The 57,671-nt window shown below is 36.9% G+C and carries 43 protein-coding genes and 1 riboswitch; of the genes, 23 read left to right on the top strand and 20 right to left on the bottom strand.

The genetic code is table 11. The features are described 5' to 3' along the window. The first annotated feature begins 121 nt into the window (after positions 1–121). The 3 genes from H4J57_RS11175 to H4J57_RS11165 all read left to right on the top strand — a co-directional run bounded on the left by H4J57_RS11175 (position 122) and on the right by H4J57_RS11165 (position 8,280). Positions 122–2,905, top strand: a complete 2,784-nt coding sequence (locus H4J57_RS11175) for an insulinase family protein (protein WP_182242950.1) — start codon at positions 122–124, stop codon at positions 2,903–2,905. Positions 2,906–3,163: 258 nt separating this feature from the next. Then, complete coding sequence (locus H4J57_RS11170) at positions 3,164–7,747, top strand: EAL domain-containing protein (RefSeq protein WP_182242948.1); 4,584 nt, start codon at positions 3,164–3,166, stop codon at positions 7,745–7,747. A gap of 188 nt (positions 7,748–7,935) precedes the next feature. Next, on the top strand, positions 7,936–8,280 hold the full coding sequence (locus tag H4J57_RS11165) for a DUF4097 family beta strand repeat-containing protein (RefSeq protein ID WP_182242946.1): 345 nt from the start codon (positions 7,936–7,938) through the stop codon (positions 8,278–8,280). A 227-nt stretch (positions 8,281–8,507) separates the two neighbouring features. Here H4J57_RS11165 and H4J57_RS11160 read toward each other — a convergent pair whose 3' ends face one another. From H4J57_RS11160 to fadI, 3 genes are all read right to left on the bottom strand, one after another. Beyond that, the gene (locus H4J57_RS11160; protein WP_182215051.1) at positions 8,508–8,708 is read right to left on the bottom strand and encodes a hypothetical protein; all 201 of its coding nucleotides are present in this window, start codon (positions 8,706–8,708) and stop codon (positions 8,508–8,510) included. Positions 8,709–8,881: 173 nt separating this feature from the next. Then, positions 8,882–11,023 (bottom strand): fatty acid oxidation complex subunit alpha FadJ, encoded by a 2,142-nt coding sequence (gene fadJ / locus H4J57_RS11155; protein WP_259366849.1) that lies wholly within the window; start codon positions 11,021–11,023, stop codon positions 8,882–8,884. A gap of 59 nt (positions 11,024–11,082) precedes the next feature. Next, positions 11,083–12,390, bottom strand: coding sequence for an acetyl-CoA C-acyltransferase FadI (gene fadI / locus H4J57_RS11150; RefSeq protein ID WP_070376076.1), 1,308 nt, complete (start codon positions 12,388–12,390; stop codon positions 11,083–11,085). Positions 12,391–12,636: 246 nt separating this feature from the next. Between fadI and H4J57_RS11145 the strand changes: the two genes are divergently transcribed. From H4J57_RS11145 to H4J57_RS11110, 8 genes are read left to right on the top strand one after another with little or no spacing between them, the layout of a single operon-like run. Continuing rightward, the gene (locus H4J57_RS11145; RefSeq protein ID WP_182242942.1) at positions 12,637–13,602 is read left to right on the top strand and encodes a MoxR family ATPase; all 966 of its coding nucleotides are present in this window, start codon (positions 12,637–12,639) and stop codon (positions 13,600–13,602) included. 59 nt (positions 13,603–13,661) lie between these two features. Further along, a complete protein-coding gene (locus H4J57_RS11140) occupies positions 13,662–14,690 on the top strand; it encodes a DUF58 domain-containing protein (protein ID WP_182222076.1) in 1,029 nt (342 codons plus the stop codon). After that, the gene (locus H4J57_RS11135) at positions 14,678–15,187 is read left to right on the top strand and encodes a DUF4381 domain-containing protein (RefSeq protein ID WP_182222075.1); all 510 of its coding nucleotides are present in this window, start codon (positions 14,678–14,680) and stop codon (positions 15,185–15,187) included. The genes H4J57_RS11140 and H4J57_RS11135 overlap by 13 nt, the downstream gene beginning before the upstream one ends. Then, a complete protein-coding gene (locus tag H4J57_RS11130; protein WP_182222074.1) occupies positions 15,184–16,182 on the top strand; it encodes a VWA domain-containing protein in 999 nt (332 codons plus the stop codon). The genes H4J57_RS11135 and H4J57_RS11130 overlap by 4 nt, the downstream gene beginning before the upstream one ends. A 1-nt stretch (position 16,183) precedes the next feature. Beyond that, positions 16,184–18,106 carry a VWA domain-containing protein gene (locus H4J57_RS11125; protein WP_182242940.1) on the top strand — a complete coding sequence of 641 codons (1,923 nt, stop codon included), beginning with the start codon at positions 16,184–16,186 and terminating at the stop codon, positions 18,104–18,106. 5 nt (positions 18,107–18,111) lie between these two features. After that, a complete protein-coding gene (locus H4J57_RS11120) occupies positions 18,112–19,788 on the top strand; it encodes a BatD family protein (RefSeq protein ID WP_182242938.1) in 1,677 nt (558 codons plus the stop codon). Positions 19,789–19,846: 58 nt separating this feature from the next. Then, complete coding sequence (locus tag H4J57_RS11115) at positions 19,847–20,362, top strand: sigma-70 family RNA polymerase sigma factor (protein WP_070377194.1); 516 nt, start codon at positions 19,847–19,849, stop codon at positions 20,360–20,362. Further along, the gene (locus H4J57_RS11110) at positions 20,355–21,068 is read left to right on the top strand and encodes a DUF3379 family protein (RefSeq protein ID WP_182222071.1); all 714 of its coding nucleotides are present in this window, start codon (positions 20,355–20,357) and stop codon (positions 21,066–21,068) included. Before H4J57_RS11115 ends, H4J57_RS11110 begins: the two co-directional genes overlap by 8 nt. A gap of 790 nt (positions 21,069–21,858) precedes the next feature. On the opposite strand, the gene putP is transcribed toward H4J57_RS11110, so the two are convergent. Next, positions 21,859–23,352 carry a sodium/proline symporter PutP gene (putP, locus tag H4J57_RS11105; RefSeq protein WP_182230443.1) on the bottom strand — a complete coding sequence of 498 codons (1,494 nt, stop codon included), beginning with the start codon at positions 23,350–23,352 and terminating at the stop codon, positions 21,859–21,861. Positions 23,353–23,607: 255 nt separating this feature from the next. Here putP and H4J57_RS11100 point away from each other — a divergent pair, with 255 nt between their 5' ends. Next, the gene (locus H4J57_RS11100) at positions 23,608–24,834 is read left to right on the top strand and encodes an EAL and HDOD domain-containing protein (protein ID WP_182242936.1); all 1,227 of its coding nucleotides are present in this window, start codon (positions 23,608–23,610) and stop codon (positions 24,832–24,834) included. 130 nt (positions 24,835–24,964) lie between these two features. On the opposite strand, the gene H4J57_RS11095 is transcribed toward H4J57_RS11100, so the two are convergent. From H4J57_RS11095 to H4J57_RS11080, 4 genes are all read right to left on the bottom strand, one after another. Continuing rightward, positions 24,965–25,774 carry a DUF2884 family protein gene (locus tag H4J57_RS11095; RefSeq protein WP_182222068.1) on the bottom strand — a complete coding sequence of 270 codons (810 nt, stop codon included), beginning with the start codon at positions 25,772–25,774 and terminating at the stop codon, positions 24,965–24,967. A gap of 165 nt (positions 25,775–25,939) precedes the next feature. Continuing rightward, entirely contained in the window at positions 25,940–27,064 is a 1,125-nt protein-coding gene (zapE, locus tag H4J57_RS11090) for a cell division protein ZapE (protein WP_182242934.1), read from the bottom strand. Positions 27,065–27,183: 119 nt separating this feature from the next. After that, positions 27,184–27,390, bottom strand: coding sequence for a cold-shock protein (locus H4J57_RS11085; RefSeq protein WP_070376065.1), 207 nt, complete (start codon positions 27,388–27,390; stop codon positions 27,184–27,186). Between the two features lie 282 nt (positions 27,391–27,672). Next, entirely contained in the window at positions 27,673–28,221 is a 549-nt protein-coding gene (locus H4J57_RS11080; protein ID WP_182242932.1) for an RNA methyltransferase, read from the bottom strand. A gap of 413 nt (positions 28,222–28,634) precedes the next feature. On the opposite strand from H4J57_RS11080, the gene lepB reads away from it, so the two are divergent. The 3 genes from lepB to H4J57_RS11065 all read left to right on the top strand — a co-directional run bounded on the left by lepB (position 28,635) and on the right by H4J57_RS11065 (position 31,596). Next, positions 28,635–29,297, top strand: a complete 663-nt coding sequence (lepB, locus tag H4J57_RS11075; RefSeq protein WP_182215073.1) for a signal peptidase I — start codon at positions 28,635–28,637, stop codon at positions 29,295–29,297. A gap of 154 nt (positions 29,298–29,451) precedes the next feature. Beyond that, positions 29,452–30,546, top strand: a complete 1,095-nt coding sequence (locus H4J57_RS11070) for an HDOD domain-containing protein (protein ID WP_182242930.1) — start codon at positions 29,452–29,454, stop codon at positions 30,544–30,546. A 279-nt stretch (positions 30,547–30,825) separates the two neighbouring features. Then, positions 30,826–31,596, top strand: a complete 771-nt coding sequence (locus H4J57_RS11065; protein WP_182242928.1) for a peptidylprolyl isomerase — start codon at positions 30,826–30,828, stop codon at positions 31,594–31,596. A 10-nt stretch (positions 31,597–31,606) separates the two neighbouring features. On the opposite strand, the gene arfB is transcribed toward H4J57_RS11065, so the two are convergent. Further along, complete coding sequence (gene arfB, locus H4J57_RS11060; RefSeq protein ID WP_070376061.1) at positions 31,607–32,020, bottom strand: alternative ribosome rescue aminoacyl-tRNA hydrolase ArfB; 414 nt, start codon at positions 32,018–32,020, stop codon at positions 31,607–31,609. A 123-nt stretch (positions 32,021–32,143) separates the two neighbouring features. Beyond that, positions 32,144–32,500 (bottom strand): ribosome hibernation-promoting factor, HPF/YfiA family, encoded by a 357-nt coding sequence (gene hpf, locus H4J57_RS11055; RefSeq protein ID WP_070376060.1) that lies wholly within the window; start codon positions 32,498–32,500, stop codon positions 32,144–32,146. A 313-nt stretch (positions 32,501–32,813) separates the two neighbouring features. Here hpf and H4J57_RS11050 point away from each other — a divergent pair, with 313 nt between their 5' ends. Then, on the top strand, positions 32,814–33,917 hold the full coding sequence (locus tag H4J57_RS11050; RefSeq protein WP_182242926.1) for a 1-acyl-sn-glycerol-3-phosphate acyltransferase: 1,104 nt from the start codon (positions 32,814–32,816) through the stop codon (positions 33,915–33,917). A 67-nt stretch (positions 33,918–33,984) separates the two neighbouring features. Here the strand turns inward: H4J57_RS11050 and H4J57_RS11045 are convergent, their stop codons facing one another. Next, positions 33,985–35,382: a hypothetical protein gene (locus H4J57_RS11045; protein ID WP_182242924.1), complete on the bottom strand. Its 1,398-nt coding sequence runs from the start codon at positions 35,380–35,382 to the stop codon at positions 33,985–33,987. Between the two features lie 182 nt (positions 35,383–35,564). After that, positions 35,565–37,004: a hypothetical protein gene (locus H4J57_RS11040; RefSeq protein WP_220470075.1), complete on the bottom strand. Its 1,440-nt coding sequence runs from the start codon at positions 37,002–37,004 to the stop codon at positions 35,565–35,567. Positions 37,005–37,470: 466 nt separating this feature from the next. Between H4J57_RS11040 and pepN the strand changes: the two genes are divergently transcribed. Continuing rightward, the gene (pepN, locus tag H4J57_RS11035; RefSeq protein WP_182242923.1) at positions 37,471–40,173 is read left to right on the top strand and encodes an aminopeptidase N; all 2,703 of its coding nucleotides are present in this window, start codon (positions 37,471–37,473) and stop codon (positions 40,171–40,173) included. Between the two features lie 76 nt (positions 40,174–40,249). Here pepN and kdsB read toward each other — a convergent pair whose 3' ends face one another. The 5 genes from kdsB to H4J57_RS11010 all read right to left on the bottom strand — a co-directional run bounded on the left by kdsB (position 40,250) and on the right by H4J57_RS11010 (position 46,678). Continuing rightward, entirely contained in the window at positions 40,250–41,029 is a 780-nt protein-coding gene (gene kdsB, locus H4J57_RS11030) for a 3-deoxy-manno-octulosonate cytidylyltransferase (protein ID WP_146798336.1), read from the bottom strand. 22 nt (positions 41,030–41,051) lie between these two features. Next, entirely contained in the window at positions 41,052–41,231 is a 180-nt protein-coding gene (locus H4J57_RS11025) for a Trm112 family protein (RefSeq protein WP_070376055.1), read from the bottom strand. Positions 41,232–41,264: 33 nt separating this feature from the next. Then, positions 41,265–42,353 carry a tetraacyldisaccharide 4'-kinase gene (gene lpxK, locus H4J57_RS11020; RefSeq protein WP_182242921.1) on the bottom strand — a complete coding sequence of 363 codons (1,089 nt, stop codon included), beginning with the start codon at positions 42,351–42,353 and terminating at the stop codon, positions 41,265–41,267. A 21-nt stretch (positions 42,354–42,374) separates the two neighbouring features. Next, on the bottom strand, positions 42,375–44,135 hold the full coding sequence (gene msbA / locus H4J57_RS11015) for a lipid A export permease/ATP-binding protein MsbA (RefSeq protein ID WP_182242919.1): 1,761 nt from the start codon (positions 44,133–44,135) through the stop codon (positions 42,375–42,377). Between the two features lie 92 nt (positions 44,136–44,227). Next, complete coding sequence (locus H4J57_RS11010) at positions 44,228–46,678, bottom strand: DNA internalization-related competence protein ComEC/Rec2 (protein WP_182242917.1); 2,451 nt, start codon at positions 46,676–46,678, stop codon at positions 44,228–44,230. 61 nt (positions 46,679–46,739) lie between these two features. On the opposite strand from H4J57_RS11010, the gene H4J57_RS11005 reads away from it, so the two are divergent. Then, the gene (locus H4J57_RS11005; RefSeq protein ID WP_182171061.1) at positions 46,740–47,252 is read left to right on the top strand and encodes a DUF2062 domain-containing protein; all 513 of its coding nucleotides are present in this window, start codon (positions 46,740–46,742) and stop codon (positions 47,250–47,252) included. A gap of 64 nt (positions 47,253–47,316) precedes the next feature. On the opposite strand, the gene lolE is transcribed toward H4J57_RS11005, so the two are convergent. From lolE to H4J57_RS10990, 3 genes are read right to left on the bottom strand one after another with little or no spacing between them, the layout of a single operon-like run. Beyond that, positions 47,317–48,606 carry a lipoprotein-releasing ABC transporter permease subunit LolE gene (gene lolE, locus H4J57_RS11000; protein WP_182242915.1) on the bottom strand — a complete coding sequence of 430 codons (1,290 nt, stop codon included), beginning with the start codon at positions 48,604–48,606 and terminating at the stop codon, positions 47,317–47,319. 9 nt (positions 48,607–48,615) lie between these two features. Beyond that, positions 48,616–49,299, bottom strand: a complete 684-nt coding sequence (gene lolD, locus H4J57_RS10995; RefSeq protein ID WP_182215095.1) for a lipoprotein-releasing ABC transporter ATP-binding protein LolD — start codon at positions 49,297–49,299, stop codon at positions 48,616–48,618. Further along, complete coding sequence (locus H4J57_RS10990) at positions 49,292–50,530, bottom strand: lipoprotein-releasing ABC transporter permease subunit (RefSeq protein ID WP_182242913.1); 1,239 nt, start codon at positions 50,528–50,530, stop codon at positions 49,292–49,294. Before H4J57_RS10990 ends, lolD begins: the two co-directional genes overlap by 8 nt. A gap of 330 nt (positions 50,531–50,860) precedes the next feature. Between H4J57_RS10990 and H4J57_RS10985 the strand changes: the two genes are divergently transcribed. From H4J57_RS10985 to H4J57_RS10965, 5 genes are all read left to right on the top strand, one after another. Then, entirely contained in the window at positions 50,861–52,933 is a 2,073-nt protein-coding gene (locus H4J57_RS10985) for a M13 family metallopeptidase (RefSeq protein ID WP_182222049.1), read from the top strand. Positions 52,934–53,084: 151 nt separating this feature from the next. Then, a riboswitch (cobalamin riboswitch) is annotated at positions 53,085–53,229 on the top strand. Positions 53,230–53,351: 122 nt separating this feature from the next. Continuing rightward, on the top strand, positions 53,352–53,957 hold the full coding sequence (gene cobO, locus H4J57_RS10980; RefSeq protein WP_182215101.1) for a cob(I)yrinic acid a,c-diamide adenosyltransferase: 606 nt from the start codon (positions 53,352–53,354) through the stop codon (positions 53,955–53,957). Between the two features lie 1,081 nt (positions 53,958–55,038). Continuing rightward, complete coding sequence (locus tag H4J57_RS10975; protein ID WP_182242911.1) at positions 55,039–55,494, top strand: cytochrome C; 456 nt, start codon at positions 55,039–55,041, stop codon at positions 55,492–55,494. Positions 55,495–55,511: 17 nt separating this feature from the next. Then, on the top strand, positions 55,512–56,900 hold the full coding sequence (locus H4J57_RS10970) for an MBL fold metallo-hydrolase RNA specificity domain-containing protein (RefSeq protein WP_182242909.1): 1,389 nt from the start codon (positions 55,512–55,514) through the stop codon (positions 56,898–56,900). Between the two features lie 16 nt (positions 56,901–56,916). Continuing rightward, positions 56,917–57,369: a universal stress protein gene (locus tag H4J57_RS10965; RefSeq protein ID WP_182242907.1), complete on the top strand. Its 453-nt coding sequence runs from the start codon at positions 56,917–56,919 to the stop codon at positions 57,367–57,369. Positions 57,370–57,671: the final 302 nt, after the last annotated feature.

Raw genomic sequence — 57,671 nt, 5'->3', positions numbered from 1 at the left:
TAGACTCTAGTTGGTGCTTCAGGTAATTTAACTAGATAATTAAAATAATCTTAGAAACAAACGCTTACCTTTCCAGTGTTCGTCACAAATGAGGTTGCTGCAGTGTTTGCCGGAGCCGATATTGAAACAAAGCCCAAATGACAACAAGCAATATAAAACCTTAACATTAGCTAATGGCTTGCGTGTTCTATTAGTTCACAACGAACAAACCAATAAATCAGCTGCAGCATTGGCAGTAAATATTGGCCACTTTAGTGACCCCAGCAACCGTGAAGGTTTAGCCCATTTTCTAGAACACATGCTATTTTTAGGCACTAAGTCTTATCCAGACGGCAGTGAATATCAAAAATATATTAGTCAACATGGCGGCAGTAATAATGCATGGACAGCAACTGAGCACACCTGTTTTTTCTTTGATATCCAACATCAACATTTTACTTTCGCTTTAGATCGTTTTAGCCAATTCTTTATCAGTCCGTTACTCTCACAAGAGTTTGTTGAAAAAGAACGCCAGAATGTTGATGCTGAATTTAAACTTAAACTTAAAGACGATATTCGTCGTCTATACGATGTTCACAAAGAGACTATTAATCAAGCCCATCCTTTTTCAAAATTCTCGGTTGGTTCAATTGATACACTAGCCGATAGAAAAGAAAGTGACCTAACAACCGAAATACGTGATTTTTTTCAACAGCATTATCGTGCCAACATAATGACACTTGTATTAGAGGGCCCACAGTCACTTGATGAGTTATCACAATTAGCAAAGAATAAATTTACCGATATAAAAGCCGCAACCTCAAGCCCCAAAATAATAGATATACCGCTTTATTTACCTGAACACCAACAAATAAAAATTAATGTAAAACCGGTAAAGAATGACAGGCAACTTATTGTTAGTTTTGCAATGCCCAGCATTGATCCCTACTACCGTAACAAACCAGAATCTATTTTGACCTATTTACTGGGTCATGAGGGTAAAGGCAGTATACTGTCTTATCTTAAAAAACAGCGTTGGGCACTTAGCTTAACCGCTGGTTCAGGAGTAAATGGTTCAAACTTTAAAGATTTCAATTTAAGTATTTCGCTTACTGAATTAGGTGAGCAACATATTAACGAAATCATTAGCAGTATTTTTTCTTACCTAAATTTAATGAAGAGCAAACCTGTTGATGAGTTTTATTATCAAGAAAAGCAGGCAATCGCTAATTTAGCGTTCAAGCACCAAGAAAAACTAAAACCATTAGATTCTGTTTGTCAGTTAGTTATTAACATGCAGCATTACGGATCCGAAGATTATATTTACGGTGACTACATAATGGATGGTATGCAACAACAAGAAATCAATGTCTTGTTGGGCTATTTATCAGCAAGTAATATGCGCATTATTCATATTAGTGCGCAAAATGAATTTGATAAAAATAGTTTTTGGTACCAAGTTCCTTTCAGTATTGAAAAAATAACTCAACTGCAAATTAACACTTGGGAAAATGAAGCATTAACAGCTAATTTTTCTTTGCCGCTAAGTAATCCTTATATTGTCGAAGAGCCCAAAATATATCCGTGTCAACCTGTTGCTAAGCAGGGTAATAAAACCCCCAAATTAATTGAAAAAATTGATGGTTTATCTGTATGGTTTAAACAAGACAGTACTTTTATTGTCCCCAAGGGCTATATTTACATAGGTATTGATGCCCCCCTAACGATAAAAGACAGCAAACATATTGCAATGACACGGTTATTTGTTGATTTGTATAGCGATGCTGTTATTGAACAGCATTATGATGCTGAATTAGCTGGAATTCATTACCATTTATTTTCGCACCAAGGTGGTATTACTCTACAACTATCAGGGGTTAGTACTAAACAAGACAAGTTACTCGAACAGTTATTGATAAGTCTAGTCACTGAGAATTTCATTGAAGAAAAGTTTGAGTTATTTAAAAAACAATTAATTAACCACTGGCATAACGCGCAAACCAGTAAATCTATTTCGCAATTATTTTCGATTCTTAGCTCAACAATGCAACCTAAAAACCCAACAAGTAGTTCACTCGCTAACGCGCTAGAAAATACTTCTTTCGAAGAGTTTGTCGCCTTTAGAAAACACTTGTTTGATGAGATAACTATTGAGGCGTTAATGCATGGCAACTGGTTACCTGAACATGCATTGAAATTTAGTGAACAATTAAAAGCAGCATTTAGTCATCATTATTCAGATAAGTATGCCGTTAATGTACCTGTTCTTGATATTGAAGACCAAGGTGACATTCACCTTCCTTTGCATTTACCAGAACATGATCATGCTGCCGTGGTGTATTACCCGTTCGTAGGAAAAGATTTAACAACAATAGCGATAACGATGATCGCCAGCCAAATATTGTCACCCCTATTTTTTCAAGAAATGCGCACTGAAAAACAATTTGGTTATCTGGTAGGAGTTGGCTTCATTCCTATTAATCGTTATCCTGGTATCGCTTTCTATATACAGTCACCGCACGTTGACGCTATTGTTTTAGTAAAAGAAATAAACGAGTTTATTAATAGAGCACAGGACAATTTAACACTGTTATCTGAGCAAGATTGGCAACATATTCAACAAGGTTTGGCGAGTCAATTACAAGAAAAAGACTCAAGTTTACGAATAAAGAGCCAACGATTTTGGGCCGCTATTTGTAATAAAGAAACGAATTTCGATGAGAAACAACAATTGATCAACGTTATTTTATCATTGACGATTGATGATATTAGTCGCTTCTTTACTCAACAACTTTTATTTAACAACAATACCGACAGGATAACCTTAGCAAGTTACCAAGAAAACATTGCAGAAAATGATGAGAAAACATTGCAGCACAATGAAAGTATTGAAAAAAAATTAAAAAATTGTCAAAGAAAATACTAAACCTGCCGATAAAATATTAGGGCTAATGATATTAACTTATCCGAGTATCTAATTCATATAAGGGTAAATAAGTTGACTTAGCTCTAGCCATGATTTTTAATGTGGCTTGATGCAATATAAATAACAAAAATAATAAAATTGCTTGCTTAATTTATACCGTTCAAACGGTCAAATAATTCATTATAAATATTTTCTTCTATTTTATATTATGAGTGGTGTAAATAAGCCTAATTGAAGCTTCTATCCAAGGTTGTATTTGTGCTTAATTTTTTTCCAAAAACTCATTTTATAAAATCCCAACAGTTCTTCCGCATTTTATGCTTACTCACTCTCACATTAATATTTGGTATCCAAAGTGCTTTGGCTGAACAAACAACAACAGAAAATCTCATTGCAGAAAACACCTCACTATCCAGCCAAGCCGCTTTAAAATTCAAGCATTTATTAACCACTGAGGGCTTAAGCCAAAACAACGTCTTTGATATTGCTCAAGATCTCGATGGTTTTATATGGATAGCGACAGAAGATGGCCTCAATAGATATGATGGAAAAAACTTCGTACATTATCGTAAAAATTTAGAAAACCCCAATTCGATTGCCAATAACTTTATCCGTAAAGTATTTATTGATAAAGATGGGGTGCTATGGGTTGGTACCCAGAAAGGTTTAAGTAAATATAATGTACTACTTGATAATTTTGAGAATTATTATCATCAAGAAGGTAATAATGAGTCATTAAAAGACGATAAGGTTTGGGATATCTATCAAGATAAAAAAGGAACTATTTGGATATCTACAACAAATGGTATTCAAAAGTACGTTGATGGAGGAAAATTTTCACATATAACCGTTCATGGGCTTAATAATAATATCAAAGAAATAAAAACCATGTATCAAGATGATAATGGTAATTATTGGTTCGGTAGTTATGACAAGGGGATATATTTAGTAAATCTAGATCGCAACTACTCCGGTTCCCTTCAAAAAACAAACAACAAATGGCATATAACCATTGAGGCTAATTCATTATTTGATATAAAGGAAATCAATAAAGAATATTGGTTAGCGACCGATCTCGGCGTTTATGTAATAGATAAAAACTATAATTTAGTTAGTCGCTATAATGTAGATCATCCGGTAAATAAAATTGTTTCAAATAAGGTTCGAAGTATTGTTCAGTTAAACGAAAATACAGTTTGGTTTGGAACCGAAAATGGCTTAAATACAGTTGATTTACGCACAGGTGAAATTAGTTTTCATCAACACTCAATGAATACCTCGAAATCATTAAAAGAAACAATTTTTACAATTACCAAAGACCGTTCTAATAACCTGTGGATAGGAACAAAAGGTAAGGGAATTAGTTTTTTTGTAGAGGATAGTAAATATTTTCAGCATTATATTTCAGGAAATAGCGAACCTTCAATAGTTTCATTTACAGAAACTCAAGATGAAAAACTTTGGTATTATTCTGATAATACGGGATTAAATTATATAGATGATAAACATAAAACAGTCTCTAAAATTAAATTATCAAATGAATATATAGTTCAAATCCAAGCTGACAGTAATAATAACATCTGGTTGGATACCTTTTCAGAAAAACTTTTTTTATACGATATTGAAAGCAATAAAACAAAAAAAATAGATAGTTGGGACAACGCTAAATACGATAGGAGTTACGCATTTCAAGTACACAATAACTACATCTGGTTTATCGACAAGGAAGGACTATTAACTAATTTCCATATTGAGACTCACAAATTTTCTAGAATCAAATATAAAGATAGTGGCCAATTTAAAGCTATTCATATTGATAAAAAAAATACTTTATGGACACTAACTACTAACAATAAATTAATTTCTTTAGATCTATCATCAAAAGAATTTTCATACAAGACAGTCGCAAACATTGAAGATTTACCAGCTATAGAAGTTACCAATATTAAAGTTTCAAATAATTGGGTATGGTTAAGCTCTGAACAAGGTATTTCACTATATGATAAAAATAAAAAGTCGTCTATTCACTTTAATAAAAGTAATGGGTTAGAAAACAATTTAATATATTCAGTGGAACTAGATACACAGGATAATGCTTGGCTATCAACAAATGGAGCAATTAGTGTTATCTCACCAATTAGTAAAACGATTAAAAACTTTAGTAAAGACCTTCATTTATTAGATAATGAATTTATCTGGAATTCATCAATAATAACATCTAATCAAGATATATATTTTGGTGGAAATAATGGTTTCCATAAAATATTTCCAACTAAAATATTAGAAATAGATCAAGAGTTAAATAAACCTATTTTTATTGATTTATTCATAGCAAACAAAAAAATCAATATAGAAAGTAAGCAAAGTCGTTTATCTAATAGCTACACTTTACCCAGTAAGTTAAGCCAATTAACAAAACTCACTCTTGAACATAAACAATCCCCATTTAGCCTTGAATTTATTTCTCCAAATTCCAAACACATAAATCAATTGTCCTATCGCTATCGCTTATTAAATTTAGAAAAAAAATGGATTTATGCAGGAAAAAACAACCATAGAGCAACTTACACTAACCTTAGTGCAGGTGACTATATCTTTGAAGTTGAAGCCTATGATTTGCTAGATACCGTTCCAAGTAAAAAGAGTACCTTAAATATCCATATACTGGCTCCTTGGTGGTTATCAAAAGGTGCCATTAGTATTTATGCCTTACTTATCTTATTAGTCATTGCTTATTTTGTTCAGCAAATACGCCATAAGCGTTTATTTCACTTACAAATTCAAAAAAGTGAAGAACGTTTGAAACTTTCCTTATGGGGAAGTGGCGATGAGATGTGGGATTGGAATATAGTAACGGGAAAAATTTATCGTTCAAATATTTGGGGGATTTTAGAATTTCCGCAAGATGGTAAACGCAACGTAGGTGCAGATAAGACTAACATTAATGAACACGATATTGCGCGTGTTCGTGACGCGATAAATGACCATTTTGATAACGATACTGACCATTTTGAAGCAACCTATCGCGTTAAAAATAAAGATGATAAATGGATATGGGTGCTTGACCGTGGGAAAATAGTTGAACGCGATGAAAAAGGCACCCCAACCCGTATGACAGGTACTTTAAAAGATATAAGTCGCATAAAAAAAGCTGACGAACGTTTAAAGTTATTTGCCAAGTGTATTGAAAATATTTCTGATGCGGTTGTTATATACGATCGTGCTTTTAATATTGTTGATGTCAATAAATCTTACCAACGCATCACACAAAAAACGCGTAAAGAGATGCTTGGTATAACGTTAGATTTTGCCCAATACCCAAAAAGTTTCACCAAAGATGTAAAAAAGCACTTAATAACCAAAGGCAGTTGGCACGATGAAATCGAAAGTAAACGTGATAATGGCGAAGAGTATTTAACCGACCTAAATATCGATGTAATACTTGATGAGAATAAAAGTATTTCTCATTTTGTTGGTGTATTTTCTGATATAACTAAACGCAAAGAAACCGAAGCTGAACTGCGTAAATTGGCTAATAGCGATACCTTAACGGGTCTTCCTAATCGTTCATATTTTCAAGCTAATCAAACTCTGCTAGTTAATAAAAAAGCCCCTCATGCTCTACTGGTTTTTGATTTAGATAATTTTAAAAAGATTAATGACTCTATGGGACACGAAGTAGGAGACGTACTTCTATGTCAGGTAGCAAAGAGAATGCAAGCTGTTGGCAGAAAGCAAGATACGGTTTACCGCTTAGGTGGTGACGAATTTAGTATTATTATTGAAAACACCAACGATATTCATACGATCACCAGTATTGCTAAAGATGTGCTAACGACCATTGCCCAGCCGCTAAAACTGAGAAATCAAGAAGTAGTTCTTTTTAGTAGCTTAGGTATTGTACTTTATCCTGAAGATGGTATATCACCGCAAGAGCTACTGAAAAACGCAGATACAGCCATGTATCATGCTAAAAACAATGGTGGTAATAAGTATCAGTTCTTTAGTGATTCGATGAATAAGGCAGCAGTTAAGCGCTTACAAGTTGAAAGCTTAATACGCCATGGTTTAAAAGAAGATTCCTTCTCAGTCTTCTATCAACCTAAGATTGAAATTTCTACCGGTAAAGTGGCCGGTATGGAAGCCTTAGTGCGTTTCGAAACCCCTAAAAAAGGCATCATTAGCCCAATAACTTTTATCCCTATTTCGGAAGAAACAGGCCAAATAATTGACATTGGCGAAGTGGTTTTAAGAAAGTCATGTTTTGCAACTAAAAAATGGGTTGATGCCGGGCTATTTAGTGGTCGGGTAGCGGTCAATTTATCAGCGGTGCAATTTACCCAGCCTAATTTGGTTGGCATGATTGCTGACATTCTCAAAGAAAGTCAATTACCGGCTAAGTACCTTGAATTAGAAATAACGGAAGGTACCGTTATGGACTCTCCCCAAAAAGCCATTGATATTATGTTGCAAATTCGAGCTATGGGTATTCACTTGTCGTTAGATGATTTTGGTACTGGCTACTCATCGCTCGCTTATTTAAAGAAGTTTCCGCTTAATACCTTAAAAATAGATAAAGCTTTTGTTGATGATATTGAAGAGTCTGAGCAAGGACGTAACATGGTTGCTACTATAGTGACAATTGCGCACAACTTAGGCATGCAAGTAGTCGCAGAGGGAGTTGAGACCAATCAACAGCTCAACTTCCTATCTGGTTTACGCTGTGAGCAATTACAGGGGTATTTATATAGTAAACCCTTACCAGAAAATCACTTTCAGAAATATCTCCTCTCGCACCAAATAACTAACAAATCGACTGATTTTGGCAAAACGTCACGTTAATGTCACTTTGTAAATAAAGTGACTAAACAACGGCACTACCTTTGACAAAGTTTTGACAAAGTTTTGACAAAAATACGATCTCACTACCCCTCCCCTCTAAAAGCCTTATTAAGTAAGGCTCTTAATTCTTGGCACACTCTATGCTTTAACATTCATGAAATTAATAAAAACTAATGAAGGAAATATGAATGCTTAGCTCACTTATTTTATCAATGACAATGTCAGTTTCACCATTACCTGTTATAGAAACCAACTCATTAAATATGATTGAAACAGGGCGTAACCTTAATGGTGTTCGCATCAATAATTCAACATCAGATGTTGAATTAACAGGTCGTAATCTTAATGGTGTTCGCATCAATAATTCAACATCAGATGTTGAATTAACAGGTCGTAATCTTAATGGTGTTCGCATCAATAATTCAAAATCGGATGTTGAATTAACAGGTCGTAATCTTAATGGTGTTCGCATCAATGATTCAAGATCTGATGTGGAATTAACAGGTCGTAATTTAAATGGCGTTCGTATCTAGGGGTCCAAGATGATCAACTTATTTAAAGCTCTATTTGTAACAACTAAAGCAAACCCTATTGCTGCTAGCATTGAAATTAAAGAGATGCCAGCTAGTAAGTGGTGGACGTAATAATCATTGAACCACTATTTACAATGGTTAGTTTGAAGAAAGACACTGTTTGCTACAAGGAATGTAGCTGTCTTATTTTATCTAGAGTGATAAAGAAAAATTAATTTTAAAAACTTCTAAGCTTTTAAAATTAGTGTATTAAAGCCAAACATCTTATTCATTTTCATCCGTTTCTTCATACAGAACATTGGCCAAATAAAAGGCCCAAAAACTAATCCTGCACATGCCCAGCGCTTCAAACCTAAACCACTACGTAATGCCTGGCAGTAAAAGAACATCGAACAAACAACACTGACAACCGCTAAAAATAACAACATAATATTTACCGCTAAACTGACTAAAAGAATGGCTAAAACTTTATAGGCGAAATATAACTAATTTAGAGTATTTATTCAACTTATTTTAAAGGGTAAAAAGCATAAAAAAAAGAGGCATTAAATTGCCTCTTTTTCGTTAAATTGCCACCGAGGTGGCATAACATTGCCTGTTACTAATAATATTTATTACCTGTTTCAGCCATGGTAATTAATGCCTGGCAAGGCTTGAAGCGTTCGCCTAGTTCACTGCTCCACAGGTTCAACTTATTAACAATTACCTCTGCACCTAGCGTATCGATATAATGGAATGGTCCACCTAAAAATGGTGGGAATCCGATACCGAAGATAGCGCCAATATCACCGTCTCTAGCATTACGAATAATACCTTCATCTAAACACCTAGCAGCCTCATTCAACATCATAAAAACACAACGCTGGACAAGTTCATCATTTGTTTTTTGATCTTTAATGATGATATTTAATAATGGATAGACAGATTCATCAACAAGTTTTTTGGTGACTTTTTTGCCGTTTTTATCTTTATAGAGGTAAAAACCTTTCTGCACTTTTTTACCTAAACGTTTATCGGCAATAAGTTTATTAAATGCCTCTGGTGCAGCAAATCGCTCGCCTAACTCAGCTTGTAAAATAGGACCAATTTTAGCGCCTATATCAATACCGACTTCATCTAATAATTGTATGGGTCCGACAGGAAAGCCAAACTTAACCAGTGCTTTATCTAACTTACCAATCGATTCGCCTTCGAGTAATAATAAGGCGGCTTCATTCATGTAAGGCGCTAGTATACGATTAACATAGAAACCCGCTTTGTCTTTAACAACTATCGGCGTTTTACCTTGTTTTTTAGCAAAAGCAACTGTCGTTGAAATAGTTTGATCAGACGTTTTTGAATGTGCAATAATTTCAGCTAACGGCATTTTATCTACCGGAGAAAAATAATGCAGTCCAATGACATTTTCAGGGCGCAAAGCTTTTGCTGCTATTTGTCCGATAGGTAAACTTGAGGTATTACTCGCAAAAATAGTGTCTTCAGCACAAATACTTTCCATGTCATCAACCATTTTTTGCTTTAATGACAAGTCTTCAAAAACAGCTTCGATGACCATATCAACATTTTTAAAACCGCTATAATCAACACAACCCGTAATTTTAGCCAATTGCTTTTGCATTTCACTTTTCAACATAAAGCGACGTTTAACTTTTTTGTTGAGTATGTCATAACCATATTTCATCGCATGACTAATACCTTGCGGCGCAATATCTTTAATACGTACATCAACATTCGCTTTAGTTGCACTGACAAAAGCAATACCACCGCCCATTAAGCCGCCACCTAAAACACCAATTTGGCTAATCGGCTTAGCATTAACACCTTCGATGCCCTGCTCTTTTTTCATGTCGGTAGTAGCAAAAAAGATTTGTCTTAATTGAGCTGATTCTGGTGACATAACAAGTTCACCAAAATGATCAGCTTCAGTTTGGTAACCACTGACCGATGATTTTTCGATACCACTGCGTACACTATCAATAATTTTGAGGGGTGAAGGATAATTGCCTTTGGTTTTAGCCAATACAGATTTAGTCGCCTGATTGAAAATTATTTTACGGCCAACCGCATTACCTTCAAGTGCCTTATCTAAAACACTAATTTTGCGTTGACTCTTTTTAATCTTACTTGCTTTACCTTGTGCCGCTAGCACTAAGTTTTCAGCAGCAGAAATTAAAATACTGTTTGGCACAACATCAACAACCAAGCCCATCTTCAAGGCTTGTTTCGCGCGTAATTGTTTACCTGTTAGCATCATATCTAATGCTTTTTGAATACCAACCAATTTTGGTAAACGCTGCGTACCACCGCTCCCCGGTAATAGGCCTAACTGTACTTCAGGTAAACCCAAGGCTGTTTTGCCATTATCACTACAAATACGAGCATGACACGCCATAGCAAGTTCAAGTCCGCCGCCTAGGCAAGCACCATTAATAGCAGCAACAACAGGAATTGAGAGGTTTTCAATTTGATCAAAAATCATTTGCCCATTGCGAGAAAGAGCCGTTGCTTCACTCGCACTTTGACAGCTCGCCAGCATATTAATATCTGCGCCAGCAACAAAAGAATCTTTTTTGCCACTGATTAAGACAACACCTTTAATCGTATTGTCATTACGTATTTCTTTTAATACCGTATCAATTTCTTCAGAAAACTCAGCTTTCAAGGTATTCATGGATTCGCCAATCACGTCCATCACTAAATGAGCAATACCATTGTCTTGGCGAATTAATGTAAACGTACTCATATTGTTACTCTCTTGTTTAAGCGCTTCATCGTTTGCTTGAGTGTTATTAGGTGCAGTCATTAGTCAGTCTCCACTATCATTGCAGCGCCTAAACCACCAGCGGCACATGCGGTAGTTAACCCCGTACCTCCACCTCGACGATTTAACTCATTAAGGGTTTGTACAATTAAACGGGTACCTGTTGCTGCAAAAGGATGACCATAAGCTAACGAACCACCCATCACGTTAAATTTAGCCATATCAATATCGCCAATCGCTTTATCTTGACCTAATTGCTCACGGGCAAATTTTGTGCTGGCAAACATTTTCATATTAGCAAGCGCTTGTGCTGCAAAAGCTTCATGCATTTCAATTAAATCTAAATCTTTTAATTCCATACCTGCACGCTTAAGTGCTAATGGCGTCGCATAACTTGGACCCATAAGCATATCTTGCCAAACATCAATGGCAGCGAAAGCATAACTTTTGATATAACCAAGCGGTTTATAACCTAATTCTTTTGCACGCCCTTCACGCATTAAAATAATGGCAGAGGCACCATCTGTTAATGGTGTACTTGTTGCAGCAGTCACTGTGCCGTGTTTTCTATCAAAACAAGGACGTAATTTTTTATAACTGGCAAGTTCTGAGTTCTCACGAATACAGTTATCTTTTTCAATAAAACTTTTATAAGGTTCACTGTAGGCGGTCATCACCTCACCGGCTAACTTACCTTCTTGCCAACTTTTTGTGGCTAAAGTATGCGAACGATGTGCTAATTCATCTTGAGCTTCACGAGAGATATTATGGGTTTTGGCCATCTGCTCTGCAGTCTGCCCCATCGATATACCCGTAGAGTATTCTGCAACAGCTGGTGGAACAGGCATAATATCTTTTAGGCCCAACTGACGAATAAGTGATATTTTTTGCCCCAAGCTTCTCGCTTTACTTAAATCAAGTAAGATACGAGCAAACTTTTTTGACACACCAATAGGCGCAACTGATGAAGAATCAGCACCACCAGCAATACCCACATCAACATAACCTGCCATAATAGCTTCTGTTACATTAACCGTTGATTGGAAGCTTGTTGCACAAGCCCTTGAGACACTATAGGCGTCGGTATTTACATTCATGCCAGTACCCAAAACAATTTCGCGGGCAATGTTTGGCGCTTCAGGCATTTGTACCACTTGGCCAAAAACTAATTGATCGATAATAGTAGGGTCAATATCATGCTTTTTTAGCAATTCATTAACGACAATTTTTCCTAAATCTACTGCTGGTACACCATGAAAAGCAGTGGCTTGTTTTGCAAAAGGTGTTCGCAACCCAGCCACTACAGCGATGCGTTCTCCGTTTCGAGTCGTTAAATTCATTTTTGTCATGTTTTACCCTTCTATCGTAATATCTAATTTTATCGTCTTCAAACCAAGAGGTCTGACCACTTATTGATTGCTTTATTCTAACCTCAAATGAAATAAATACAACTCCCAGCTAAAACGTGAGCTATTCATTCGAAAATAAATTGTTAAAAATCATGTCAAATTGTAAAAAATCCTTGTTTTATGGTACCTGAACCTTATATATATACCCATAGGTTTAACAATAAAAACAAGTAAGTGGTAGTTAGCATGGCAATTGAACATTTTTCATCTTTAAAAGAATACTTATCTCAACAAATTATAGGTCAACACGCCCTTGTTGAAAATTTACTTATTGCATTGCTTGCCAATGGTCACCTAATTGTAGAAGGTCCTCCCGGCTTAGCAAAAACTCGTGCCGTAAATGCATTAGCTGAAGGTATTGAAGCTGATTTTCACCGCGTGCAATTTACCCCCGATTTATTACCTGCTGATTTAACTGGCACAGATATTTATCGCCCTGAAGATGGCACTTTTGTTTTTCAGCCGGGTCCTCTTTTTAGAAATTTAGTACTCGCTGATGAAATCAACCGCGCGCCAGCAAAAGTACAATCTGCTTTATTAGAGGCGATGGCAGAGGGACAAATTACGGTTGGACGTAATACTTATCCTCTTCCTGACTTATTCTTAGTGATGGCAACACAGAATCCTATTGAACAAGAAGGTACTTACCCTCTTCCTGAAGCACAATTAGATCGCTTCTTAATGCACATTGAAATTGATTATCCTGATGCTGTAAGTGAATTAGCTATTTTAAAGCTCAACCGCGGTGAAGCACTTCAACATGGCAAAGAAAGTAAAAAACTGGTAAAAGAAATATCGCAAAGTGATATTTTTGCTGCTCGCGACCAAGTGATGGAAATTCATATGGCACCGGCCATTGAAAATTATATTGTTGATTTAATTATGGCGACGCGTACTCCAGAAAAATATGATGACCAATTAAAAAAATGGCTCGCTTATGGCGCAAGTCCCCGAGCAACTATTGCACTTGACCGATGTTCACGTGCTAGAGCTTGGTTACATAACCGTGATTTTGTTAGCCCTGAAGATGTACAAGCCGTATTCCATAATGTATTACGTCACCGCATTTTGCTGACTTACCAGGCTGAAGCTGAAGGTATTAACAGTAATCAACTTCTTGATCACTTACTAAGCTTAGTCGCTGTTGCTTAAATAGCATTAATCGCTTTAACAACATCAAATAATGAACGATCAATCTTGTAAGTAAATTTATGTGGCTTAATCAAAAAAAAGAACAAAACCAGCAAGACGTTTCAAATCTGCTTAGTAGTGTTTTAAGTAATGGTATTGAATTATCAATCGATGAATTAATTCAATACCAAAACAAAACTAAACTCATTGATCTCGCTGCGCGTAAAAGTCAGCATGGTCAAATGTCAGGTAATTACTTATCTCGTAGTAAAGGGCGAGGTATGGAATTTGACGAAGTACGTCATTATCAAAATGGTGATGATATACGTGCCATCGACTGGCGAGTAACAGCACGAACAGGTAAAACCCATACTAAAATTTTTCGTGAAGAAGTTGAACGTCCAGTACTCGTAGTAACCGACCTCAGTAATTCAATGCTGTTTGGTAGTCAGCTTTTATTTAAATCAGTACAAGCTGCACACTTAGCGGCATTAGTGACTTGGCATGCTAAAGGCCGAGGCGATAGAGTCGGCGGTATTGTTTTTAATCAACATAAACATAGTGAATTAAAACCGCGCAGTCGCAAACAAGGCGTGCTTCATTATTTATACAGTTTAGTAGAAACTCATCAACATACGTTATCTATCGAACAGCAAAAACACGAAGAACATTTGTCTATTGAACAACAGCATAATTCTGCTAATGCTGCTTTTGAAGAGAATTGTGCACGACTAAGACAACTTGCTCGCCCTGGAAGTTTGGTTTATTTAATCACCGATGGTAATTATATTAGCCAAGAAACTATCCGCCACTTATCCCATATCAGTCGTCATTGTGAACTAGTTGTCTGTTTGATAAGTGATCCGCTTGAGCACGACTTACCTAATAGTAAACATAAAATGAACGTTACGGTGACCGACGGAAACTCGCGACAGCAATTATTGATTGGTGATGAAAAGGCGACTAAAAATTATCATCAACAAGCCAATGAACGAGTTCAATTGAAAAAAGATTTATTACTTAAAGCAGGCGCCCGAGTATTGCACTTCTCATCAGGTCAAACTTTAGAGCAACAATTAACTGACGGAGTCGCCTCATGGAAGCGTTAAAACAACCGTCTGAGCAATTAGCTCAATTAAAAGATATTCACTTACCAGAGCAGGTTCATAATTACCCATTCGCTTATGGCTGGTGGATCTTACTTGCGTCTATATTAATAGCGCTTATTTTCGTTACTGTAAAATGGCAAAGACGCCGAAAATTATCTCATGCTAAAAAACTAGCATTATCAAAACTTCAAAGCACCGATAATAATGACGAAATAATCACTTTATTAAAATGGGCTGCATTTCAGTATTTTCCACGAAATGAAATTGCCTCGTTACATGGCGAACGATTAAAAGATTTTTTCAAGAACACGTTAGCAATTAAGCATCAAGAAAAATTTCTAACCTTATCTGAACAGCAATTTAGTCATAAATATCAGCTCACTAAAAATTCAGAAAATGAAACGTTGAAGGAAGCCGCTCATCTTTGGCTCAGTCAAGCGCTTCCGCCGCAGTTACTAAAGCAAAATTCGGTAACAAAACATGAGAAACAGTCATGATTAATCTACTACTACCTTGGGTATTGTTAGCGCTGCCGATACCATTATTAATGTATCTATTACCAGCAAAGAATCAAAACCAAGCGGCAGCATTAAAAATGCCAATACTAATTCAAAATACCTCTAGTGAACGTTTTTCAGCTAAAACTAAAAAGTCTCCACGTATTTTGTTTTTACTGATTTGGAGCTTAATTGTTATATCTGCCAGTCAGCCGCAATGGCTTGGCGAAGCAGTAAATGTACCCACCGAAGGGCGCGAAATGATGATAGCTGTAGATCTGTCTGGCAGTATGCAAGTTGAAGACATGCAAATAAATGGCAGCACCGTTAACCGCCTAGATATGTTAAAAGTATTATTAGGTGAGTTTATTGAACGTCGCACCGGTGATCGTTTAGGTCTTATTCTCTTTGGTGATGATGCCTATATGCAAACACCAATGACCTTTGATAGAAAAACAGTACAGCAGATGCTTGATGAAGCCGTATTAGGTTTAGTCGGTAAACAAACTGCAATTGGAGATGCTATTGCTTTGGCAGTAAAACGCTTTGATACAAAGAAACAATCAAATCGTGTGCTATTACTGTTAACCGATGGTCAAAATACGGCAGGTAAAATAACCCCAGAACAAGCATTAGAACTCGCAGTAGCAAAAAACATTACCATTTATTCAGTGGGCATTGGCGCTGATGTAATGATTCAAGATTCAATTTTTGGTAAACGTCGCATTAACCCATCTAGCGAATTAGATGAAGAGTCGTTGCAACAATTGGCTAGCAAAACAGGTGGATATTATTTTCGTGCCCGTGACAGTAAAGATATGAGTGAAATATATCAATTACTCGATGCGCTAGAACCGATAGAGCAAGACCAACAGCAAATGCGTCCCCTTACGGCATTATTTTATTGGCCATTATCAGCAGCATTATTATTATCATTTCTTTATCTAATTTGGCTGAACCTACCCACTATCACATTAAAAGGAGCGAATAGTTAAAATGGCAGACTTTCACTTTATTCGTCCTTGGTGGTTATTAGCCATCATTGCCTTAATTTTTGCGTTAAAACTCCTCAAAAAATACCGGTTGAGCCAATCTGGCTGGCAACAATTGCTTCCAAAACATTTAGCAAGTGTCTTGGTTGATAAGCAAGACAGTCGGCAGAAGTTGTCACTTACTTTACCTTTTATCATAGGTTTATTAGCAATTGTAGCTTTAGCCGGACCTACGTGGAAAAAACTGCCACAACCCGTTTATCAAATAGCACGTGGCTCGGTGTTGATCATGGACATGTCGTATTCTATGTATGCTACTGATATTGCGCCCAATCGATTAACAAGATCGCGTTACAAAGCGATTGATTTACTCGAACAATTAAATGAAGGTGAAATAGGCTTAATCGCCTATGCTGGTGATGCTTTTACGATTAGCCCTCTGACAGCCGACATTAATAATATTAAATTGTTATTGCCATCTTTGTCCCCTGAATTAATGCCAGAACTTGGTAGTAACCCTTTAGCTGCGCTAACGCTCGCTCACGATATGCTGGTTAATGCTGGTCATAGCAAAGGTGATATATATTGGTTTACTGATGGTATCGATAATTATGACATTCAAGACATCACCGATTGGAGTAGAAGCAATAATCATCGGTTGAATATTTTAGGCATAGGCACAACAACTGGAGCGCCAATAAAGCTTAATAATGGTGAACTGATGAAAGATACGAGTGGTTCTATTATCGTTCCTAAATTATCAATATCAGCCTTAAAAGGCGCAGCAAAAAGAGGCAGTGGTTATTATGCAACACTCGCTAACAATAATAGTGATATTGAAGCGTTACTTCGACAACCCAGTGATATTGAAGATCAACAACAAAAAGAATCTTCAAATACGGGTGATCAATGGCAAGAAGCGGGTCCCTATCTATTATTTTTAGTCTTAGCCTTGTTGTTGCCCTACTTTCGCCGAGGCCGTTTATTAGCGATATTGCCATTCATATTATTAATGTCACCCGTTGATAAAAGCTACGCGCAAAGCACAACATTACCAAGCACTACAAAACCCAATGCAGTGCTAACAAAAGAATCAGTCCCAGACAAACAGGTGACTGATGATTTTTGGAAAAATTTATGGCAAACCAAAGACCAACAAGGACAACAACAATTCAACAGTGAAGCTTTTGAGCAGGCAGCCACTAGTTTTGAGGATTCATCTTGGCAGGGGAGCTCTTATTATCGCTCAGGAAATTACGAGCAAGCATTAAAAGCATTTCAACGCCAAAACACTGCGGAAGCTCTGTATAACCAAGGTAATTCTCTAGCGCAATTAAAACGTATTGATGAAGCAATTAAAGCGTATGAACAAGCGTTACTAAAAGAGCCACAGCATCAAGATGCAAAAGCTAATAAAGCTTACCTTGAAGAGTTAAAAAAACAACAAGAGCAGCAACAAGAAAACCAAGAACAGAACAACGAAGAAAACAACGACAAAAATCAAGAGCAGCAAGACCAGCAAGAACAAAACGAGCAAGAAAATCAGGGGAAAGATCAAGAGCAGAAAAACAGTGAAGATCCAGCTCAGCCAAGTGAATCTGAGCAACAAGATGATCAAAAAGAAGCGACTGACAAAGAGCAGACCGAACAAGAAAAGTCTCAACAAGAACAAAAAGATAAAGCCGAGCAGGAAAAACAAGCTAAAGAAGAGGAAGGTAAAGAAGACGACCCAAGCCAACCCGAGCAAACACCTGCTCAGCTTCGTGCCGCCGAACAATTAGCAGAAGAGACCGAACAAAAACACCAACAATTACTCAACAAAGTAACTGATGATCCTTATATGTTACTGAGAAACAAAATGCAGCTCGAATATCAAAAGCGCCGCAATAGTCGAAGTAGTCGCGCAAAAGGAAAAAAACAATGGTAAAAATAATGACCCAAACAATAATAGCCCTACTAACTATTTTGCTCAGTAATACGCTTTTTACCCCTAATGCGTTTGCGGCAACTCAAATTAGTGCAACTATTGATAAAAATCCTATCGTGGTTAATGAGTCTTTTATTTTAAAAATCACCATAGATGACGATGTCGACACCAATGCTTTAAATACCTCCGCGTTATTAAAAGACTTTGTCGTTGGTAGAACATCGGTAAGTTCTCAAACCAGTATGGTTAATTTTAAAACGACACAAACAACAACCTGGACTACTTTGCTAATAGGCAAATCAGCAGGCGATTTTATTATTCCTCCTTTCACCATAGCGGGCATAAACTCTCAAGCCATAAAAGTACAAATATTAGCTGAAAATGATCCGCTTGCTGACAAACAACAAGACATTTTTATTACCACTGAAATATCGACCAAAGAAGTCTATGTTCAACAACAATTAACCTTAACAGTAAAGCTGCACTTTGCTGCAGAATTGAAGCGTGGCAGCTTAAGCGAACCAACGTTAGAAAGCGCCAGCATTACTCAAATTGGAAAAGATAAAGAAGAAGATACTATTATTAATGGCCGTCGCTATCGAGTTATTGAAAGAACCTATGCAATAAGTCCTAAAAATAGCGGTGAATTTACGTTAAAGTCACCGCTGTTCTCTGGCGAAATCTTAGTGCCTTCAACGCGAAGAAATAACATGTTTAGCTTTTCAGAAACTAAACCTGTTAGTGTCATTGGCGATGAAATTCAACTGCTAGTTCGTCCTATCCCCGAAACATTTCAAGGCACGTGGTTACCGAGTAATTTACTGGCTATTCATCAAGACTGGCAACCTGATTTAACAACGTTCAAAGTAGGCGAGCCGATTACGCGCATCATTACCTTAACTGCAGCAGGTTTATCCGAAGAACAATTGCCACTTTTAGAAATGACGGTGCCCAAAGGCCTGAAAGTCTATCCAGACCAAGCTCAATTACATACCGGCATGAGCAGTGGCCATTTGGTTAGCCAAAAAGTTAGAAATTTTGCCATTGTTGCCAGTAAGCCTGGCGAATATCAGCTACCGGAGATAAGTATTCCGTGGTGGAACACCGTCACTAACCGTTATCAAATCGCTACAATTGCTGCTCAAAAAATTACAGTTTTACCTAATAGCGAGCTTAACAGCGCTCCAGCTGTCATGAAAAATCAGCAAAACAAAGTACTTATTCCAACGGAGACAATTGTTGTTACTCAAGCATCCTGGCTACAATGGCTATTTTTAACCTTATGGCTACTTACTGCTTTAGCATGGTTTATCAGTGCAAAACGCTCTAGACCATTGGCAGTAAAAACAACGAAGATTGATAATATAAATAATAATCCCTACTTATCTTTATTAGCCGCCTGTAAAAAAAATCAAGGCTTAGAAGTGCTCGCTTTAATATCGCCATGGATAAATACCTTACAAGCAAAAGCAGGTAACAAAATAACAGCAACACTTGATGATGCGTTAATCGAGATTAATGATAAGAAATTTCAGGACGAAATTGAGTTGTTACAGCAATGTTATTATGGGAAAGAGCAAAAAACTTGGCAAGGAAAGGCCTTAACAAGCTTAATTCAAGCGATTAATAAGCAAGGATTAAAAGTAAATGAAGCTAAGGTTTTAACTCTGAATCCAAGATAAAAATGAAATATATTTTTAAAAGCGAAATAAAATAATGTCAGCTCAGGTCTCTTACAACATGGCAACAAAACAAGTTAGATATGAAGCACTAGTTAAAGCTTTGCATGGCGATTTATTCCGTTATGCTTATTGGCTATGTCACGACAAACATGTGGCTGAAGACTTAGTGCAAGAGACATTTTTACGGGCATGGCGAGCTTTAGATTCATTAAAAGATGAAAAAGCAGCTAAGTCATGGCTGATCACAATTTTACGACGAGAGAATGCTCGTCGTTTCGAACGTAAACGATTTGATATGAGTGAATATGAAGAAGCCACTATTACCGATACTAAATCAACAAGTAGCGAGCAAGAAATTGAAAACTATTGGCTGCGTGAAAAAATAGCACAAATGCCAGAAGAATACCGAGAGCCATTAGTTTTACAAATTATTGGTGGTTTTTCAGGTGAAGAAATAGCTAAACAGCTCGATTTAAATAAGAATACCGTGATGACAAGGTTGTTTAGAGCGCGTAATCAATTAAAAGAAGCTTTAGATAATACTCCCAAAGTTAGAGGTCAATACAATGGATGATTTGCAATTTAGACGTCGTATTTATGCAGATCCAAATACACGTGATGAAGATATGCTTGCTGCAATTCACAGTGACCCTGCCAAGCAAAATTTTACACAAGAACTTGAAAGTTTAGACAGTAAACTCTTTCAAGCGTTAAATATTGAAGTACCTACAGGCTTAAGCGATAAACTTATTTTACGTCAAACAATGGCTAGTCATCAGCAGCAAAAACGTAAAAGTCGTGTGCGTTTAGCTTTAGCTGCGTCTGTTGCCTTTGTTATGGGTTTAACGATTAATTTTATGCAGTTTTCTAATGCATATAACAACCTAGGAGATTATGCGATAGCTCATATTGCCCATGAAGAAGGACATTTCTCTAACACTTCAACTGCAAATGTGAGCTTAGCCTCTCTTAACGATAAAATGGCGACGTTTAATGGCAGTTTTACAGATAGCATAGGCAAATTAATGTTTGCTAATTATTGCCGGTTTGATGGCATGAAAAGCCTGCACTTAGTTTTTCAAGGTGCAACAAGCATGGTTACTGTTTTTATTGTTCCCAATAATGAAGAGCTTGAATTTACCGCTGATTTTTCAACAGATAAATTAATAGGAAAATCCCAACACTTTAAAAACAGTAATATTATTGTGGTTGCTGACAAAAGTGAATCGCTTACGCAGTGGCAAACAGCCATCGATAAAAATATTAGCTGGTCTATTTAAGTCATAAAAATATTATTTTACTGTTAACGTCGTCGCACATGAAACCATGGCGACGACGTTCTTAATCCCCTCTTATTAAAACTCCATTGCTCTTGCACTGAAACCGTCATATTAATACTAAAATCCCCAGACTAAACGCGTTTCAGTATCTAGTACTCACCTCCCAAACCATAGAAGCCAAAGTCGTCATGCTTAACTCGTTTCAGTATCTAGTACTCACCTCCCAAACAACAGAAGCCAAGATCGTCATGCTGAACGCGTTTTCAGTATCTAGTACTGACCTCCCAAACAACAGAAGCCAAGATCGTCATGCTGAACTCGTTTCAGTATCTAGTACTTAACTCAATTCAAGCAACAGATACCAAGATCGTCATGCTGAACTCGTTTCAGTATCTAGTACACACCTCATTAAAATAGAGACTAAAATAACATATACGTTCCTTACCATCCTTGGCACCACACTATTGCCATCAGGGATGAAGGTACTTATGATTTGTCAGGAACAAAAATCATGACCGTTCATCCTGAACATATACGTTCCTTGCCATCCTTGGCACCACGCTATTGCCTCCAGGGATGGAGGTACTTATGATTTGTCAGGAACAAAAATCATGACCGTTTATCCTGAACATATACGTTCCTTGCCATCCTTGGCACCACGCTATTGCCTCCAGGGATGGAGGTACTTATGATTTGTCAGGAACAAAAATCATGACCGTTCATCCTGAACATAAAAAGCCCGTTATTGAACATCAATAACGGGCTTTATTTAAGCGAGTTTACAATACCATTAATCGATATTGTGCTGCTCTATCATCTCATCAAACATCTTTTCAACAGATTCATCAGGTGCCGCGGTCAAGTTACTCACCACAACAATCGCTATTGTTGAAAGTATAAAACCAGGAACAATTTCATACATCACTGAACTCAATAGTTCACCACCGACAGTTATCGGAGCATAAATCCAAATAAGAACGGTTATAGCACCCGTTAACATACCTGCTAAAGCGCCTTGTTTGTTCATTTTTTTCCAGTAGAGACTTAAGATAACTAGTGGTCCAAATGCGGCGCCAAATCCTGCCCAAGCATTACTAACCAAACTTAAAATAGAGCTATTTCGGTCATAAGCTAAAGATATCGCAACAATAGCAACTAGAAGTACAGATAAACGGCCAACAAAAACAAGCTGTTTATCGGTAGCATCTTTATTTAGAAACGCTTGATAAAAATCACCAGTTAATGAGCTTGATGTCACTAATAATTGAGAAGAAATGGTGCTCATTATAGCAGCTAAAATAGCGGCTAATAAAAAGCCAGAAATGAGAGGGTGAAATAAGACCTGAGAAAATAATACAAAAATAGTTTCTGGATCGGTTAATTCTGTGCCCGTTTTCGCCACATAAGCAATACCAGCAAAACCAGTTGCCATAGCACCACAAATAGAAACGATCATCCAAGTCATACCAATACGACGAGCAGCAGGTAAATCTTTAACTGACCGGATTGCCATAAAGCGCACAATGATATGTGGCTGGCCAAAATAACCTAAGCCCCAAGCCATCGCTGAAATAATCGCCAGCGCACTAACACCATTGAACATATTAAACTTTTCAGCATCAATAGAATGAATAACATCATTCATTGCTTGTACGCCACCAATGTCGCTTATGACCACAAAAGGTACCAGCACAAGCGCTACGAACATAATACACCCTTGCACAAAATCGGTTAAGCTTACGGCTAAAAAACCACCAAACATAGTATAAAGTACAACAACACCTGCGGTAACGTAGAGCCCAACTTCATAATCTAATCCGAAAGAGCTTTCAAACAATTTACCACCAGCAACGATACCTGATGAAGTATAAAGCGTGAAAAAGACAATAATAACAATTGATGAAACTACGCGTAGCAAATGGCGCTTATCATTAAAACGGTTTTCAAAGAAATCAGGTAAAGTTATCGAATCATTTGCTACTTCGGTATAAGTTCTCAAACGAGGCGCAACAATTAAATAATTAAAATAAGCACCAATTACTAAACCTACGGCGATCCAAATACTGCTTAAACCTGTTACATACATAGCACCTGGTATGCCCATTAGCATCCAACCACTCATGTCAGAAGCCCCAGCGGAAAGAGCCGTCACGGAAGGACTTAGATTACGCCCTCCTAGCATATAACCTGCTGCGTCACTGGTCGATTTTTTAAAGGCATATAAACCTATACCGATCATGACAATAAAATATAAACCTAAAGAAAATAATGTACCAAATGCCAAATTAACCTCCGAAAGTATTATTATATTTTTACTAAGTAAAAAAAATGTTAAAAACTTCTGTTACTAAGCAAAAAATAGATTAAGCTAGTATGACTAGATATTTTGCTATTACTATACTTTTATTGTTTTCAACTATATTAAAGGTATTATCCATGTAATATTCTTATGCCAGCAACTAATATATAAAAATAGTTGATGCTAATTTATCCTTTTTCCAATATATTCAATATAGTTACGAAAATATCAGGAATTTTTATGTATTTTTATGCCGCCAGGCAACCCATTCTAGATAAAGACAAAAACCTTTTTGCCTATGAATTGCTATTTAGAGACAGCATTGACAACGTTTTTCCTGATATCGATGGCGATGAAGCCACCACAAAAATGATTGAAGCAAGTAAATTTAACTTAGGTATAGGAGAATTTACTGGTAATAAGCCCGCCTTTATTAATTTTACCCTTGAAACATTAAGTCTTGGTTACGCAAATATGCTGACCACTGATGAAGTCGTCGTTGAAATTCTTGAAACGGTTAAGCCGGGTAAAAAGCTATTAGCTATTTGCAAAGATCTTTATGAACAAGGTTATACACTAGCGCTAGATGATTATGAACATCAAAAAGTGTGGATACATTTTTTCCCTTATATCAAAATAATAAAAATAGATTGGAAAATATCCACTGTTGAAGAAATTAAAGAAGTTAAACAAGCGATTACTAATTTCCCTGATATTAAATTGCTTGCAGAAAAAGTTGAAACTTACGACGAGTATAATCAAGCACTAGAATTAGGCTTTGAACTATTCCAAGGCTTTTTCTTTGCTAAGCCTGAGATGATAAAAACTAAAAGTCTCTCTCCATCACAGATTGCCATGGCTGAGTTACTTTATGAAACATCAAAACCCGAATTAGATTTAATCAGTATTACTTCAGTCTTTGAACGCGATGTAACGCTTTCTTATAAACTCTTACGATATGTTAACTCGGCGATATTTCGCAGACGCAATGAAATATCAACGATAAAACAAGCACTTGTAACACTAGGGTCACAAGAATTAAAGCGCTTTTTAGGATTGATGTTTGCTATAAATGTTAACCCTGATAAACCTTCAGAGTTAATTAATTCAGCGATGGCTCGTGCTAAATTTTGTGAACTTGTCTCAAAGGATATAAATGCTCCAATAGATTCATCTATTGCTTTCTTAACGGGCTTATTATCATTAATTGATGCCATTTTAGATGAAAAACTTGAAACTGTTTTAGAAAAGTTACCACTTGCGCAAGAGATAAAGATTTCTTTACTCACTAAGAAAGGCGTATTGGCTGAATTAATCCAGTTATTAGAGTACATTGAACATGCACAATGGGATGAAACCACTATTGTTATGAAGAAGTTAGGTATAGAAAAGGAAAAAGTCATTAGAGATTACAACCAAGCACTTTCTTGGGCTGACGAGCAGTCACAGATGACAAATGGCAGTTAATTAAGTCAATGGTTCGATTGACAAAAAACAAGTAACTGAATTATTTACTTGTTTTTATTGTCAATGATTAGAGACTAACGCGCCCATGTTATAATAGGCGATAGAGAATTTTATCTATATTTAGTTAAAATTACATAAGTTCTTTAGCGTTTTTAGATGAAACAGTAGTGGTTAATAAATTAAAGTCTTTTAATACTATTATTTCGTTAGTTAACCTGTCTTCAAGTGCATCGATGTCGACAACAGATTGACAAAGTACTTCACTACTTTTTTTAATTTGTTCACCACGAGATTCCATTTCGTTTTCCATTTTTTCACCGAAATCCTCCATGCGAGATTCAAAAGCGTTCATATCGCCACCAGAGAAAAGCATCTGTTGCCCTACCGCTATCATTAAACTACCAATCGAATTTTGCACCGTCTTTTCTATTGCACTTTCAATACGTTGCTCAAAATCTTCGTTGAAAAAGTTTTCTCCTGAAAAACCATCCTCGTCAAAATAAATGTCATTATCACTGGTTAAGCCCAGATCAACTTCTTTACGTATCTCTGAAAGTTGACTAGTAATTTCAGCACTCAGCGTATTATCTTGACCGAGTAACTCATTAAACGCTAAATTAATGCCGTCATTCGCAAGATCAATAGCATCTAATGCAACACTTTTTACTTGTGGAACTGCAGCCCTAATGCCAGACGAATAATCATGAACCAAGGATTGCTGATTATCTGTTAAGTCAACTTGAACACCATTGACATATAATCGTTCATTATCAACAATTTTATAGAGTGGCAGTTTACTTTTAGAGAATTCAATAGCGGTTGGCGTAATTTTAATACCACCAGATATTGTTGCATTGCATGAGTCATTTGTAAAAGATGCGGTGGAAGCGAACGTACTGCTGCTTGCCAATATAAGTGCTGTTGCGATGAGTGTTTTCATATTATGCCCTTCGATTGTTATCGATTAAATAATGCCTAACTTAATATAGACATTACAAAACTAGTGCCAACTAGTAAAACCAATAAAATTCAATAAGATACAAAATAAACATAGAATAAAATGAAAATTAAATACCATTTATTAGTGAAATAAACACATTTGTGGCTAATATGCTAATTGTTGCATTTCAATGAGACGGGATTGGCAGCGAGCAAACTCAAAACTTAATTGCTGTCCTTGGTAAAGCTCAATAATATCAACTTCAGCATTAATAATAAGTCGTATATTTCTATCATAAAATTCATCAACAACAGCAATAAAGCGCCGAGCTTCATCATCTAAGTGGCGAAGTTGGCTTAACAATTTACCGTCGCGTTGATAGTCATCTTCTACGCCTGATATAACAGACGTTATGCGCTCTCCGTCAAATTGAGGAACTTGGTCAAGCAATACCAATTTAAAATGATCAGCTAGGCTAATGTAGTCTCGCTGACTTCTAGGACCAGAACATAGTGCATAAAAATCAAAAAGTATAATAGTATCTGTTTTCGCTTGAAAAGGGATTTTACGGTGGTTAACAGTTATATTACCTGAAGTACCTTCAATACCCGTAATATCTAAAAACCTTTGTCTAAGCGTTTTGTTATTTAATGGGTAAGTATAGTCGCGATATGCAATTGCGGTTTCATCATAACGGTCTAAGCGATGATCTACAGCACCATCAACCGATAATACTTGGCAATAATCGTTAATTAAATCTATAGTAGGCATAAATCTTTCGCGCTGTAACCCATTACGATAAAGTTCTTCGGGTCGACAGTTAGAGGTAGCGATTAAAATAATATCTTGTTGAAAGAACGCCTGAAATAAGCCAGAAAGCAACATAGCGTCACCAATATCTGAAACATAAAACTCATCAAAACACAGTACTTTGATCTTTTTAGCCCATTGCTTAGCAATAAACGTTAATGGATCACTTTGTCCTGTACATAAATTTAATTGTTGATGTACTTCTTCAATAAAGCGATGAAAGTGAATACGTTTTTTAGCAGTAACGGCTAAATTTTGAAAGAAGAGATCCATAAGCATGGTTTTACCACGACCGACTCTCCCATAAAGATAAATACCACGAATAGCAGACGATTTTTTCAGTCGTTTAGCAAGCCAAGATTTACGCTCATGTTGATAGATTTGTTCAGAAAGATCATCAAGTTTGGCAACGGCATTAACTTGTGCATAATCGTATTTAAAATTATTCGAAGTAGATAGAGCTTGGTAAGCTGAAAGCATATCTTAAGTTTTAAACGTTGAAACTAAATTTTTCCCACAAAAAAAGGGTGAGACATAAGTCTTACCCTTTTTAGCAATTTATTTGTATGAGGTAACCTAAGTTAGCTCAAGATACAAAATTAAAGAGCTTGAATGTTCTCAGCTTGAGGACCTTTCTGACCTTGAGTTACAGTAAACTGTACTTTTTGGCCTTCAGCTAGAGTTTTGAAACCGTCGCCAGAGATTGCAGAAAAATGTGCGAAAACGTCAGGACCAGATTCTTGCTCGATGAAACCAAAACCTTTAGACTCGTTGAACCATTTTACTGTACCAGTAGTTGTAGACATAATAGTATCCTATTTGTTTAATATAATTAATCTTAATTTTGTTTTAGCCATTAAATAAATTTAATTCACTAAAACGATGATGCTGAGAGTGTTGCTATGACTTATTAAACAGGACGAGCTACTAACATAACTTCGAAACTTGGTACATAAATATAGGTAGTACTTTCTAGCTGCGTGCATTGTATATCGTTGACAGAAAGAGTCAAGTTTTTTATCGACTTTATTAATTCTTTTGTTTGTTTTATGAACAAACCGTTAGATTAACACTATCAACAAGCCATTTTACTGTTTCACTTTTACCGTGTTATTTGTATCTCTACTTTTTCGGATAAGTTCATCGTCACCAATAGCTATTGCAGACTTTGCTAAGCGGTCATAAAGTAAAACATTTACTGTTGCTGCCAAATTCATACAACCATTCGTTGGAATATATACCACAGCATCAGCTTTATCGATAACAGCCTGACTAATAGTGCCATCTTCAGGGCCAAACACATACATAGCATTTTTAGGGTGAATGAAGGCCGGCAATGGCACCGCTCCTTCAATTAAATCAACACATATTAGCTTGCTCCCATCGGGTAAACTTTCCACCAAAGATTCAACACCAATTAAAGGTATTTTTTTACTGGCACTTTGTGTGTCGGTATGAAATTTCGCGGCTCTTGCATACCTAACACCACTGTAGAGTACGCTATCAACTTGATAACATCCTGCTGCGCGCATTACAGCACCGACATTACTTGGGCTTTTAGGATCGGTTAAACCTAAGGTTATCTCAGCTGATTCAGCGTTTTTATGTTTTAACGGTACTTTTATCTTTTTAGTCATTAATATAATCGTTTTGGTTAGTTACTTTACAAATACAGGTAAATTCTACAGGAATTCTCCTTAGCTTTAATAAAAAATTCAAGTAAATAGTAATTTTTTATTTGTTCTCAAGTTAACGTTTGATTTTATCTAGTCTACCTTAGCGACCCATAGTTTAAGCTCGAAACCTATAGTGATATGAACACTAAATAAGTTTCACACTAGCAAGTGAAGTGACCAACGAAGTTTACTTTTTAAAAATTATACAAAGCTATTATTAATGCATTATTCATGAGTTCTTTCCTTGTTAAACAGTAAAGTTGTCATAATCCGTTACATTTCATAAGCAACAAATCAAAAAATAATGGTCATAATAAACTAAGATTTTCTGTTAATAACTATACCTGTGTCATCAATATTTAAAAGGAAAGAAAATGAAAAATAGTCTCAAGAAACTATGGAAAGAAAATAAGTTATTATTTATTTTTATTGGTTTAATGTTAGTTTTTCGTAGCGCTGTCGCTGACTGGAGTGACGTACCTACAGGTTCGATGAAACCAACAATTGTTGAAGGCGATAGAATTTTTATTAATAAAATGGCTTATGATATTCGCTTACCCTTCACTCATATTTCTCTTGTTACACTTTCAGAACCACAAACCAATGACATCATTATTTTTGATTCAGTGGTCTCAGATAAACGTTTAGTAAAACGTGTAATTGGTGTTCCAGGTGATACAGTTACTATGAGAAACAATAAATTAATTATAAACAACCAAGTGATTAGCTACAAAAAAGAATCAACAACAAACCTGCCATCGAACAATTACCACGACAAGATTGAGACGATCAATGGCCAGCCACATTTTATTCGAACCAGTAAGTTGGCGTCACAATTGGATAACTTCAACCAAGTTATAGTGCCTACTGGTCAGTATCTAGTTCTGGGCGACAACCGAGATAATAGTGCAGATTCGCGGGTAATTGGCTTAGTGCCAAGGAAGGAAATTGTTGGTAAATCTAGTCAAGTCGCTTTTTCTCTAGATTACAACAATAACTTTTTACCACGCACTAATCGTTTTTTTCATTCACTTTAAATGTTTGTTAACTAATGGTACTTTTTGCTCAGATTTTAAATCACATTAGGTAAATTCAGACGACTTTTTTATTTTAATCTCGATAATAAACGAATTTATATCTAAACTTATATTTATATTTATATTCAGTGAATTGATAAAGGTATTCCCCTTCATGTTTAGATCGCTTCTTAGAGCTATTTTCCCTTCAGCTTTTGTTAAGAAAACTACACCTAACTATGAATATTTTCATCTGCTAAGAAGTGAAGAAGAAAGTAATAACACAGCTAATATATCTGTCTCTCAGGAACCACTTTTTTCACAAATAGATAACTTAGCTGGTCAAATAAAGGATCATCAAGAAATAGATTACGATAAGTTGTTTTTTGATTTATTGTTTGGGGATGACGACACTCAGTATATCAATAAAATTGATCCTCTTAGTGATTATGTAGCTGACCAAATAAATGACTTACTGTTACGCCCACAAAATTTAATTTCTGAACTTCCCGTTATGCCAGCTTCTGTTGATGCTGTATTAACAGCAATAAATAACAAAAATTTTAATGTTAATGAAATTTTAAACATCATTGCGAAAGAACCCAGTATGGCGGCCAGCATGATAAAACTCGCTAATACGGCTAAATACCGTCGAAGTGATGTGCCGATAGTCAGTTTAAAGTCAGCTTTTATGGTGATGGGGTCACAAGGATTACTAGAAGGCGTTGTTTATGTGTTTATTAATAATTTCAGCCCAAAAAACACGCCATATTTCAAATATTTTGGCACTAAAATTTGGCAACATGCTTTACAAACAGCTCTAATATCAAAAGACTTAGCTGACAAAAGCTCTAATATAGATAATGCTTCTGCCGCCTATTTGATTGGCTTATTAAGGAATTTAGGCGAAATGATTATCTTCGACTTAATGGTTGAAGCGTTTCATCATGTTGACCCATCCGCGACACCTAGTTCTCAAACCTTTAAAGCCTTAATTTCATATCACTCGATTAGCTTAACCGCCGCGATTGTTTCAAAATGGAATTTACCGCCAATGATCATTGAGACTATTAAACAGCAAGAAAATAAACAACTGATAAAATCCCCTTTAGCCACGCTCATTGAAGAAGCGAGCTTTATCAGTAAATTGCAAAGTTTATATAGTTATAAAAAAGTCAATCAAGAGCAATATGAACTCGCTTGCCAACAACTTAAAAATGAGCAAGTTAAAGCCTATGCATTAAATGTATTGCCAGTGACTACTGAGTAAACACCTATTGAGGGCTATTAAGGTAATAACGTTCATCAGCTTAAAAGGTATACTTTTTCTGACGATGATTCTGGTATTTATTTAACGTATGTCGTTAATAACGATATACGTTATCAGCTCTCACCTCTTTTATAGCCTCATTGATATGCTGAATAAAAACGCTACAACCACAAAATCAAATTTACAGGTAAGAAAAGCTCTTGTTGTTTTAGACTAATACTTTTAGTATCTCTAGCATTGTATTCAACTATTATTATCCCTAATAAATTTAAGGTTACTATGTATAAAAATTCTCCTAAATCACTCGTACTAGCGGGTGCATTTTCTATTGCGACACTATTATCAGTATCGAGTAATGCGACAATTGTTGAATTTGAAACTTCTCAAGGGAATTTCAAAATTAACTTACACGATCAAACCACGCCTACAACAGTAGAAAATTTTTTAAAGTACATTAACGACGGGGATTTCAACAATACTGTTGTTCATCGTTTAGTGCCTAACTTTATTATGCAAGCGGGAGGTTTTGAATTTAACGGAAACTTTCCATTAACGGCCATTGATGTCGATAGTTCCATAAAAAATGAACCCTTGTATTCAAATGTTAGAGCAACTATCGCGATGGCAAAAGTAGGAAACAGTCCTAATAGTGCAACCAGTCAGTGGTTTATTAATTATAAAGATAATAGCGCTAACTTAGATATACAAAATGGTGGTTTCACGGTGTTTGGTGAAGTTATTGAAGGTATGGATAATATTGATAAAATAGCCCTGTTACCCATTTGTCAAAGTATACCAATGCCAGACTATACCGACGAGCAATGTGCTAATAGTAATTTTGTACCTGCAAATGAAAATTTTGTAACCATTCGGACTGTTACCATTTCAAATAGTTCAACCACAACGGCTGAAAGCCTATCTCCGGTAAAAAATACGCTGATTAATCAGGAGAGCAGTTCAAGTGATAGTAGCGGTGGCGGTAGCTTATCCTACTTTGCATTACTGGGATTATCTTTAGTCGGCTTAAGACGTAAAATGAAAATATCTTAACCAATGTTAACTAGTCAGTGACCTTGCCGCGGAGTGCTTTTACATTGCCGCGGTGAGATTTACCCGCTAAGCGTCTTTTTTTGGAATTTTTTGATGGTTTAGTTTCTCTTCGAACCTTTTGAATAACCATTGCTGATTTAATCACTTCAACAACACGCTCAAGCGCAGATTCACGATTTTTCTCTTGTGTTCTATACTGTTGCGCCTTGAGAACTAAAATTCCCTCTTTAGTGATACGTTTATCTTTTAATGCTAATAAACGTTCTTTATAAAAATCAGGTAAAGACGATGCCTTAATATCAAAACGTAAATGAATCGCTGACGATACTTTATTTACATTTTGTCCACCCGCCCCTTGTGCACGAATAGCGGTTAACTCGAGTTCATTTTGATCTAACCAGACATTATTTGAAAGGGCCAACATATTTTACTTCTACTACCTTATTTATTCACACGTTAAGTATACCATTCATAATGAGAATAATAAGCTAGAAACTAAAACGGGAGCAATAGCTCCCGTAAACATTTAAGTATAACTACTTTGAAATTAGTTCAAATTCATTTCTTGAACTTTCTCATGGGCAATTTCAGGCGTAACTGAAACAGGTTTACTGTGTAAATTTGCTTTTAATTGGCCTTTTCTATGTTTAAGTGCGGCATCAAGCTTTTTGGCTACACTCGCAATCGCGGGAAACATAACATCGTCTTCTGCTGATACAGCAATACGACCACCTTCATAATTTGTTGTTATTTCTGCGCCATATTTTCCATGCTCTTTTGAAAGAATAATGTCTAATGAGATCAGCGTTGGAAAATGGTTAGAGATTTTTAAGAATTTTTCATCGATATGTTCTTTTACACCATCGGTAACATCTACGTGGTGACCTGAAAGATTTATTTTCATAGGTATTCCTTTTGTTTATTGCTCTATTTAAGACTTGAGGGTAAAGTCGAAAAACGCAAGGCCTTAGTATGAAAAAAATAGAAATTAATTCATAAAAGAGCTTACACAATTAACTGTAGCAAAAATTATACATTTTATTCGGATTTTGCTTCATTTTTTATATTAATATTATTATTTATCGCTAAGCTAATGAAATTATATTATTTAAAAAAGTAAAGCATAAACAATAGGAGCCTTTTCATTTAAAAAACGGTTATAATATCCGCCAATTTTTAAGTTAATTAATCGCTGTTAAGCAGTAAAGAGACCTTACATGTTTGATGATATTCGCCCTTATCGTGACGATGAGGTTGCAACTGTGATCCGAAAACTGATTAATGACCAAGGGCTACTTTCTTCTATTGCTAGTTTTAAAATGCCTCGACTGTACAAGCTTCTACCGGTAATTTGTCGCTCAGTGGTAAAATGGACGTTAAAGTTACGCGTGAGTAAGTTTCATAACATCGAAGACATTCAACGTGAAGTAGCAAAGTACTTGCATCACCTCGTAAAAAAAAGTACCGATGGTTTTACTTTTCATGGCTTAGAGAAAATTGATACAAGTAAACCTATGCTGTTTATCAGTAATCATAGAGACATAGTACTTGATGTCGCATTAATTAATTGGGCGTTGTACAACAGTGGCATTAATACCGTTGAGGCAGCAGTTGGCGACAACTTATTGCATCAACCTTGGGTTGCTGACTTAATGCGTATTAACAAAAGCTTCATTGTTAAACGTAGTGAAGAGTCAAAACGTGCCATGCTCAATGCGTCAAAGCAATTATCAGCCTATATTCACCATACAGTTTATGAGCGCCAACAAAACATCTGGATAGCACAGCGAGAAGGTCGTGCTAAAGACGGGATAGACAAAACCAACTCGGCTTTAATTTCAATGTTATTTCTAAACAAAGACAAGCAAACGCCGCTTGCAGACTATTTAAATGAAATTAATATTGTACCTGTTTCAATTTCGTATGAATTTGATCCCTGTGATAGAGATAAAGCCATCGAACTTGCAGAACGAGAAGCAACGGGGTGTTATAAAAAGAAAGAAAACGAAGACTTAAATAGTATTACACAAGGGTTAATGGGGAAAAAAGGTCGTGTTCATGTTGAGTTCTGCCACGCGATTAAAGGCGACTATGCCGATAGTAAAGCCGTTGCAAAAGCTATTGATAAAGAGATTATCAGTAACTATAAATTATATGACAGCAACTTAACGGCTTATGCACAGCTTCACCAGCAAGATGACATTAAACAAAGCGTAATGAATCAGTTAAATAGCAGGATGTCTGATTTAACTGAACAGCAGCAGCATTGGTTATTAACTATGTATGCAAATCCTGTTAGAGCGAAACAAGCAGTAGATTAATGGCTAACAGTAACGTGTATTAATAAAAAACGGCGCTTTATAGCGCCGTTTTCATATAAAGATAACCTTATTTTTTTATTGATATGTGATAATTTTTTACATTATTAGCAAAAGAGTTATTATTTTCATTTTGATAATACAATAAATAATTTTCATATTTATCAGTATCTTCACTTTGTACCAAATCTGTACTGGTACCCAATACAAGGGTCTCATCATTAATAATACCTTCATAACCAGGTAAAGCTGTAGTTACGGGTAATTGACCAGTAATTCGCCCATAACTTGTCCATTTAGCTGGCATAGGTGTATTATTTTCGGGGTGGTAAGCTTGATAATTGACGGTAATTATAGCCAAAGGATAATTAGCAACATTACTGTAATCATAACTCCAGTCTGATTTAATTTCTGAGAAATAAATATCATCAACATCTGGTTTTTTAGTCGTCGCGGCTAAGGCAAAACTAGTGTTGAAAGCTGAAGAAATAACTTGATGCTGGCTCGATATTTTTATTTGACCAAAAGCAGAATCAGTTTCAGATAAAATAACCTCTGCATTTGATTGATAAACAGTTTCTGAAACGTAAAGATGGCTATTAAATAAATCAACTGAGTTATCATCTTCAAGAACTTTTGTTGCAAAATGTGCCTGCCCCAAAAATAACTGTTGTGTTGTAAAAGGCTGATGATTTTTATTTAAGCCAATTTGTTCAATGGCGGCGAAAGCTGAGAGTTGCCATACAGCTTGATTGTCGCTATTAACGGCTGTTTGACTAAAATCATCAATAAAGCCAGCAGCACCCAAAACGTTACTGTTATTTCCAGTACCAACAAGCGAGAAAGAATGTAGTGGCCAAGCGCCATCAATTGCTCGGCAAGCTTCAACATTAATAAAGTCAGTGCGTTGTGAGTCTACAGCTTCAGTGCTGGTAAATGTTGCTGAGCTGGTTACTTGAGTTATATCAGAGATAGGGGTATGCGATACTTCAACATTTCGAGTAATACATTCACAATTAGCATCAACAACTTTACTGATATGTTCTGCCTGATAAATAGCGGGCGTTGTTGCTTTTACCCGATGAAAACTAACAAAATCTAAACCTTCCACTTTTCCTTCTTGCTGAGTTTTAGCAACAAGTGTGTAATTGATGAGTTCATTGTCTGATAAAAAACTAAAAAGTCCATCATCGTTTGGCTGTAACTTTGTAACAACACTCCAATCATTATTTTGAATAAACAACTCAACATCAACAAACGGTAGTTTTTCGCCACATTTATTGGTCAGTGTAGACGTTAATGAAAAAGCATAACTTTTTGGCGCTGTTGGGGTCGTATTATCGCTGCCACCACCTCCTCCACATGCTTGTATACCCAAAAAGATAGGCAGTAATAAAAGTGTTTTTTTATAGTTGTTTAACAATGAGTTTATTGGGCGGTTTTGTAGCTGAAATAATTTTAATAGCATATCAAGAATTCTTCCTAAGTTTAGCGATCCATTACAGTAATTATAAAGTAATCACCACTAAGACTTAAAGCACTAATATCATCGAGTCTTGTATTCATTATAAAAAATGATATTTTAGCTTTATATAAAGAAAAAAGATCAGCAAATGCTGATCTTTTGATATTTAAATTAACGTGTTAAGTTTATTTTTGCTGATAGAAAGCCGACATAGCTTTATATAATGAATATAAGTCAACTTTTGAACCTACCGCATAAGGAGAGTGAATTGACAAAATGGGTACACCAAAATCAATTACTTCCATATTGTCATTAGACAAATCGCTACCAATAGTTCCGCCAGAAGCTTTACCTTTATAAGTCGATGTTTGCCATTTGATTTTATTATTATCTAAGTAATTACGTGTCCATGCCATGTACTCTGAATTAGCATTAAAACCACCACCGTAAAGTTTCAAGTTAATACCGTTACCCAAACGTGGCGCATTGCCTAATTCCCAAACACCAGCCCAGTTAGGATTAACACCCGGGTTAACATCCGCTGAAATAACTTTGGTATTACGCAAAACTTTACGTAACTGGTAATCGTTATAATCGTCACCCATTTGGTTGTATAACAAGCCACTTAACATATCAACAAGATAAGTTGAGCTTGCCCCGGTATTATTAATATTGCCCACTTCTTCGTTATCCACTAAAAAGGCAACCGAGGTATACTCTGGAATTTTCTGTTCAAAGATGGCAGTAACAGCGGCAATAGAGCTTGCCTTATCATCTTGGCCATAAGCAGCGATCATGCTGCGATCAAAGCCAACATCGCGAGGTTTAGTTGCTGGCACTAAGGCTAATTCAGCAGACACTAAGTCTTCGACTGAAATGTCATACTCTGTTTTTAAGAAATCGGTGATCAATTCTTTTATTGATTTATCTAAGTCAGGCTTAGCTGCGATAATAACATCAAGTTCTTCTTTCTTGATCACATCACGACTTTTACGATCCCTGTTTGGATGATCAACATGCGGGGCTAAATCAGGTACCATAAAGATGGGATCGTTTTCATCAAAGCCAACAGAGATATTAACAACTGTCCCATCTTTTTTGTCAACGCGGCCAACCAGTGCTAAAGGGATATTGACCCATTGATAGGTTTTAATACCACCATGAACATAAGTCTGCAGCATAGCAAACTTCTCTTTTTCATAAAGCGGTCGTCCTTTAAGTTCTAGGCGAGGTGAATCAATATGAGCGCCAACAATACGAGTACCTTGCTCAAGGCCTTTTTTACCAATAACAATTAATGAAATAGTACGGTCACGATTGACGTCATAAAAACGAGCACCTGGCTTTAAGTTACTTTTTTCAGACAAACGCTTAAAACCTTGTTTCTCAGCACGTTTTATAGTTTCTGTAACAAAGGTTAATTCTGTTGGTGTTTGATAAATAAAAGTTTTGTAATCGGTCGCATATTTTTCAACGGCAACTAACTCACTTTCAGATAAATTTAGCCAGGTTGATGGTGAAACTTTCTTTGCTTGATCTTTTTCAGCGGTATCTGCATAACTATGACCAGAAAGGGCCATAGTACTTATTATTGCGATGCTTGTTAGGGTTCTTTTTATGTTCATTATTATTTCTTTTGATTAATGGCTCCTGATTATAATAAAGAGAAGTAACGTCCCCTTACAAGGTTTATTCGTTTGAACAGATAGAAAATAAGATGAACGTCGGCATTTTAATCTCCTTATTACAATAAATGCTCATCGCGTTGATCAATATTACTCAGCACAATTAACTTTTGACATAAAGCAGCAAACAAAAACAATAAAAAGTGAATAACAAACAACACTTATTTGACATGAATAAATACTAAGAAAATACTAATACCACTCTGTTTTAATTAAAAAAGTAGATAAAAATAAGTTGATAAAAAGCAAGCCTTGTTAAAAATCAGTTGAAATTCGATCAACTCCATTATTTACGCGATGACTGAAGTAAATTCCCCCCGCTTATATGATATAAATACTGAGGTATTTACAATGAAAAGTGTTTCCACTAGGAAATCTTAAAAATAATAAAGTAGGATCTGGGTAAATGACATTAAATAAATCTCAAATAGCTAAGGCGCTGTCCATTGCTATTATTGGCTCAAGTGTTGCACTGATGGGCTGTGAAAAAGCAGACACAGCAAGCGACTCAGCAGTCGCTGAAACCGTACAACAACAAACAAGTTTATTACGCACTCAAAGTGAATCACTTGAAGCAGTTTATGCTGAGATGCGTGCTAAACAAATCAGCAACGTTAGCTATAAGTTAAGTGTGACGATTGATAATAAAAGCGAAAGTTTTTCTGGCTCTACCGAATTACTCTTTGACTTAGTAGAGAACAATCAAAATGATTTAACCATAGATTTTGATGAAGGTACTATAAAATCATTAAAAGTTAATGGCAAAGTAGTTAAGTTTAGCTATGAAAAATGGTTTATCACTATTCCTGCTAGCGAGTTAACTGCGGGTAAGCAAAGTATTACTATAGATTACCAGCGTCCTTACTCTACTGACGGCTCTGGTTTCCATCGTTTTGTTGACCCTAAAAATGGTGAAGTTTACTTATACACCGATTTTGAACCTTATGACGCGAACCGATTATTTCCTCACTTTGATCAACCTGATTTAAAAGCCAGCTACGAAATACAAGTGACCGCTCCCGCTCATTGGCAAATAATTAGCGCCACTCGCGAAACAACTATTAGCGAAAACGGTGATAACAAAGTATGGTCATTCCCTGCTTCAGCAAGATTCTCTTCTTATGTTTTCTCTCTTCATGCAGGTAATTACGCTGTATGGGAAGATGATTTTGAAGGGATGAAATTGCGTTTATTTGCTCGTCAAAGTTTAGCCGAATACGTTAAAACTGACGAATGGTTTATTCCAACCAAACAAAGTTTTGCCTTCTTCAATAAGTACTTCGATGTGCAATACCCTTTTGGCAAATATGACCAAATTGTTGCACCTGACTTTAATGCCGGTGCTATGGAAAACGTTGCTGCGGTTACATTCAATGAAGGCTATATTGCACGTGGAGAGAAATCAACCAGTGCTCGTATGAGTCTTGCTAATGTTATTGCTCATGAAATGGCACACATGTGGTTTGGTGATTTAGTCACCATGCGCTGGTGGAACGGCTTATGGTTAAATGAAAGTTTTGCTACTTATATGGCCAACTTAGCTATTGCAGAAGCCAGCGACTTTGAGAACAACTGGGATGTATTCTACTCTGGTACTAAACAATGGGCTTACCGCACTGATGACTCAGTGAACACTCATGCGATAGAACTACCGGTTGCTTCTACGGGTGTTGCTTTGTCAAATTTTGACGGTATTACCTACGGTAAAGGCGCATCAGTATTAAAGCAATTGCCTTATTATTTAGGTGAAGAGAATTTCCGTATTGGTGTCAGCAATTACTTGAAAAAGTTTTCTTACCAAAATACTGATTTAGAAGATTTTATCGGTGAATTAGGCAAAGCTGCAGGTAAAGATATGACCCAGTGGACACAAGACTGGTTATATAATGCAGGCTTAAACACCATCAAAGTTAATTACCAATGTAGTGACGGTAAAATTAGCGCGTTTGCAATAAACCAAACAGCACCAGAAGGTTACCCAACATTACGTGAACAACGTGTTCAAATAGGTTTATACAATGTTAGTGCTGATGGTAATGCGATGAACTTAACCTCTGCAACACCTATTATGTATAAAGGTGCGACCACTGAGATTAAGGCCGTGATAGGTCAAGCATGTCCTGATTTGGTTTATCCAAACGAAGCCGATTGGGGTTACGTAAAAGTAGATCTTGATGAAAAGTCATTGGCATCAGCACAACAACACATTAATGCGATTGATAACCCCACTATGCGCTTAATGCTATGGCAGAGTTTGTCTGACAGCGTCAACGATGCAAATTTAGCCGCTGACCAGTTGGTAACGTTTGCCATGGCTAATATTGAAGGTGAAAGCGATTATAACGTATCACGTAAAATTGCGAGTACGTTAACCTCGGCTTTAGGCTTCCTAACTGTTGCAACACGTTTAGAGCAAAAAGATTATACAGCGCTTTATATGGACGTTGAAAACTTATACTTACGTTTATTAGAAAATGCCGAAGCGGGTTCAGACTTCCAAAAACTTTGGTATGGCCGTTATGTTGGTGTAACGAAAACAACTAAGCATTTAAATCGCTTACAAAACATTTTGAACGGTGAAAAAAGTTTTGATGGTATTACCATAGATCAAGACAAGCGCTGGACATTAATTGCTAAAATGAACCGTTACCAACATGGTAATTACCAAGCATTATTGAGCACTGAAGCCAAAAAAGACATTACCGATTCAGGTGTTAAAAGTGCTATTTATGCAGAAGTTATTCGACCTGAGGCTGAAGTTAAAGAAAAATGGTTTAACATCGTTATTAATAACCCTGACAAACTAAAACTTTCTACCCTTCGTTACATTATGTGGGGTTTATTCCCTGGTGAGCAACAAGCTTTAGAAGCGCCTTATAAAGCTAAAATTCTCGCACACATCCCTAAGTTAAATGAAGGAAGTGATTTAGGTTTATTAGAGTCTTTTGCCGGTAGCATGTTGCCGACACAATGTAATGCAGTCAGTGAAGCAGAATTAGCGCAACTGATTAAAGACTACAGTGGTATGAAGCCACAAGTGTTAAAGACAGTCAAAGCTAGCCATCAACAAATTGGTCGCTGTGTTAAAGCGCTTGAACTATTAAAATAATATTTCGTTAGCGTAATAAAAAGGCCTTATGTGAAAACATAAGGCCTTTTTTTATTTTATTTTATTTTATAAAAAATTAAAGCGTTAAAGCGTAAGCTCTAGCTTTTTCTAGGTCTTCTGGCGTATCAACCCCTTCAACCGCTAAACGAGTTTCTGCTACCGCAACATGAATTTTTTCACCTTGCCATAATACGCGCAGTTGTTCTAAAGACTCAATTTGCTCTAATTGACTGGCCGGCCATTGCACGTAATCTTTAATGAACCCAGCACGATAGGCGTAGATACCAATATGGCGTAAATAAAAATCGCCAATAGCAGCGACACTTTCCTCATTAAGAAAGCGATCTCGGTCATAAGGGATCGTCGAACGGCTAAAGTACATCGCATAACCGTGTTTATCTGTTAACACTTTAACCGCGTTAGGATTAAAAGCCTCTTCAACGTCATGGATATGCACAGCAAGTGTCGCCATTCTAGCTTGTTGCTGGTTTGTTCTTTGCTGGTCCGCTAGATTTCTGGCAACTTGAGCAATATTTTCAGCGGGAATAAAAGGCTCATCCCCCTGAACATTAACGATAACCTGATCATCGTCAAAGTTATAAATGTTCATCACTTCGGCTAAACGTTCGGTACCCGATTGATGATCGGCACGAGTTTTACAAACCTCGCCGCCAAATGCTAATACCGCTTCTTCAACCTGCTTATTATCAGTGGCCACAATCACTTGGCTAGCACCGCTTTGCTGGGCTTTTTCAACAACCCATTGGATCATCGGCTTACCATTAATATCGGCTAACACTTTTCCCGGTAAACGAGACGACTCAAACCGAGCAGGTATTACAACAATAAAAGACATTTAATTCTCCAAATATATTTAATTAGTCATTTTCAGTAATACGGCGCGCTTCACTTTCTAATAAGACCGGAATACCTTTTTCAATAGCGTAAGCAAGGCGGTCGAATCTACAGATCAATTCTTGTTGTTCTTTATTGTAATCAAGTTTGCCCTTGCATGCTGGACAAGCTAATATTTCCATTAGTTTTACATCAAATGCCATGTTTATTCTCTTATTTATCAGTTTATTTATTAGTTAACTTAGCGTGAATCTAGCCTTAATACGGCTCAGTTTATCTGCTTTTACTTTGTCAAATAGCGCATCTAAAAATGGCGTTATTTGTTTATTTTCAATATGGGCATCAACCGGTAAATACCACCAGTTATTTTTAGCAAAAGACGTACATTTTACCGCGTCTTTTTCTGTCATCAAAAGTGGAATATCGTCAGAAAAACTGACAAATTGTGCTTCATTATAATGCTGGTGATCTTTGAAACCTACCGATGCTTCAAGACTAAAACCACTATCAACTAAGGTTTTAAAAAAACGACTAGGGTCACCAATACCGGCGATAGCATTGATACGCTTAGTGTGACTTTCGTTATCATTAAACTGTTGATAAAAATCAGTTAATGATAGCTGCTGCTTGGTTTTAACATTGACTACCATTTTTGCCATTAAGGTCATTGTTATTTGTGGTATACCGACTGGATAGATTTTATTATCGGTTGGTGTTGCGCCATTAAAGATAAGCGCGTCGACTGTTTTTAAACGCCATAAACCTTCACGTAATGGCCCTGCGGGTAATAACAAGCCATTTCCAAACACGCGTTTACCGTCAATAACAATAAGCTCAAAATCTCGTTCTAAGCGATAGTGTTGTAAACCATCATCAGCAATAATAACGTCGCAGCCTTGCTGCATTAACAACCTGGCACTCGCCACTCGATCGCCGCCAACCACAACAGGAATATCATGGCGTTGATAAATTAATAAAGGCTCATCGCCTGTTTCAGCTGCGCTACTGCTTGCATTGAGTAAATAGGGATAGTGCGGTGCTTGTCCGCCATAACCTCGACTAATAACGCCAACTTTCATGTTTTGTGCTAAGCATTGCTTAATTAAGTACAAAACCACCGGTGTTTTTCCGTTACCACCAATACCAATATTACCCACCACCACAACAGGGATGTCGATACCAAAAGATTTAAAAAAATACAGTTGATAGCATTTTCGTCGTAACGCGGATAGTAACCAAAAAATAACGGTTAACGGTAACAATAACGGCACGAGCAGCCATTTTGCTGGGTGTTGAAAAAACCAAACCTTTTCAATTAAGCGCATAGCAAAATCTCAACCGTCATTTTATTCGCTAAATTGAAAGTTGTGTAATTTTGCATAAGCACCTTCTTTTGCTAATAACGTTTGATGATCGCCCTGTTCAAGAATTTTCCCTTGTTCCATAACAATAATTTTATCGGCATTTTCAATGGTAGACAAGCGATGAGCAATAACAATACAGGTACGATCTTTTTGTAAAACTTGCAAAGCATCTTGAATATGACGTTCTGACTCGGTATCTAATGCACTGGTTGCTTCATCAAGAATTAAAAAAGGTGCATCACACAATAATGCTCGAGCGATAGCAACACGTTGGCGTTGCCCACCAGAAAGTAAAGCACCATTATCACCAATATTAGTATCTATTCCGTCAACCATCTTTTCTGCAAACTCAAGCACATGAGCACTTTTAGCCGCAGCTAAAACTTCGTCACGACTGGCGTTGGGTTTACCATAGGCAATATTATTAGCGATAGAGTCATTAAATAACACCACTTGCTGAGAAACATAAGCAAACTGAGCACGTAAGTCTTTCAACTTGTATGAGGTAATGTCTTTTCCATCAATTAATACTTTACCCGCTGTTGCATCATAAAAGCGCAGCAAAATTGCACTGGCGGTTGATTTTCCACTCCCCGAGCGACCAACCAAAGCCACTGTTTCTCCAGCATTCGCGGTAAAGCTTAGTTGAGTAAGCGCTAATTTTTCGTCGTTAGTATAAGAAAAATCAACTTGTTCAAAAGCAAGTGTTCCTTTGGCTTTCTCAAGTGATTGTTGGCCCGTGTCTTTTTCATTTTCTTGGTCAAGCACTGCAAAAATACTGACACAAGCCGCCATACCATTTTGAAAGTCACTGTTAACCGTAGTTAGTAACTTTAAAGGTCTCAGTAGCATAGTCATACAAGTAATCACCGTTATGAAAATCCCTGGCGTTAAGCTTGCTTTCATACTTTCTAAATTGGCAACGTAAAGTACAAACGCTAACGCAAAAGAAGCGATAATTTGTATTAAGGGTACGCTGAAAGATTTAGTGGCCACCATTTTCATGCGCTGTTGGCGATTATGTTTATTTATCTGACCAAAACGTTCGAATTCACGTTCTTGCCCGCCAAAGGTTAAGACAACCTTATGAGCGTTAAAGGTCTGCTCGGCAGCAGAAGTGACTTCTCCCATCGCATTTTGAATTTTTTTACTAACTTGGCGAAAACGTTTCGAAACCACAGTAACAATAATAGCGATGATAGGAGTTATAAGGAGGAATATTGCTGATAACTGCCAACTGTTGTAAAACATAACCGCGAGAAAGCCAATCACCATAGCACCTTGTTGTACTAAGGTAAGTAACGCTTTACTCGTTGCGTTCAGCACTTGTTCGGTATCAAAGGTCAGTTTAGAGATTAACGTCCCAGTAGACTCTTTATCATGAAAAGTCACCGGTAGTGCCATAATGTGTTCGAATAAATTTTGTCTTAAATCGGTAACGACATTATTACCCACCCAAGCTAAACAATAATTACCAAAAAAATGGCAGATACCTCGGATAATAAAACAAACAATAACAAAAAGTGGGGCCCACTTCATAAAGTTAGGATTAGCATCAGTTAAACCATCATCGATTAATGGCTGTAACTGCGAGAAAAATAAAGTGTCGATACCGGCATAGCCAAGCATCCCTAATATAGCGATGACAAACCCTGCTTTGTAAGGTTTGGCATAACTCATTAAGCGTTTAAAATTTTGCCACGTTGTGGCTTGTGCGGCTACTTTGCTTTTACTTGCTAACATTCAGTCTCTCTGTGACTTCGCGATTAATTATTCATATCCAAGCCATTTTAGCGTTATTTCTTAGTTGCAACCAACTAATAATATTTACAACGTTAATTAGCAAACCAATATGGCTTGATATGCAGACGATAAGATTGAATTTCAAGGGCTTGTTCGGTAATGTTTATGCGGATCATTCCATGCTCAGCAGTTGCATACGGCGTTACATTAAGCTGATGATAACGTTTAAGTACCGCTTTATTAGGCATCTTCCATCGATTCATAAAACCCGCACTAAAGATAACGGCCTTGGGTGAAACCGCTTTAATAAAACGCGTACTTGATGAGGTTTTAGAGCCATGGTGCGGCGCAACAATAACATCAGCTTTTAACTGATTAGCGATTTCAGTATTAGCGACCAGTATTTTTTCAACTTTATGAGGAATATCACCCGTTAATAGCACCTTATGTTTACCATCAGAAATATGGATCACGCACGAATTATCATTTTCTTTATCTTCAAGAACCACCGGCCACAACACAGAAAAAGTGAGACCTTGCCAAGTAAAGTCATCGCCTTGTTTACAACTGTACATGTTAACAAAACTATACCTGCCAACATCTTCTACCGGTTGATTATATTTGATGTGCTTAACGATAATTTTATTTAGCGCCATTTTTTTATCGATAAAAGCCAAGCCACCAGCATGGTCGTTATCTGCATGACTTAACAGTAAATAGTCAAGAGTGGTCAAACCTTGATACTGTAAATAAGGAAAAACCACACTTTCTGCCAAGTTAAATCCACTGGGGTAACTTGCCCCAGTATCGTATAAAATAGCCTGCCCATGCCTTTCAATAACAACCGCTAACCCTTGCCCAACATCAAGGACATTTACTTGCCAATCATCATTTTTTTGTTGGTCATTAAAAAACATATAACTGAATAAAAAAGTGAGTAATAGCGCAACAGCCAGTACTTTTTTGGGTAAGGCTAAAAAATAACTGATGAAGCATAAACCGCTGATTATCAAAATAATCATTAATGTCTGATGGCTAACGTCGATAAACAGCCATTGTTGGCTCGATAAGTAACTTAGCCACTGCCAAATAAACGTTAATGATATTAACGATAACTCAAGAAAAAACATAGCCAGCGTTTCACTAAAAGGCATAGCAACCACAGACAATAAACATAACGGAATAGCGGTAAAGCTCATCCAAGGCACGGCAATAATATTAGCAAGTAATGCAGAAAGAGGCAGTTGATGATTCAATAAAGCCGCCACGGGCAACATAAATAATGTTAAGCCTAGCTGGATAATAATTAGAGAGTGGAGCCAGGCTTTTATTTTGTCAACTTGACCATCACCCGATGTTAACAGTAACTTTCGACATCGCCAGATAACCAATAATATCAGTGATACCGCATAAACGCTTAGCCAAAAACTGACACTAAATAGACTAAAGGGTGATATTAATATAATGCAAACGATACTCAGTAATAACCAACGTATTATTGTTAATTTAACCCCCACGAGCTTAGCGCAAATAAATATTTGCATCATGATCAAGGCACGTAATGTGGGTAAAGAAAAGCCGGCAAGATAAGCATAAAATAGTGCGACTAAGCTACTAAAAGCGAAAGCCACGATACGGCTGTTCTTTTTTACCAACCATAACTTGCCTTTTTGAGTTAACAGTACGTAAAACGGACTATAGCGAAAAAACATCAACATGAATCCAAAAGCACCACTGGCAATTAAGCCTAAGTGTAAGCCAGAAATAGCCATTAAATGCTGTGTTCCTGTTGCTTGTAAAACTTGCCATTGCTCAGCCGTAATTTTGCCACGCTCGCCAAAGGTAAGAGCAAAAATAAAACGGTGCAGCTCGTTTGTTAAAGTCAATGAGTCTATTAATTCATTGAGTTGCAGGTACAATTGTTGACGATAACTAGACTGCGCTGCTATTAGTTTATTTTTTGATGAATGTTTTACATAGCCAGTAGCATGGAGTTCCTTTTGTCTTAACCATGTTTGATAGCTAAAACCGCCAACATTTGCAAAACCATGGGCAGGTTTTACTCGCACCGTAAGTTGCCATTTCTGGCCTTGGTTAATCTTAGTAACTTTTTTTAAGTGATCCGGTTTAACAGACTTATGATCCCAACGCAGACGAATATTTATCTTTGATTGAAGTTTTTGTTGATTGACTTCTTCAACAACAAAATTAAAACGTGATACTTGCTTGGTCGTTTCATCCTTTTTTGTTTTACGCGTTAATGACTTTGGAATATTAGCAACCACACCTCTTACCGTTAAGGTTGTACCGAAAAAATCATCTGTAATTAGGCTATTAACTTGCCATATATTTTGATAAACGAAGCCAGCATAGAGTAACCAAGCACAGCCAAAAAAGAGCCCACTATAACTCCGTAACCTTTTGATGAGACAAAAAATGACAGCAAAACAAAAACAAATATAAACTTGCGAAATGTCTGGTACTATCGGTAAGAATAGTGACAAAATAGCACTGATAAAAAATGTAAATAGCCACCGTTCCATAGTGATTAATTTCCGTATCTGTCTAATCGATAAATAAAGCCTAGATAATATAAGTAAGTATATGCCTAAAAAACTCTTCAAGCGTTATATGCCGGATCACAACACCATAAAAAATAATAAACATTTAAAAATTTTTGGTGCGTCATTGCATAACCCCAACTTATGGCATTTAAACCGTAATTCTGTCGCAAAAGCTTTTGCCGTAGGTTTATTTTTTGCCTTTATCCCGGTACCTTTTCAAATGGTTTTAGCTGCTGGTGTTGCTATTATAGTACATTCGAATTTGCCACTTTCTGTTGCACTCGTTTGGATAACTAATCCGCTCACAATACCCGCAATTTTTTATGGCTGTTATATGGTTGGCATCTGGCTACTAGGCCGATCTGAAAAAGAATTTGTATTTGAAGCGAATTGGCAATGGCTGGTTGATAGTTTATCAACTATTGGACCAGCATTTTTACTTGGCTGTGGCGTGCTAGCGGTACTTTTCTCGCTAATAGGTTATTTTTCCATACATGGTCTATGGCGATATTCTGTTATCAAACAATGGAATAAACGTAAAAGTAGAAAGTAAAAATCTGCTCTAGTCTCGCGTTGGTGATAAAAATTATCGGTTAATAATATAAAAGTGAAACCCGCTACATTTGTCCTAACACCTGCGCTGGCTCAACTTTAGTTGCTTGCCATGCGGGGTAAATAGTCGCCAGTAGACTCATCAGTAAAGCAGTACAAACAGTAATTACAACGTCAGCTTGGCTTAAGTGAGTGGGAAGAAAGTCGATAAAATAGATATCACCTGATAACACTTTTACGTTAAGAAGTGTTTCTACTGCAGTAACAATATCAGTTAAATTTAATGAGATAACAATACCTAACACTGTCCCCACTAGACAACCCACGACTCCATTAACCAGTCCTTGAAACATAAAGGTCATCATTATAACGCTCGCCGGTGCTCCCATAGTTTTTAAAATAGCGATATCACCTTTTTTCTCATTGACTGCCATAATAAGCGTTGAAACAATATTAAAACTTGCTACCGCTATGACTAATATTAAGACAATAAACATCACTAATCGTACAAGTTGTATATCATTAAAAATATGGCCGTGACTTCGTGTCCAATCATAAATGGCAACATAAGTATCATCAAAGCTATAAGCAACATCACGTATTACCTGGGGCGCTTGAAAAACATCAGCTACTTTTATGCGAATTCCCTGAACTTGCCCCTTCGCGAGATTAACCATTTTTTCGGCATGCTCAAGTGAAAGATATACAGAGTTTTCGTCAATCGTACCGCCAAATTTAAAAATGCCAACAACTTTTACTTGGTGCTTAACCGGCACAGGAAATTTAGCACTCGCTTGCTGGTTATTTTTTTGGGCAATAACACTCGATAGTAACAATTGTAGTGAGTCGCCTAATTCAAGTTGTAATTTTTTTGCAACTCCCGAACCGATAACAACACCAACCGTAGGGTTTTCGGTATTTTCATTATCAACGATCGCTTGCCAGCTGCCGGCAATCATATAATCGGCAATGGTAGAAACTTGCTGTTCTAACTTTACATCGACACCACGCACAGCAACGGCTTTGAGTTCACTGCCATGTTGCATCATACCGGTAAGTTTTATCACAGGTGCAGCGGCTATCACTTGTGGATGTTGTTGTGCTTTCGCCACGTGTTTTTGCCAGTTATCTATCGGCGTATTAATAGCAATTAGCTCACCGTGAGGAATAACCGACAGCAAATGTTGCGCTAATGCTCGCTCGAAACCGTTCATTGCTGAGAGCACTATAATCAATACCATTACACCAAGCGCAATACCGATAGTGGAAGATGCTGAAATAAACGAAGAGAAGCCATTACCGTTTCGGCTACGCACATAACGTAAACCTAAAAATAAACTTAATGATTTGGTCATTTAAAAGCCTTAACTTTCAAGGGGCGCTAACCGGCCGTGCGATAAACGTAGTTGACGATCCATTCTGGCAGCAAGTATTAAGTCATGGGTAACAATAACAAAACTGGTGTTTACCGTTTTATTAAGGTCACGTAATAACTGATATATTTGCTCTGCGGTATCAAAGTCTAAATTACCTGTTGGTTCATCAGCTAATATTAATGAAGGTTTAGTCACTAATGCCCGAGCAATAGCGACACGTTGACGCTCACCACCAGAAAGCGCGGAGGGCCGGTGCTCAAAGCGGTGACTTAACCCAACCTGTGTGAGCATTTCTTGTGCGGCAGCTAGGGCCGATTTAGGTGAATCCCCGCGAATCAGTAAAGGCATTGCCACGTTTTCTTGTGCTGAAAACTCCATCATTAAATGATGGAATTGATAAATAAAACCAATATGTTTATTGCGAAATTTAGCACGTTGCTTGTCAGATAACTGGTGGATATCAACACCGCTAATAAAGACCTGCCCTGAAGACGGAGAATCTAGTGCTCCAGCTATATGTAAAAAAGTACTTTTACCACAACCAGAGCTGCCCACTATAGCAACAAGTTCACCCGCATCTACTGACAAATCAAGCCCGTCTAAGACTTTGGTTTCAATGCTACCTTGATAATATGACTTTGATAATTGCTGACAAAGTAAACCTTTACTCATTTCGTAAAACCTCGGCAGGCTCTGTTAAAGAAGCCTGATAAGCGGGATATAATGTAGCAATAAAACTCATCGCTAACGCTGATAAAACAATACTAAACACATTGTTCACTGATAGTTCGACGGGCAAAGACTGCCCTGCTCCCAATAAATTAACACCGAGAAGGGTAAATATAGTGTTTAAGTTTAAGGTTAGTATGGCGCCAACCACAGTACCGATAGTGACGCCCCAAAAACCATTAACTAAACCTTGAGTAATAAATATTTTTACCACGCCAAGACGATCTAGCCCAAGTGTTTGTAAAATACTAATTTCACCCTTTTTTTCGATAACAACCATCACTAAAGCGGAAACAATATTAAACGCGGCAACGGCAATAATTAAGCTCAACATCAACCACATCATATTTTTCTCCATGCGCACAGCAGAAAATAAAGCGCCTTGAGTATCGCGCCATGTCGTAAAATCATACTGTGGATATTGTTGTTTTAAACGTTTGACCACTTGCTCAGCAGCAAAAGCATCATCAAGATACAAACGAAGTTTTTCAACGCCATCACCTCTTTGTCGATGAAGTTTTGCGCCATCTTTACTGTGAATATAGACCAGTCCTTCATCAACTTGTGAGCCAACACTAAAAATACCAGCGATGGTAAAAGTGCGTTGCACCGGAATTCTCCCCATTGGGGTAAAGACGGTTTTATTAGGCAGTGTTAAACGTATTTTATCACCCAAATCGACATCAAGTTGCCTTGCTAACGACTGTCCGATAACAATGGCAAAGCTCTGTGTCGATAGATTATCTAAATGTCCTGATACCATAGAGTTGTTAACAATATTGTGCTGCTCGAATTCAGGCATGATTCCTTGAATGAGTACACCGCGTAATGCGCCAGAATTAGCTTGTATGAGTGCTTCACTTTCCAACAAAGGAGTAACTTTTTTAACTTTAGGCGTAAGTAATAATTGTTCACGTAGGATTTGCCATGTAGGTAAAGCATTGTTTTTGTTTTGCTGAGGTTGATTGGCGACGACAATATGGGGAACTAGACCCAATATTCTCCGTTTTTGTTCACCTTCTAAACCGTCCATAACGGAAACAACGGTGATCAATGATGCGACACCCAGGACGATACCGACAATGGAGAAAAAAGTGATAAAGGATACAAATCCAGAACTTTTACGGCTACGACTATAGCGTAGCCCAATGAAAAAACTGACGGGTTGAAACATTAATTAAACTTCATCTTATGTTATTCAGTAAGAGAACGATTACTCTATAAGTAGCCACAGCATAGCACAGTCAATGTTTTATTTGGCAGCAAAAAAGCCAACAATTAATATTGATAAAAATCAAAGTGAAAAATATTACGATTACTTTCAATTAGTTAAATAAAAAAATAAAAAAATCATCAGGCTTAATGTACAAAATAAAATACGGCACTGCTGATACATTATGTAAAAATTCATGTCCAAATCTAGTAAAAAGCCCTGTAACCCTTTAGTATCAATGCGTTTACCATTTTATAACCATATTCTTTACTTAATAATAATGAGATTACCATGAAAAAAATAATAACAGGTGCAGTCTGTTCTTCGTTATTGTTGCTTGCCGCTTGCAACGACAATCCAGAAAGCACTGAGACAACTAAGCAAGAAATGCCTATCATGCAAAAAACTGCATTAGCTTCAGGTATCGACAAAGCAACAATGGACTTATCCGTTCGTCCACAAGACAACTTTTATCGTTATGTAAACGGTGCTTGGTTGAACGCTAATGAAATCCCTGGAGATAAAACGTCAATTGGTGCCTTTTATGACTTACGTGACGAAGCTGATGACAATGTAAAAGTAATCATTGAAGAATTAGCAGCAACAGAAAATTTAAAAATGGGCAGCGACGAACAAAAAGTAGCTGACTTATTCCGTTCATATATGAACATGGATGCACGTAATACTGCAGGTACGGCTCCTATCCAACCATTATTTGATAGCATCAATGGTTTAAAAGACAAGAATGAACTTGCGACATTTTTTGGTGAAAATCAAAAAAATGGTGTAGGTAGCCCATTAGCGTTTTATATCAGCGTTGACGGTAAAGACTCAACTCGCTACGCCACTCATATTTGGCAAACAGGTTTAGGCTTACCCGACAGAGATTACTACTTTGATGAAACCGAACGTTTTGCCGCATTACGTAAAGGTTATGTTGCTCATATTGAAAATATGTTCAACTTAGCTGGTTTGAAGAACGGTAAAGCTGCTGCGCAAACGGTCATGGCAATTGAAACTAAATTAGCAGGTTTTCATTGGACAAAAGTTGAAACTCGTGACAGCAGTAAAACTTACAATAAATTCGATGTCGCTGACTTAAACACAGTTACTGATGCATTTAACTGGAATGCTTACCTTGCTGCTCAAGGCGTATCAGCGCAAAAAGACATCATTATTAACCAACCTTCATTTGTTAAAGGTTTTGGCGAAATATTTGCAGCAACCTCATTAGCTGATTGGCAAACTTACTTAACTTTCCATACCTTAAGTAACTTTGCTGGTTCTTTAACCGCTGACTTAGATAATGAAAACTTTGACTTTTATTCTCAGCAGTTAAGAGGACAAAAAGAACAACGTCCAATGTGGAAGCGTGGTGTTGGCGTAGTTAACAGCAATTTAGGTGAGGTTATTGGTAAAGTTTATGTGAGCCGTCACTTTAAGCCTGAAGCTAAAACCCGAATGACACAACTTGTTGAAAACTTACGCGGAGCATATGGTGCAAGTATTGATGAACTAGAGTGGATGTCTGATTCAACTAAAAAAGCTGCCCATGTAAAACTAGCAAGCTTTGATCCTAAAATTGGTTACCCAAATAAGTGGGAAGATTACTCCGCACTTGTTATTAAAGGTGATGACTTAGTTGGCAATAAAATGCGTTCTGGTAGTGTTTCTCATCAAAAAGAAGTCGCTAAGTTAGGTGGTCCAATTGATAAGCAAGAATGGGGCATGACGCCGCAAACTGTTAATGCTTATTACAATCCAACTAAGAATGAAATTGTTTTCCCTGCAGCCATATTACAACCACCATTTTTCAACTTAGCTGCTGACGATGCGGTTAACTATGGCGGTATTGGCGCGGTTATCGGTCATGAAATGGGTCATGGATTTGACGACCAAGGGAGTAAGTATGATGGCGACGGTAACATGCGTAACTGGTGGACTGAAGCAGATTTAGCGGCCTTTAAAGTTCGCACCGATGACTTGGTAAAACAATACGATGGCTATTCAGTATTTGAAGACTTAAATGTAAACGGTTCTTTAACACTGGGCGAGAATATTGGTGATTTATCAGGGGTAACTATCGCGTATAAAGCTTATATTGCTTCATTAAATGGTAAAGAAGCACCGGTAATTGACGGACTAACTGGCGATCAACGTTTCTTCATGGGCTTTGCTCAAGTATGGCGTGGAAAAAAGGTTGAGAAATCATTACGTAATCAAGTAGCAACTGACCCTCATTCACCTGGTGAGTTCCGTGCATTAGGCTCTTTATCTAACATGCCTGAATTCTACAAAGCGTTTAACGTTAAAGAAGGTGATGCTATGTATATCGCCCCTGAGAAACGTGTAAAAATTTGGTAAGCCAATGGCTTAGTTAAATAACGTTATTATTAGAAAACACTAAAATGCCAACAACTATTGTTGGCATTTTTATTACTGAAAATTCCTGGCCTTAGATTCTATTTATCAAAAACATAAAATCAATGGTGTTTAATGCCGCTAGATATTGTAAATAATTATAAATCTCGTAAACTAACGCAACGTAAACGTGTTTAGGGAATAAGGTGAGAAACCTTGACTGTTCCCGCAACTGTAAATTGTAGTGACTTAAGAGTTGCCAATGAGTCAGCATACCTATCCACAATAAAATCACCACCATTAACATCAATAAAATCGTGCGGGAATACACGGTAAATTGCTATTTTTTAAGGGACCCCCTTAACGTTAGCCTTGCCTTTTCTCCTCTTTAAAATGACTATAATTATCAATAGGAATACTCATGGTTGACGAAACACAAAAAAGTGAAAAACACCAAGCACGCATGCAAAAAGTAAAAGATAAAGTTGATGCAAGAGTTGATGCTGCCACTGATGAACGCGGTATATTAATTGTAATTACAGGTAACGGTAAGGGTAAGTCAACATCAGGATTTGGCACGCTAACTCGCGCAGTAGGACACGGTCTAAACGCAGCAGCCATTCAATTTATAAAGGGCACTTGGGCTTGTGGCGAAAGAAATGTCCTTGAAAAACTCGGCGTACCTTTTCACGTGATGGCAACAGGGTTTACTTGGAATACACAAGATAAATCAACCGATATTGCCGCTGCTCAACTTGTTTGGAAAGAAGCAAAGAAACTATTAGCTGACGAAACCATTGATGTTGTGCTACTTGATGAACTGACTTACATGCTGTCGTTTAAATACCTTGATCTTGATGAAGTACTAGACGCCATCGCTAATCGCCCGCCTATGCAACATGTAATAGCCACAGGCCGTGGCGCACATCGTTCACTCTTAGAATTAGCTGATACAGTAAGTGAAGTGCAATCGATTAAACATGCTTTTGATAATAATATAAAAGCACAAAAAGGTATTGATTGGTAATAACTCAGCCATATTGATACCAACTGCGTCATGCTGATAACAACTACGTCATGTTGATACCAACTCCGTCATGTTGATACCAACTCCGTCATGCTGATATCACTCCGTCATGTTGATAACAACTACGTCATGTTGATACCACTCCGTCATGCTGATACCAACTACGTCATGCTGAATTTATTTCAGTATCAGCATGGCGAAATGACAACCTAAAATCGAGCTTTCATGTGTTACACGCATAATGTCTGAGATTGATCTCTTCAGATCACTTTTACTACAAAGACGACATATCTTAATTTTAATAAGTAGTCCGCTTAGCCACCACAGCGGTCGTTCATCATCTAATAATTAAAGCTTACTTTGATAAGTATTGCAGAAGTTAGCTTTTGGTTTTTCTTTAGGTAGACTGTTCGCTCAGGCTGTGTGAAAACACTCAGCTTACAATTTTTATGCAACGCTATGTAAATTCAAAGGTAGTTTGACACCAAACTTACTACAGATTTAAATCTACAGAGCCTTTTGTCGTTGATATTTCCAAATTACGCAAGTTCAAAATAGTTTTCACACAGCCTGCGCTATCAGTTGACCTTAATATTTATGTATTAAAGGTTCGTTAAGCTTTTCTGCCCTTATTGGTTTGTTAGCTGGCATTCATCCGGCAAAAAGTGCCGCTAAATTAGCCCCCATAAAAGCGCTGCGCACTGAATGATTTATTCAGTGTTATCGGATAGACAAAGTTATTTACCTACTTTATTCATCAGCTGTTAGTTTTTCATTAACGTCTACATCATTGATCTATATCAACGTATTCCCAAGAAAAATTGAATCCTCAAATAAGAACAACTAGACTAAAAATCAACCTAATAGTGGAAAGCGCTATGTGTAATTTTTTTGGAATTATCTGCTTTTTAACTTGTACTGCTATCCCAGTAGAGTCTTTGATATCACCAGAAAAATGCTTATCTATACAATTTGTAGATATCAATAAGCAAGAAAAAATTCTAATACTATTGAGACTTTACTCATGGTTTTGATCAGCGCTTTAATTAATTCAACTTAAAAAAGTAATTAAGGAATAACAATGAAATACATTCTATTCACTTTACTTATCGTTTTGTCATTAACGCTATTCAGTTGTGATAAAGGGGTTGATTCCCCACGAGGATTTAGCCTGCCTAAAGGTAATATTGAAACAGGTAAAACAGTTTTCTTAAAGTACCAATGTTTAGCGTGCCACACACTAAAAGGTGTTGAGGACTCCAGTATTGTAAAACAACAAGATATCTCTGTTTCCCTTGGAGGTGAGAAAACTAAAATCATAACTTACGCTGAATTCGTTACTTCAATAATTAATCCATCTCATAAATTCTCCAACCCGCATTCGCCTGAGGTAAGAACACCTCAAGGAAAATCAAAGATGAAGGTCTTTAACGATGTTATGACCGTGACCGAGCTTATTGATTTGGTGTCCTTTTTACAGCCAAATTACACATTAAAACCTTATCAACAAACCAGATATCAGTATTATCCACACTAATCCTTATGGGAGCTAAAATGAATATTAAATTTTTCGGTGCCACTCGTGAAGTCACGGGTTCTTGCTATTTGGTGCAAGTAAACAACAAAAATATACTTATTGAATGTGGGATGTTTCAGGGCTCTCATGAGCATGAAAAACACAATCGCGACCCCTTCCCTTTTGATGTTAGTGAGCTAGATGCGGTGATCGTCAGTCACGCACACCTCGACCACACAGGTCGATTACCCATGCTCATAAAAGAAGGTTTTCATGGTTGTATCTATACTCATAATACCACGGTAGATTTATGTAAAATTATGCTCCTAGACTCAGGCTATATTCACGAAAAGGAAGCCCGCTGGGAAAATAAAAAACGTGAGCGTAAAGGTTTAGCATTAGTAGACCCCCTTTATACGAGAGCAGAAGCGGAGACAACCTGTCAATATTTTAAAGGACTTACCTATGATGCCGAGTTAGAAGTATGCCAAGGCGTTAAACTAACCCTTAGAGATGCGGGTCATATTATTGGTTCGGCTATTGTTGAATTAGCACTCACTGAAAACGGCGTTAGTAAAAAGATTGTCTTTAGTGGCGATTTAGGCCATAAAAACGCCCCTATTTTACGTGATCCGTTCACGATTAAACATGCTGACTTGGTCATTATGGAAAGTACATATGGTGACAGATTACATCGTAGTTGGCAGGATACTTGGCAAGAAATGGGTAATATTATTGCTAATGCTAAAAGTAGTAAAGGAAACATATTAATTCCTGCTTTTACCGTCGGCAGAACACAAGAGTTACTTTATGAATTTAAGCAACATTTTGAGGAGTGGCAATTAGGCGATTGGCAAATTTTTCTCGATAGTCCTATGGGAATAAAAGCTACTAATGTTTATGCCAAGCACCGCGAAGTTTACGATGAGAAAGCAATTGATGTTCAACTACAAGATAATGGGATATTTAATTTACCTAACTTGCATATGTCAGAAACAACAGAATATTCGATGAAAATAAATCAAATATCTTCAGGCGCCATTATTATAGCGGGTAGCGGCATGTGTACAGGGGGGCGAATTAAACACCATTTCAAGCATAATATTTGGCGTGAGAATGCTCATGTGCTTATTGTTGGCTTTCAAGCTAGAGGAACATTAGGTCGATCGCTTGTTGAAGGCTGTGAACACATAAAGTTGTGGGGAGAAAAGGTACAAGTTAAAGCAAATATTCACACCGTTGGCGGATTCTCTGCACATGCTGACCAACAAGGCTTACTTGAGTGGTATCAAGGCTTCGAAAACAAGCCACCTGTAGTTCTCGTACATGGGGAAGTAGAAGCCATGGATATACTTGCGCAAAAATTAAAACATCAATATCAAGTTGATGTTACGCAAGCAAGCTATAAGCAAAATATTATTATTTAAAATGAAGGAGAAATTTATGTATAAGCATATTTTATTTGCCGCAGAACTTAATGAGACGAAGAGTTATATCGAAGATAAAGTCACGCAACTACAAGAACTCACTCAGGCAAAACTGAGTGTTATTCATGTAGTTGAGCCCATACCAAACGCTTACTATGCTGGTGTATACGGTACTATGCCGGGTTTGGACCCCATAGATAGTATAGGAACTACTAGAGCACTAGCAGAGCGTGCCAAAGAGATACTTCAGCCTTTGGCTAAAAGGTTCAATATTCTAGAGCAAGATTTGCATATACCAATAGGACATATTAGTGGCGAAGTTTTTGCTTTTGCAGAGAAAGAAAACGTTGATTTAATTATCACCGGAAGTCATGGTGTACATGGCTTGCAATTACTACTAGGATCTACCTGTAATGCTATTTTACATGGGGCAAAATGTGATGTCTTAGCCGTGCGTTATCCAGAATGATTATTACTATGCCACCCATGATAATTCTCCGCAGTAATAATGCTCTGAAACACTGCTATCCATTGGCCAACAACAATGCATGTATTTCATCTTGTAAGCCTTTGCATATCGATTTTTATAGATGTTGATTAAATGAATGAATTTCAGGCAAGCTTTACTTCTCCCCCAAGGTAGCCGTATTTTTTCTTGTGGCTTTCTTGCTGTTTTTGAATGTAGCTATGTTTACGCGCTATTCAAACAAGCTTGGGCATTTGCTTTACCGTGTGCGCGCTTTAACCCCACGTGCTCAGTAAATTCACACA

The organism is Colwellia sp. BRX8-7 (assembly GCF_014077275.1).
In the GTDB taxonomy this organism is placed as follows: Bacteria; Pseudomonadota; Gammaproteobacteria; order Enterobacterales; family Alteromonadaceae; genus Colwellia_A.
This window is presented reverse-complemented; position numbering and strand designations above follow the sequence as displayed.

Bases quoted from the DNA above. Each gene is read 5' to 3' on its own strand.
- H4J57_RS11165 (WP_182242946.1), top strand. From the start codon at position 7,936: ATGCTTAGCTCACTTATTTTATCAATGACAATGTCAGTTTCACCATTA.
- lolE (WP_182242915.1), bottom strand. From the start codon at position 48,606: ATGACCAAATCATTAAGTTTATTTTTAGGTTTACGTTATGTGCGTAGC.
- arfB (WP_070376061.1), bottom strand. From the start codon at position 32,020: ATGTTGGCCCTTTCAAATAATGTCTGGTTAGATCAAAATGAACTCGAG.
- lepB (WP_182215073.1), top strand. From the start codon at position 28,635: ATGAAAAATAGTCTCAAGAAACTATGGAAAGAAAATAAGTTATTATTT.
- lpxK (WP_182242921.1), bottom strand. From the start codon at position 42,353: ATGCGCTTAATTGAAAAGGTTTGGTTTTTTCAACACCCAGCAAAATGG.
- msbA (WP_182242919.1), bottom strand. From the start codon at position 44,135: ATGTTAGCAAGTAAAAGCAAAGTAGCCGCACAAGCCACAACGTGGCAA.
- H4J57_RS11120 (WP_182242938.1), top strand. From the start codon at position 18,112: ATGACCCAAACAATAATAGCCCTACTAACTATTTTGCTCAGTAATACG.
- fadJ (WP_259366849.1), bottom strand. From the start codon at position 11,023: ATGAGTACGTTTACATTAATTCGCCAAGACAATGGTATTGCTCATTTA.
- H4J57_RS11025 (WP_070376055.1), bottom strand. From the start codon at position 41,231: ATGGCATTTGATGTAAAACTAATGGAAATATTAGCTTGTCCAGCATGC.
- H4J57_RS11125 (WP_182242940.1), top strand. From the start codon at position 16,184: ATGGCAGACTTTCACTTTATTCGTCCTTGGTGGTTATTAGCCATCATT.
- H4J57_RS11045 (WP_182242924.1), bottom strand. From the start codon at position 35,382: ATGCTATTAAAATTATTTCAGCTACAAAACCGCCCAATAAACTCATTG.
- cobO (WP_182215101.1), top strand. From the start codon at position 53,352: ATGGTTGACGAAACACAAAAAAGTGAAAAACACCAAGCACGCATGCAA.
- H4J57_RS11140 (WP_182222076.1), top strand. From the start codon at position 13,662: ATGTGGCTTAATCAAAAAAAAGAACAAAACCAGCAAGACGTTTCAAAT.
- hpf (WP_070376060.1), bottom strand. From the start codon at position 32,500: ATGAAAATAAATCTTTCAGGTCACCACGTAGATGTTACCGATGGTGTA.
- H4J57_RS10990 (WP_182242913.1), bottom strand. From the start codon at position 50,530: ATGTTTCAACCCGTCAGTTTTTTCATTGGGCTACGCTATAGTCGTAGC.
- H4J57_RS10985 (WP_182222049.1), top strand. From the start codon at position 50,861: ATGAAAAAAATAATAACAGGTGCAGTCTGTTCTTCGTTATTGTTGCTT.
- H4J57_RS11135 (WP_182222075.1), top strand. From the start codon at position 14,678: ATGGAAGCGTTAAAACAACCGTCTGAGCAATTAGCTCAATTAAAAGAT.
- H4J57_RS11005 (WP_182171061.1), top strand. From the start codon at position 46,740: ATGCCTAAAAAACTCTTCAAGCGTTATATGCCGGATCACAACACCATA.
- pepN (WP_182242923.1), top strand. From the start codon at position 37,471: ATGACATTAAATAAATCTCAAATAGCTAAGGCGCTGTCCATTGCTATT.
- H4J57_RS11085 (WP_070376065.1), bottom strand. From the start codon at position 27,390: ATGTCTACAACTACTGGTACAGTAAAATGGTTCAACGAGTCTAAAGGT.
- H4J57_RS11115 (WP_070377194.1), top strand. From the start codon at position 19,847: ATGGCAACAAAACAAGTTAGATATGAAGCACTAGTTAAAGCTTTGCAT.
- H4J57_RS11100 (WP_182242936.1), top strand. From the start codon at position 23,608: ATGTATTTTTATGCCGCCAGGCAACCCATTCTAGATAAAGACAAAAAC.
- H4J57_RS11145 (WP_182242942.1), top strand. From the start codon at position 12,637: ATGGCAATTGAACATTTTTCATCTTTAAAAGAATACTTATCTCAACAA.
- H4J57_RS11080 (WP_182242932.1), bottom strand. From the start codon at position 28,221: ATGACTAAAAAGATAAAAGTACCGTTAAAACATAAAAACGCTGAATCA.
- fadI (WP_070376076.1), bottom strand. From the start codon at position 12,390: ATGACAAAAATGAATTTAACGACTCGAAACGGAGAACGCATCGCTGTA.
- H4J57_RS10975 (WP_182242911.1), top strand. From the start codon at position 55,039: ATGAAATACATTCTATTCACTTTACTTATCGTTTTGTCATTAACGCTA.
- H4J57_RS11095 (WP_182222068.1), bottom strand. From the start codon at position 25,774: ATGAAAACACTCATCGCAACAGCACTTATATTGGCAAGCAGCAGTACG.
- H4J57_RS10970 (WP_182242909.1), top strand. From the start codon at position 55,512: ATGAATATTAAATTTTTCGGTGCCACTCGTGAAGTCACGGGTTCTTGC.
- H4J57_RS11010 (WP_182242917.1), bottom strand. From the start codon at position 46,678: ATGGAACGGTGGCTATTTACATTTTTTATCAGTGCTATTTTGTCACTA.
- lolD (WP_182215095.1), bottom strand. From the start codon at position 49,299: ATGAGTAAAGGTTTACTTTGTCAGCAATTATCAAAGTCATATTATCAA.
- H4J57_RS10965 (WP_182242907.1), top strand. From the start codon at position 56,917: ATGTATAAGCATATTTTATTTGCCGCAGAACTTAATGAGACGAAGAGT.
- zapE (WP_182242934.1), bottom strand. From the start codon at position 27,064: ATGCTTTCAGCTTACCAAGCTCTATCTACTTCGAATAATTTTAAATAC.
- H4J57_RS11065 (WP_182242928.1), top strand. From the start codon at position 30,826: ATGTATAAAAATTCTCCTAAATCACTCGTACTAGCGGGTGCATTTTCT.
- kdsB (WP_146798336.1), bottom strand. From the start codon at position 41,029: ATGTCTTTTATTGTTGTAATACCTGCTCGGTTTGAGTCGTCTCGTTTA.
- H4J57_RS11160 (WP_182215051.1), bottom strand. From the start codon at position 8,708: ATGTTGTTATTTTTAGCGGTTGTCAGTGTTGTTTGTTCGATGTTCTTT.
- H4J57_RS11130 (WP_182222074.1), top strand. From the start codon at position 15,184: ATGATTAATCTACTACTACCTTGGGTATTGTTAGCGCTGCCGATACCA.
- H4J57_RS11070 (WP_182242930.1), top strand. From the start codon at position 29,452: ATGTTTAGATCGCTTCTTAGAGCTATTTTCCCTTCAGCTTTTGTTAAG.
- H4J57_RS11040 (WP_220470075.1), bottom strand. From the start codon at position 37,004: ATGAACATAAAAAGAACCCTAACAAGCATCGCAATAATAAGTACTATG.
- H4J57_RS11050 (WP_182242926.1), top strand. From the start codon at position 32,814: ATGTTTGATGATATTCGCCCTTATCGTGACGATGAGGTTGCAACTGTG.
- H4J57_RS11110 (WP_182222071.1), top strand. From the start codon at position 20,355: ATGGATGATTTGCAATTTAGACGTCGTATTTATGCAGATCCAAATACA.